At 35.2% G+C, this 57671-nt stretch carries 50 protein-coding genes, 2 tRNA genes and 5 pseudogenes (1 of these 57 running past the window's edge); 22 read left to right on the top strand and 35 right to left on the bottom strand.

The features are described from left to right. From DEF52_RS02605 to DEF52_RS02590, 4 genes and pseudogenes are all read right to left on the bottom strand, one after another. A protein-coding gene (locus DEF52_RS02605) for an exopolysaccharide biosynthesis protein (RefSeq protein WP_151807773.1) crosses the window boundary here: on the bottom strand, window positions 1–609 show its 5' portion. Its footprint begins 48 nt before the window's first position; only the first 609 of its 657 coding nucleotides appear in the window; it begins with the start codon at window positions 607–609; the stop codon falls past the left edge of the window. Window positions 610–699: 90 nt separating this feature from the next. Beyond that, window positions 700–1355: pseudogene (locus DEF52_RS02600) on the bottom strand (exopolysaccharide biosynthesis protein). A gap of 166 nt (window positions 1356–1521) precedes the next feature. Beyond that, window positions 1522–1689: a twin-arginine translocase TatA gene (tatA, locus tag DEF52_RS02595; protein WP_151807772.1), complete on the bottom strand. Its 168-nt coding sequence runs from the start codon at window positions 1687–1689 to the stop codon at window positions 1522–1524. A 128-nt stretch (window positions 1690–1817) separates the two neighbouring features. Continuing rightward, window positions 1818–2591, bottom strand: a complete 774-nt coding sequence (locus DEF52_RS02590; RefSeq protein ID WP_006280146.1) for an ABC transporter ATP-binding protein — start codon at window positions 2589–2591, stop codon at window positions 1818–1820. 147 nt (window positions 2592–2738) lie between these two features. On the opposite strand from DEF52_RS02590, the gene DEF52_RS02585 reads away from it, so the two are divergent. Continuing rightward, window positions 2739–2815, top strand: a tRNA-Arg gene (locus tag DEF52_RS02585). A gap of 101 nt (window positions 2816–2916) precedes the next feature. Here the strand turns inward: DEF52_RS02585 and uvrC are convergent. From uvrC to def, 11 genes are all read right to left on the bottom strand, one after another. Further along, window positions 2917–4734 carry an excinuclease ABC subunit UvrC gene (uvrC, locus tag DEF52_RS02580; protein ID WP_151807771.1) on the bottom strand — a complete coding sequence of 606 codons (1818 nt, stop codon included), beginning with the start codon at window positions 4732–4734 and terminating at the stop codon, window positions 2917–2919. Beyond that, window positions 4718–6835, bottom strand: a complete 2118-nt coding sequence (glyS, locus tag DEF52_RS02575) for a glycine--tRNA ligase subunit beta (protein WP_151807770.1) — start codon at window positions 6833–6835, stop codon at window positions 4718–4720. The genes uvrC and glyS overlap by 17 nt, the downstream gene beginning before the upstream one ends. Window positions 6836–6838: 3 nt before the next feature. Further along, window positions 6839–7678 carry a glycine--tRNA ligase subunit alpha gene (locus tag DEF52_RS02570; protein WP_151807769.1) on the bottom strand — a complete coding sequence of 280 codons (840 nt, stop codon included), beginning with the start codon at window positions 7676–7678 and terminating at the stop codon, window positions 6839–6841. Between the two features lie 44 nt (window positions 7679–7722). Continuing rightward, a complete protein-coding gene (locus tag DEF52_RS02565; RefSeq protein WP_151807768.1) occupies window positions 7723–8481 on the bottom strand; it encodes a phosphatidylglycerophosphatase in 759 nt (252 codons plus the stop codon). A 146-nt stretch (window positions 8482–8627) separates the two neighbouring features. Then, entirely contained in the window at window positions 8628–9623 is a 996-nt protein-coding gene (gene hemB, locus DEF52_RS02560) for a porphobilinogen synthase (protein WP_151807767.1), read from the bottom strand. Continuing rightward, complete coding sequence (nuoH, locus tag DEF52_RS02555; protein ID WP_006280461.1) at window positions 9616–10641, bottom strand: NADH-quinone oxidoreductase subunit NuoH; 1026 nt, start codon at window positions 10639–10641, stop codon at window positions 9616–9618. The genes hemB and nuoH overlap by 8 nt, the downstream gene beginning before the upstream one ends. Next, window positions 10625–12673 carry an NADH-quinone oxidoreductase subunit NuoG gene (nuoG, locus tag DEF52_RS02550; RefSeq protein ID WP_151807766.1) on the bottom strand — a complete coding sequence of 683 codons (2049 nt, stop codon included), beginning with the start codon at window positions 12671–12673 and terminating at the stop codon, window positions 10625–10627. The genes nuoH and nuoG overlap by 17 nt, the downstream gene beginning before the upstream one ends. A 5-nt stretch (window positions 12674–12678) precedes the next feature. Beyond that, window positions 12679–12891, bottom strand: coding sequence for a hypothetical protein (locus tag DEF52_RS02545; RefSeq protein ID WP_151807765.1), 213 nt, complete (start codon window positions 12889–12891; stop codon window positions 12679–12681). Window positions 12892–12957: 66 nt separating this feature from the next. Then, on the bottom strand, window positions 12958–13164 hold the full coding sequence (locus DEF52_RS06370; protein WP_007548280.1) for a hypothetical protein: 207 nt from the start codon (window positions 13162–13164) through the stop codon (window positions 12958–12960). A gap of 645 nt (window positions 13165–13809) precedes the next feature. Next, entirely contained in the window at window positions 13810–14631 is an 822-nt protein-coding gene (locus tag DEF52_RS02530; protein ID WP_151807764.1) for a uracil-DNA glycosylase, read from the bottom strand. Further along, entirely contained in the window at window positions 14621–15160 is a 540-nt protein-coding gene (def, locus tag DEF52_RS02525; RefSeq protein WP_151807763.1) for a peptide deformylase, read from the bottom strand. The genes DEF52_RS02530 and def overlap by 11 nt, the downstream gene beginning before the upstream one ends. Before the next feature lie 149 nt (window positions 15161–15309). Here def and ftsA point away from each other — a divergent pair, with 149 nt between their 5' ends. Both ftsA and map read left to right on the top strand, forming a co-directional pair. Then, on the top strand, window positions 15310–16548 hold the full coding sequence (ftsA, locus tag DEF52_RS02520) for a cell division protein FtsA (RefSeq protein WP_151807762.1): 1239 nt from the start codon (window positions 15310–15312) through the stop codon (window positions 16546–16548). Window positions 16549–16680: 132 nt separating this feature from the next. Further along, window positions 16681–17463, top strand: coding sequence for a type I methionyl aminopeptidase (map, locus tag DEF52_RS02515; RefSeq protein ID WP_141456790.1), 783 nt, complete (start codon window positions 16681–16683; stop codon window positions 17461–17463). A 27-nt stretch (window positions 17464–17490) separates the two neighbouring features. Here map and DEF52_RS02510 read toward each other — a convergent pair whose 3' ends face one another. Next, the gene (locus DEF52_RS02510) at window positions 17491–18738 is read right to left on the bottom strand and encodes an MFS transporter (protein WP_151807761.1); all 1248 of its coding nucleotides are present in this window, start codon (window positions 18736–18738) and stop codon (window positions 17491–17493) included. A 218-nt stretch (window positions 18739–18956) separates the two neighbouring features. Between DEF52_RS02510 and rsmH the strand changes: the two genes are divergently transcribed. Together rsmH and ftsL are read left to right on the top strand one after the other, a co-directional pair. Continuing rightward, window positions 18957–19838, top strand: coding sequence for a 16S rRNA (cytosine(1402)-N(4))-methyltransferase RsmH (gene rsmH / locus DEF52_RS02505; protein ID WP_007548285.1), 882 nt, complete (start codon window positions 18957–18959; stop codon window positions 19836–19838). Further along, window positions 19835–20140 (top strand): cell division protein FtsL, encoded by a 306-nt coding sequence (ftsL, locus tag DEF52_RS02500; RefSeq protein WP_151807760.1) that lies wholly within the window; start codon window positions 19835–19837, stop codon window positions 20138–20140. Before rsmH ends, ftsL begins: the two co-directional genes overlap by 4 nt. Before the next feature lie 51 nt (window positions 20141–20191). Here the strand turns inward: ftsL and DEF52_RS02495 are convergent, their stop codons facing one another. Then, window positions 20192–20491 carry an NADH dehydrogenase ubiquinone Fe-S protein 4 gene (locus DEF52_RS02495; RefSeq protein ID WP_151807759.1) on the bottom strand — a complete coding sequence of 100 codons (300 nt, stop codon included), beginning with the start codon at window positions 20489–20491 and terminating at the stop codon, window positions 20192–20194. Between the two features lie 145 nt (window positions 20492–20636). Between DEF52_RS02495 and DEF52_RS02490 the strand changes: the two genes are divergently transcribed. Together DEF52_RS02490 and pth are read left to right on the top strand one after the other, a co-directional pair. Further along, on the top strand, window positions 20637–21248 hold the full coding sequence (locus tag DEF52_RS02490) for a 50S ribosomal protein L25/general stress protein Ctc (RefSeq protein WP_010962412.1): 612 nt from the start codon (window positions 20637–20639) through the stop codon (window positions 21246–21248). Then, on the top strand, window positions 21248–21796 hold the full coding sequence (gene pth / locus DEF52_RS02485; RefSeq protein WP_065094970.1) for an aminoacyl-tRNA hydrolase: 549 nt from the start codon (window positions 21248–21250) through the stop codon (window positions 21794–21796). Before DEF52_RS02490 ends, pth begins: the two co-directional genes overlap by 1 nt. Before the next feature lie 2 nt (window positions 21797–21798). Here the strand turns inward: pth and DEF52_RS02480 are convergent, their stop codons facing one another. Next, window positions 21799–22761: an IS481-like element ISWpi4 family transposase gene (locus tag DEF52_RS02480; RefSeq protein ID WP_012673056.1), complete on the bottom strand. Its 963-nt coding sequence runs from the start codon at window positions 22759–22761 to the stop codon at window positions 21799–21801. A gap of 189 nt (window positions 22762–22950) precedes the next feature. Between DEF52_RS02480 and DEF52_RS02475 the strand changes: the two genes are divergently transcribed. From DEF52_RS02475 to ispG, 8 genes and pseudogenes are all read left to right on the top strand, one after another. Beyond that, window positions 22951–24216 carry an IS4 family transposase gene (locus tag DEF52_RS02475; RefSeq protein ID WP_151807607.1) on the top strand — a complete coding sequence of 422 codons (1266 nt, stop codon included), beginning with the start codon at window positions 22951–22953 and terminating at the stop codon, window positions 24214–24216. A gap of 590 nt (window positions 24217–24806) precedes the next feature. Then, window positions 24807–25052 (top strand): annotated as a pseudogene (locus DEF52_RS06810) (PD-(D/E)XK nuclease family transposase); the annotation flags it as partial. A 358-nt stretch (window positions 25053–25410) separates the two neighbouring features. Beyond that, window positions 25411–25677: a hypothetical protein gene (locus DEF52_RS02465; RefSeq protein ID WP_007548399.1), complete on the top strand. Its 267-nt coding sequence runs from the start codon at window positions 25411–25413 to the stop codon at window positions 25675–25677. 8 nt (window positions 25678–25685) lie between these two features. Beyond that, complete coding sequence (gene ltrA / locus DEF52_RS02460) at window positions 25686–27233, top strand: group II intron reverse transcriptase/maturase (RefSeq protein ID WP_151807757.1); 1548 nt, start codon at window positions 25686–25688, stop codon at window positions 27231–27233. Then, window positions 27230–27964: an Rpn family recombination-promoting nuclease/putative transposase gene (locus DEF52_RS02455; RefSeq protein ID WP_151807756.1), complete on the top strand. Its 735-nt coding sequence runs from the start codon at window positions 27230–27232 to the stop codon at window positions 27962–27964. The genes ltrA and DEF52_RS02455 overlap by 4 nt, the downstream gene beginning before the upstream one ends. A gap of 197 nt (window positions 27965–28161) precedes the next feature. Next, complete coding sequence (locus DEF52_RS02450) at window positions 28162–28707, top strand: hypothetical protein (RefSeq protein ID WP_151807755.1); 546 nt, start codon at window positions 28162–28164, stop codon at window positions 28705–28707. Between the two features lie 197 nt (window positions 28708–28904). Then, window positions 28905–29546, top strand: coding sequence for a TRP75-related protein (locus tag DEF52_RS02445; protein ID WP_151807754.1), 642 nt, complete (start codon window positions 28905–28907; stop codon window positions 29544–29546). A 4-nt stretch (window positions 29547–29550) separates the two neighbouring features. Continuing rightward, a complete protein-coding gene (gene ispG, locus DEF52_RS02440) occupies window positions 29551–30831 on the top strand; it encodes a flavodoxin-dependent (E)-4-hydroxy-3-methylbut-2-enyl-diphosphate synthase (RefSeq protein WP_070356735.1) in 1281 nt (426 codons plus the stop codon). Window positions 30832–31017: 186 nt separating this feature from the next. On the opposite strand, the pseudogene DEF52_RS07010 reads toward ispG, so the two are convergent. From DEF52_RS07010 to DEF52_RS02405, 6 genes and pseudogenes are all read right to left on the bottom strand, one after another. Beyond that, window positions 31018–32104: pseudogene (locus DEF52_RS07010) on the bottom strand (IS3 family transposase). A gap of 346 nt (window positions 32105–32450) precedes the next feature. After that, window positions 32451–32708, bottom strand: coding sequence for a hypothetical protein (locus DEF52_RS06240; protein WP_010962372.1), 258 nt, complete (start codon window positions 32706–32708; stop codon window positions 32451–32453). Window positions 32709–32801: 93 nt separating this feature from the next. Then, window positions 32802–35189, bottom strand: coding sequence for a DNA topoisomerase (ATP-hydrolyzing) subunit B (gene gyrB / locus DEF52_RS02420; RefSeq protein WP_151807753.1), 2388 nt, complete (start codon window positions 35187–35189; stop codon window positions 32802–32804). Between the two features lie 216 nt (window positions 35190–35405). Continuing rightward, window positions 35406–36014, bottom strand: a complete 609-nt coding sequence (locus DEF52_RS02415; protein ID WP_151807752.1) for an SCO family protein — start codon at window positions 36012–36014, stop codon at window positions 35406–35408. Window positions 36015–36058: 44 nt separating this feature from the next. Continuing rightward, window positions 36059–36754, bottom strand: a complete 696-nt coding sequence (gene dnaQ / locus DEF52_RS02410; protein ID WP_151807751.1) for a DNA polymerase III subunit epsilon — start codon at window positions 36752–36754, stop codon at window positions 36059–36061. 17 nt (window positions 36755–36771) lie between these two features. Further along, a complete protein-coding gene (locus DEF52_RS02405; protein ID WP_151807750.1) occupies window positions 36772–37422 on the bottom strand; it encodes a Tim44/TimA family putative adaptor protein in 651 nt (216 codons plus the stop codon). Window positions 37423–37586: 164 nt separating this feature from the next. On the opposite strand from DEF52_RS02405, the gene secB reads away from it, so the two are divergent. From secB to putA, 3 genes are all read left to right on the top strand, one after another. Beyond that, window positions 37587–38090, top strand: a complete 504-nt coding sequence (gene secB / locus DEF52_RS02400; protein WP_006279761.1) for a protein-export chaperone SecB — start codon at window positions 37587–37589, stop codon at window positions 38088–38090. 14 nt (window positions 38091–38104) lie between these two features. Further along, window positions 38105–40699 (top strand): aconitate hydratase AcnA, encoded by a 2595-nt coding sequence (acnA, locus tag DEF52_RS02395; RefSeq protein WP_151807749.1) that lies wholly within the window; start codon window positions 38105–38107, stop codon window positions 40697–40699. 134 nt (window positions 40700–40833) lie between these two features. Continuing rightward, window positions 40834–43974 (top strand): bifunctional proline dehydrogenase/L-glutamate gamma-semialdehyde dehydrogenase PutA, encoded by a 3141-nt coding sequence (gene putA, locus DEF52_RS02390; protein WP_151807748.1) that lies wholly within the window; start codon window positions 40834–40836, stop codon window positions 43972–43974. 141 nt (window positions 43975–44115) lie between these two features. Here the strand turns inward: putA and DEF52_RS02385 are convergent. The 8 genes and pseudogenes from DEF52_RS02385 to DEF52_RS02350 all read right to left on the bottom strand — a co-directional run bounded on the left by DEF52_RS02385 (window position 44116) and on the right by DEF52_RS02350 (window position 51386). After that, window positions 44116–45251: pseudogene (locus DEF52_RS02385) on the bottom strand (transposase). Between the two features lie 266 nt (window positions 45252–45517). Beyond that, window positions 45518–45862, bottom strand: coding sequence for a DMT family transporter (locus tag DEF52_RS02380; RefSeq protein WP_006279756.1), 345 nt, complete (start codon window positions 45860–45862; stop codon window positions 45518–45520). 16 nt (window positions 45863–45878) lie between these two features. Further along, window positions 45879–46193 (bottom strand): DMT family transporter, encoded by a 315-nt coding sequence (locus DEF52_RS02375; protein WP_010082606.1) that lies wholly within the window; start codon window positions 46191–46193, stop codon window positions 45879–45881. Between the two features lie 99 nt (window positions 46194–46292). Continuing rightward, on the bottom strand, window positions 46293–47399 hold the full coding sequence (locus DEF52_RS02370; protein WP_151807747.1) for a D-alanyl-D-alanine carboxypeptidase family protein: 1107 nt from the start codon (window positions 47397–47399) through the stop codon (window positions 46293–46295). Window positions 47400–48250: 851 nt separating this feature from the next. Continuing rightward, window positions 48251–49009, bottom strand: a complete 759-nt coding sequence (locus DEF52_RS02365; RefSeq protein ID WP_015588843.1) for a cell division protein FtsQ/DivIB — start codon at window positions 49007–49009, stop codon at window positions 48251–48253. Beyond that, a complete protein-coding gene (locus DEF52_RS02360) occupies window positions 48990–49943 on the bottom strand; it encodes a D-alanine--D-alanine ligase (RefSeq protein WP_151807746.1) in 954 nt (317 codons plus the stop codon). The genes DEF52_RS02365 and DEF52_RS02360 overlap by 20 nt, the downstream gene beginning before the upstream one ends. 89 nt (window positions 49944–50032) lie before the next feature. Beyond that, the gene (locus DEF52_RS02355; RefSeq protein WP_015588845.1) at window positions 50033–50818 is read right to left on the bottom strand and encodes a hypothetical protein; all 786 of its coding nucleotides are present in this window, start codon (window positions 50816–50818) and stop codon (window positions 50033–50035) included. A gap of 193 nt (window positions 50819–51011) precedes the next feature. After that, complete coding sequence (locus DEF52_RS02350; protein WP_141456813.1) at window positions 51012–51386, bottom strand: ferredoxin family protein; 375 nt, start codon at window positions 51384–51386, stop codon at window positions 51012–51014. 61 nt (window positions 51387–51447) lie between these two features. Between DEF52_RS02350 and dprA the strand changes: the two genes are divergently transcribed. After that, window positions 51448–52536, top strand: a complete 1089-nt coding sequence (gene dprA / locus DEF52_RS02345; RefSeq protein ID WP_151807745.1) for a DNA-processing protein DprA — start codon at window positions 51448–51450, stop codon at window positions 52534–52536. A 213-nt stretch (window positions 52537–52749) separates the two neighbouring features. Here dprA and DEF52_RS02340 read toward each other — a convergent pair whose 3' ends face one another. Both DEF52_RS02340 and DEF52_RS02335 read right to left on the bottom strand, forming a co-directional pair. Beyond that, a complete protein-coding gene (locus tag DEF52_RS02340; protein WP_151807744.1) occupies window positions 52750–53478 on the bottom strand; it encodes a triosephosphate isomerase in 729 nt (242 codons plus the stop codon). A 24-nt stretch (window positions 53479–53502) separates the two neighbouring features. Further along, window positions 53503–53575 (bottom strand) — tRNA-Thr (locus tag DEF52_RS02335). 78 nt (window positions 53576–53653) lie between these two features. Here DEF52_RS02335 and rsmA point away from each other — a divergent pair. From rsmA to DEF52_RS07005, 3 genes and pseudogenes are all read left to right on the top strand, one after another. After that, on the top strand, window positions 53654–54466 hold the full coding sequence (rsmA, locus tag DEF52_RS02330; protein WP_151807784.1) for a 16S rRNA (adenine(1518)-N(6)/adenine(1519)-N(6))-dimethyltransferase RsmA: 813 nt from the start codon (window positions 53654–53656) through the stop codon (window positions 54464–54466). A gap of 116 nt (window positions 54467–54582) precedes the next feature. After that, complete coding sequence (guaB, locus tag DEF52_RS02325) at window positions 54583–56076, top strand: IMP dehydrogenase (protein WP_065095043.1); 1494 nt, start codon at window positions 54583–54585, stop codon at window positions 56074–56076. A gap of 63 nt (window positions 56077–56139) precedes the next feature. Then, window positions 56140–57120, top strand: a pseudogene (locus tag DEF52_RS07005) (IS3 family transposase). A gap of 93 nt (window positions 57121–57213) precedes the next feature. Here the strand turns inward: DEF52_RS07005 and DEF52_RS02305 are convergent. Beyond that, window positions 57214–57432, bottom strand: coding sequence for an ankyrin repeat domain-containing protein (locus tag DEF52_RS02305; RefSeq protein ID WP_010962434.1), 219 nt, complete (start codon window positions 57430–57432; stop codon window positions 57214–57216). Window positions 57433–57671: the final 239 nt, after the last annotated feature.

Below are 57671 nucleotides of genomic sequence, written 5' to 3'. Positions count from 1 at the left end.
TTGTGGCCCTTTGACTACTACAACAAGAGTAAGCAATAACCCACACAATGATATTAGAACTCCCAATATGGATAGAAACCCATCTTTACTCATGATACCAAGCGAAATAAGAGTCGTACCAATTGCAGGAATGAAGTTAGTAAGAGGTAGTGGAAGAGCTATTGATAACGCACAAAGCAGCATTATAAAAGCTAAAATTTTTTCACCGGGCCCATAGAAAATAAAAGACATTCTTGGTCTCATGAACTTTTCTATTTTTTTTAATGCTGGAGAAGTTTTCTCTACCACAAAAGCTAGTGTTGAACGCTGAAAAGACCTTCTTTCCAACCAATGCGGCATCCAAGGAGAATCAAATCCAAATAGAAGCTGCAGTGAGAATAAGATTAAAGGTATAGAAAGAATAGTTGTATAACCAGGTGGAACCGGTATAGGCACCGATAGCGGCAAGGAGAAGATGATTATTAAAATACCAAAACCACGCTCATGCAAAGCTGTTTTAATGTCAAACAAAGTTACTTTATTGCTATCATTGTTATTGGTATCTGCAACTTCTTTTAGAATATCAGAAGCTAATTTATCACTTTTAGTCAACTTATCATTTTTTGACACGAAAAACCTTTGATAAAAATAATTCTTAACACAATTATTGTTTTATTTCAATATGCATTATTCATTTTGCGCTAGTAATTCGTTCTTTTGTTAAAGTGTTGTAAAGCTTTTAAGAAGAGAAAGTGCTCCGGTTATAAGTTGTGGTCCTTTGACTATTACAACAAGAGTAAGCAACAACGCGCACAATGATACTAAAACTCCCAATATGGATAGAAACCCGTCTTTACTCATAATGCTAAGTGAAATAAGAGTTGTGCCAATTGCAGGAAGGAAGTGAGTAAAAGGTAATGGAAGAGCTATTATTATTGCACAAAGCAACATCATAAAAGCCAGAATCTTCTCACCAGGCCCATAGAAAATGAAAGACAGTCTTGGCTTCATGAATTTTTCTATTTTTTCTAATACAGGGGAAGTTTTCTCTACCACAAGAGCTAGTGTTGAACGCTGAAAAGATCTTCTTTCTAGCCAACTGGGCATCCAAGGAGAATCAAACCCAAATAGAAGCTGCAGTGAGAATAAGATTAAAGGTATAGAAAGAATAGTTGTATAACCAGGTGGAACCGGTATAGGCACCGATAGCGGCAAGGAGAAGATGATATTAAAATACCAAAACCGCGCTCATGCAAAGCTGTTTTAATGTCAAACAAAGTTACTTTATTGCTATCATTGTTATTGGTATCTGCAACCTCTTTTAGAATATCAGAAGCTAGTTTTTTATCTTTAGTTAGTTTCTCACTTTTTTGCACAATTATCCTTTAATAAAATATTCCTCTTAAGCTAACATAGTTGTTGCTGTATTTCAATATTTGTTATTTATTTCATACCAACACTTCATCTCTTTCATTCTTTAACCTGACTAAGTTTTTAAACAGATGACATGCACTAAGGTGCATGTCACGAAGTATGAGGACGCTAACGATCTGGTTCATTAGACGATAATTTTTCTGAGTCCTTAAGCTCCTGTTTAAAGTTTTTGATGCCTTTTCCTAAATCACCCATAACTTGCGGTAATCTGCCTGCACCAAACAGAACTAAAATTATTATTAAGACTAGAAACAATTGCCATGGTCCTAAACTCATTTTCACCTCCATTTAAAATATTGACCTTTAAATATTAAAACTTGACTGAAGTCAAGTAACACATAGATTATATCACCTTTATTTAATTATAAATCAAGGTTTTTTAATTATTTTATAACAATCCCAAACTAGATTATTTTCTTGCAGCGAATAAGTGGAAACTTTTCGCTTAACTGTAGAGTAGAAGAGAGCTCACTAAAAAACTTTGCTAGCGTATCATCTTTAGGCTTATGGTATATATCGCTAGAAACTCCTGATTGAATAATTTTACCATTTTTCATTACGTAGATAAAATCTGCAACTTTCAATGCTTCTTGCGGGTCATGAGTTACCATTAGCACAGGGATATTTTTACTTCTAAAAAGGGACAATATATGTTGTCTTATTCGGCACTTGAGCAGTATATCTAAATTAGAAAATGGTTCATCTAACAACACAACATCAGGGTTTTGTGCCATCACTCTTGCTATTGCAACTAATTGTTGCTGTCCTCCAGATAAGGCGTTAGGGTACATATTTTCATATTTTTCTATATTGAGTAACTTCAAGATTTCCAATGCAATTAGGTGCTTTTCTCTCTTGGAAGAGCTGCGGATAGCAAAGGTTATATTTTCTACTACTGTTTTATGAGGAAATAATGCAGAATGCTGAAAAATCAATCCGATATTTCTATGCTCTATAGCGACTGATGCCTTATTACTTGCAACTAACCTATCATTTATAAAAATAGTTCCAGATTTTGGATTTTCTATCCCCGCAATTAATTTCAAAATTGTTGACTTGCCACAGCCAGAATGCCCCAATAAACATGCAACATTTCCTTTCTTTACTTTAATGTTTATATTGCTTAAAGCAAAGTCGTTTTGATTGTTATAGAAATAACCAATATTGTTAACTAGCATTAATCTTACTTAAACCATGTTATTAAATATAATAGCATTATACTCAAGAAGTACAGAAATGTTTTTTGTCGTCATAAATTGGTTATGCAAGAAATCTAGAAAAGAAAGGATTTTTTGCTATAACTTTACATGAATGGTAGGAAACACGGGACTATAGCTCAGCAGGATAGAGCGTTGGACTCCTAATCCGAAGGTCGTGCGTTCGAATCGCACTAGTCCCACCACATTGCTTCACAAATTTTATGGAGATTTTTTTTCACAAATACGCACACCTTTTTTTGCGGTTTTAAGATATAAATTCCCTAATAATAAAACGGGTTTTGTGTCATTCCAGTACTCCTCTCTTATAATTTACGTGTTTAAGAATAACTTCTGCTAAACCTTTACTAATTCCAGGTATGTTTTGAATTTCAGCCAGAGAAGCTTTGCTTATATTTTTCACTGAACCAAAATAAGACATCAACGCTTTTTTTCTTTTGTTGCCAATGCCGGGTATTTTGCTTAATTGTGAAACTATAAACTGTTTATCGCGTTTTTTTCTATGTGAAGTTATCGCAAAACGGTGGGCTTCATTACGCAGCGATTGTAAGTAAAGCATGACTTTGCTGTCATTTGCCAGACTGAATTCTTCCCTGCCCAGCATATAAAATCTTTCATTTCCTGCGTTACGATCAGGACCTTTTGCCATACAAGCAAAAGGAACGTTTATATTCAATACTTCCAGTACATTCTGTACTATGGAAACATGTCCTGGTCCACCATCAATCAGTAAAAAATCAGGTATTATGCCTTTTATATTGCCGGAGAAACGTCTGGTTAGCACTTCCCTCATCATTTTATAGTCATCGCCTGAAAATTTTTCCTTTATAGTAAATTTTCTGTACTCACTTTTTAAAAAACCCTCCTGCCCTGCAACAACCATTACACCAATTTGTTGGTTTCCAAATATATGGCTATTGTCATAAACCTCAATACGCTTTGGAATATTTGGTAACAAGAAGATTTTGCTAAGCTCCTCAAGCTTTTCTAGGTTATTTCTATAATCGATAAGCTTCTGCTCTAAGCTATGCTGAGAGTTATCATAAACAAATTTCAATAAATCACGCTCTTTTTTATTCTTTGCATGCAGAACTTTTACTGGCTTTTGAGCAACCTTATATAGTGCTTGTTCTATAATTTCCTTATCCACAATAGAATCTGGAACGTAAATTTGTATTGGAGGTATGTTAGCTGAATTATAAAAATTGACCAAAAAGGTGGATAAAATTTCATCATTTGAGTGATCACCACAGTTCTCGGCAAAGTAAGGAGTGCTGCCGTAGTTGTCTTTATTTCTAAACGATAACACACTAATACATGCTAGATCCTCTTCACGTACAATACTGAAGAAATCTGCATCTTTTTCAAAAGAAAAATCCGTGTGCTGTATTTGAATTTGCTCAAGAAACTTTACCCGATCTCTATATATAGCAGCAAGCTCATAGTTTTCTTCACTGCTGCACTTTCTCATTGTGAAAAGTAACTGTTCTTTCACTTCCTTATTTCTTCCAAGCAATGTATTTCGTGCCTGTTTTACTGATTGGCAGTAGTCGTCTTTTGTGATTTTATCTACGCATGGTGCTGAGCAGCGCTTAATTTGATATTCAATACATGGTCTTTTTGTTGAGGAAAAGTATTGATCTGAACATACTCTTAGGAGAAAAGCTTTTTGCAATGACAATATAGTTTGCTTAACAGCAGCGGCAGATGTAAAGGGACCATAATAATGAAACTCATTCTTCTTAAATTTGCCTCTATATTTTGCTATTCTTGGATAATCGTGCTTGGAAATTGTTATATAAGGATAAAATTTTCCATCCTTGAGCATAATATTATAAAGTGGTTTCAATGATTTTATTAGCTGTGCTTCAAGAAGCAGTGCTTCGATTTCATTCTCAGTGATGAATATTTCAACCTTAATAACCTGTAAGAGCATAACTCTAATTCGTTCAGAAAGATTTTCGAATTGAAGGTAGTCGGATAACCTTGACTTTAAGTTTTTTGCTTTTCCAACATATAAAACTTTATTCTTATCTCCGACCATCTTATACACGCCACAGGACTGTGGAGATGATTTGATTTGTTCTTTATATTGCCTGAGCATTTATCCATTGCTTAACCTGTATGAGGTTAAAATCTGCTACTAAATGAAAGATGGAAACTACATTTTCAAGCAAAGATAATCTGTTTCTTCTCAGCTTATCAGAATCACAGTTAATCTTTACACTGTCCATAAACTGATTGATAAACGGAGCAAAACCAGCAAGTTCATCAAGTGCTGCATTAAAGTGGTTATTTTTTATCGCTTGTTTTATGTTTTTACAAGCAGTTATAGCACAATTTGATAGCGCAATTTCTTCACTTTCAATCAAAAACCTCTTACCGTAAGATGCACTATAAGTAGTGCCATCACTTTTCCTTGCTTTGCTCATCATGTTACTGACTCTTTTGTAAGTGCTTAGAATTTGTTCACCTTCTGGAGTACTAAGATAACGATCCAATATAACAGTTTGCTTTTCTGCTGTCAGCAGATCATTAATATCGATTTTATATAGTATTGAATCTACAACATCTTGCCTTATATCTCTATTTTTTAAAATAACCTTGAATCTTTCTAAGCAAAATCTAAATACTAGTTCTGAAATTTGTTTTCTATTCGGCTTATCAACTGACGCTGTATTTTTATTAAATAGAAGCCTTGAATATAAAGATACTGACTTGTCTATCATTAGCCTAATTGGAACATGCAAATTATTTTCAAGTATTGTCCTAATTATACCAATTGTCATTCTCCGCAAACCAAATTGATCATACGAACCAGAGATTTTCTCACCTGCTGCAATTAAACCAACTAAGCTATCCACTTTGTCTGCAATTGACACAGCAATTGCAGAAGGAGATTTAGGACACTCCTGCTCTGGCCCGATTGGCTTATAATGCTCAGTTATAGCTTCCACTATTTCTCTATCTTCTTGAAAATAAGAAGCATAATATCCACCCATTACTCCTTGTAATTCTGGAAACTCTCTTACTATCGATGTTGCCAAATCAGCTTTTGCCAAATATGCAGCACGTTCAACTTTTATCAGCGAAGCATGTGGAATAAATATAGCTATATACTTTGACAGAGCCGTAATACGCTTCACCTTTTCCCCCACGCTGCCAAGTGAAGCATGAAATAATATTGAACCTAATCTTTTGACATAATAATCTAGATTTTCCTTTTTATCTTGAGATATTAAAAATTGGGCATCAGCAAGACGTGCTTCTAATATTCTTTCGTGTCCTTTAACAACTTCACCATTGTTGACGTTGACAACAGTGACAAAGTGTGAAATTCTCTTTCCATTACTTAAAGCAAGGTATTTTTGTTGTGTATTAACTATACTAAGTATTACTTCCTTCGGTAATCCAAATGACTTTTCTTGATTCACTTCACCAAACAGTACGATTGGCCACTCTATAAGCCCTGTCAATTCATTTAGTAAATAATCATTTTTCTCAAGTTGTAAATTCTGCTCTTTTGTGAATTTATTAATCTGATCTAGTATAAATTGCTTTCTTTTGTCCATTTGAAGAATTACACTGTTTTTTTCTAGCAATTCAAAATAGTCTTTAGGTGTTTTAACAGTAAGCGCCGTACCACTTGAGAGAAATCGATGGCCATATGTTGTGTTAGATGCTGTAATCCCTGCAAAAGATACAGGTATTATTTCATCATTTAAAATGCATAAAATGTTTTTAATTGGCCTAACCCACCTTTCTTTTCCTTTGCCCCATCTCATACTTTTTGGCCAAGAGAAATTTTTTAATATTTCTCCTAGTTGATTTTTAAGAAACTCTTGAATGTTAAATGAGCAGCTTTCTCTTTTAATGAAGTAAAAATCCTCATTATTTACTTTTCGAACGAGCAAATCTTCTTCATTTTTCTGATATTTTCTTAAAAAACCTTCGATAGCACTTTTTGGTGCGTTAATGTTTGGTCCCTTAACTTCGTTATTGGAATCCTTTAGCTCCAAAGCATTTATGTTGTCGACAAATAGGGTAATGCGACGTGCCGTTATAAAAACCTCCATTGATGTAAATTTTACATTATTTTTGTTAAAAACATTGGCAATACAGCTCTTAACTTGAGTTGCAGCTACATTCTGCATTCTCGGTGGTATTTCTTCTGAAAGGCACTCAAATAATAACTGCAACGACATACGCTATTTACTCATGTACAATTCACAACATTTTTTTGTCAGCTCTCTAACTCTACCAATATAAGCTGTACGTTCATTCACACCAAGCACACCTCTTGCATCAAGCAGATTAAGTAGGTGACTAGTTTTAATACATTGGTCATAGGCTGCCATTGGTAGCTCCTTTTCAATAAGGAACTTACACAATTTTTCCGTATCTTCGAATTGCTGCTGTACCACTTTAGTATCATAATAATCTAACGCTAGATAAGAAAATTCATATTCTCTTTGTTTAAAAATATCTCCGTAAGTTACACCGTTATCGTTCCAAATTATATCGTAAACATTATCTACACCTTGTATGCACATTGCTAAACGTTCCAACCCATATGCCGCCTCACCAGGAATCATCTTGCAGTCAATCCCTCCAACTTGCTGTATATAAGTAAGCTGTGTTACTTCCATTCCATTGCATGTAACTTCCCATCCAAGTCCTGATGCACCAACACTTGGATTTTCCCAATCATCTTCAACAAACTTAATATCATATTTTTCTGTAGATATGCCAAGAACTTTTAAGCTATCTAAATAGACGTCTTGTAAATTATTACCAGATGGCTTTATTATAACTTGATATTGGTGATGTTGATACAAACGATTAGGATTATCACTATAGCGCCCATCTGCTGGCCTAATTACTGGTTGTAGATATGCAATTTTTGTCGGTTTTGTATCAATTACAGACATAATTGTTGCGGGATGTAATGTGCCAGCACCAACTTCAGATGTGTATGAGTGAAGTATAACACATCCTTCACTAGCCCAAAAATCTTGTAACTCTTTTATTATACTTTGTAAGTTCACACAAATTGTACACTTTTTATACTAAATATATAAATAAATAAGTACTATTCAATACCTATTTTTTTAACAGTATCATGTAAATAATCACCTAAAACTGCTAAACTTTCCCTCACATACTGAATTATGCTTTTATTTAGGACAATTGCATCATGCATAGTTAAATCGCAGAATATAAATGCTGTTAAATACAGTAAAATCACCGCATAAAATGTGTGAAAAATCCCCTCAAATGTAATTGACATTGCATTATTATAGCTGAGCTGTATTGAACTTATTGGCCATGGTTTTATCACTTCTACGACATTAAAAAATACGTAAGGTATCATAAGAAAAAAGAAAAAGTGCATAAAATCATTAAACCAAAATGGGCATTGAAACATCTGCTTACATATACTCCCATAGAGTTTACTTACAGCATAATAAATCGACATCATTGCTGGCATTGAAAGTGCTACAGTCAGTACTTGCCCTGACGCTATTTGTATTACTATTTCTTCACCACTGTTTGCTGAAGGGTCTTGAGCATGAAAAATAAATATTCCAATTAATTGCATTACTAACATAACTATTGCCAATTTTGTAAAAACAGCAGCTACAACTATTCCTGAGTCTGGCATTTTATATAGTAAGTATTCGCCTCCATATGTAAGAATTAATATAACATCGACAATAAATAATATTAAAAAAGAAGACCAATAGTTCTGCCAACTTGGTAAATATCCTATTCCTAAAAGAGAGCTTACTGTTTTGGCAGGAAAAACCTTACCTAGCATCTTTCCCAAAAATTTAAAAAAAATCCCCATGTTCTAAGTAACACTTGGTTTATATTATTTATAATACTGTATTGTAACGGACTTATCAACAACTTAAAACATGTATTGGAAAACTTTAAGTAATATGCAGCAACAGTAGAAGAACGTGCGCCAAAAATTTAATAATTTTATAGGGCTTATGCACTTAAATTTTTTGCAATATCAAGTGCAGCGTAAGTGAATATTGCACTTGCACCCGCACGTTTGAAACCAATCAAAGATTCATAAATCACCTTGTCATAATCTAGCCAGCCATTATTTGCAGCAGCTTTTATCATTGCGTACTCACCGCTTACTTGGTAAGCAAAAATCGGAAAATTAAACTTATCACTTGCTGTTTTGATAATATCCAAATATGGCATACCCGGTTTAACCATAATAAAATCTGCACCTTCATTTATATCCATTTCAATTTCGCACATTGCTTCGCGCGCATTTTTATAATCCATTTGATAACCACTTTTGTCTATAGAATGTGATAGCCCACATGAACCAACGACTTGCCTGAATGGAGCATAGAAGCTAGAGCAGTATTTCACTGCATAAGATAATATTAATACGTCTTGAAAGTTGTTATCATCTAATGATTTTCTGATTCTTCCTATTCTACCATCCATCATATCAGAAGGAGCAACTATATCACATCCTGCTTTCGCTAAAGCAAACGCTTGCTTACACAGCACTGATATAGTTTCATCGTTTTCTACATCCATCTGATTATCTTTTAAAATGCCGTCATGGCCGTGAATAGTGTATGGATCCAATGCAACGTCTGCAATAATACCAATTTCAGGTACCTTTAATTTTACAGCACAAATTGCTCTGCAGATTAAGTTGTCAGAATTATATGCTTCCTCAGCGTTTTCAGATTTTAGTTTACTATCAACTACAGGAAAAATTGCAACAGCATTAATCCCTAAATCTTTAGCTTCCTTAACTATAGACACTAATCCATCTATTGAATAACACTTTACGCCTGGTAAGCCAGAAATTGGTTCAGTTGTTTCTTCTCTGTCATGAACAAACAGAGGAAGAACCAGATCATTTACTGATAAACTATTTTCACTTGTTAAATTGCGAACCCATTTGCTCGAGCGCCTGCGTCTTAATCTTGTATTTGGGAAATTAAACATTGGATCCAGGCAAATTCCCAGTAAAGAGCAACACCCCTGAAATGAGTATCACCCAAAACACTGATATTGGTAAAAATACTTTCCAACCAAGGCGCATTAGCTGATCATATCGATAACGAGGTATTGTTGCTCTAATCCAAATAAATACGAATAAAAGTATAATTATCTTCAAAACGAACCAAATTAAACCTGGAATTTTATAAAGCAAACCAAGTTCTAACGGAGGATACCATCCCCCCAGAAAGAATATTGTCATCATAGCACTTGCTAAAATCATATTTGCATATTCTCCAAGAAAAAAGAGGGCAAAAGGCATGGATGAATATTCAACGTTATATCCAGAGACAAGCTCTGCTTCAGCTTCTGGTAAATCAAATGGGTGACGATTAGTTTCTGCAAGCAAAGAAATAAAAAATATTATTCCTATAGGCATTAGTAGTAAATCAACCCAAAATGGCATATTGTGTTTCGCTACCACCATCTCTCCAAGATTTAATGTTCCAGTGGTAATAACGACTGTAGCAACTATTAAGCCTATTGAAACTTCATACGAAATCATCTGAGCAGCCGACCGTATAGCGCCAAGAAATGCATAATTAGAATTGCTTGACCAGCCTGCAATAATCACGCCGTATACTCCCAGCGACGATATAGCTAGCACATAAAGCACTCCAACATTAATATTTGCTATAACCTTAGGAATAACTACTTGCTGGCCATTTTCTACAATTACTTCAGCACCAAACGGTATAACTGCCCAGGCAATTAATGCCAAGATAAAGGTAAGCATTGGAGCCATAATGAACAGTATGGTGCTCGCTCTAAATGGTATTATCGGCTCTTTAATCAGGAGCTTAATAGCATCTGCAAATGGCTGCAATAGCCCAAAAGGTCCAACTACACTTGGGCCGTGCCTCAGTTGAATTGCAGCAAGGACCTTACGCTCAAAGTATGTCAAATATGCAACTGAAAGTAGTAGCGGTACTAAAATAAATAAAATATTAACTAGCGTGTTCATAAAAAGCTTTAGTACAATCTGCCATTATTTTTGAAGCGCGACTTATTGAATCCGTCATATAAAAATTACACTCCTTTAAAGTAAAAGGTGTATTACTTAAATTTATTTTACCATTGCTAATTGGCACCCATGTGTTTTTTATCACTTGATCAGCATTTCTAAACTGTGGACCGATAGTATCTAATTTTTTTCTCACGTCAAATAAACTATTATATGGTAAGGAGAGATCCAAATATTGCGAGAGATTTTTAATAATTAACCAGTCCTCCTTTGCTTCACCTGGAGGAAATACAGCTAAATTTGTTCTTTGCACTCGACCTTCAGTGTTTACATAAGTTGCATATTTTTCTGTATATGCAGCACCAGGCAAGATAACATCTGCCACATGTGCACCCTTATCACCGTGATGACCTTGATAAATTACAAATGTGTTTTCTAACTTTGATGTGTCAATTTCATCTGCACCAAGAAGATAAACAACTTCTATTTCACCACTTTCTGCATGTTCCAATATTTGATTAATATCCCTTTCGCCTTTTTTAGGAACAAACCCAATATCTAGCCCACCAACTCTTGCTGCAGCTTTATGCAGCACATTAAAGCCATTCCAGTCATCTCTGACCATGTTAAATTCTTCTGCAATTTTGCCAGCTAGAATTAGAATTGATTCAGAATCGTCTCTTACTAATGCATCTTGACCGATAATCAGCATAGGGCTCTGAGCAGCACTCAGCAGCTTACAGAACTTATGATTTCCATTTGCTATTTCACTCAAAATATCAGGATTATCGCCCAATTTCTCAACATGATACAAATATTCAATGTTAGGACCAACACTTGCAACAGGAAAGTTGCCCTGTAAATATCTCTTTCTCAATCTTACGTTAATGATTGGTGCTTCTATCCTTGGGTTTGTATTTATAAGCAGACACAAATCCGCATTCTCTATACCTTCAATAGTGGTATTGAACACATACGATCCACGATTATTTGGTATAAGTTTTGCACCATCCTGCCTGCAATCTATATTTCCCGAGCCGAGCTTCTGCATCATTTCTTTAAGTAGAAGCATAGACTCACAATCTGCTAAATCACCTGCAATTGCAGCTATTTTATTTGATTTTGTATTCTTTAATTTCTTTGCAGCAACAGTTAATGCCTCATTCCAATCAACTGGGGATAATTTACCATCTTTTTTTATATAAGGTCGATCAAGACGCTGAACTTTTAGTCCATCATAGGCAAAGCGGGTTTTATCTGATATCCATTCTTCATTTATTTCTTCGCTCAGCCTTGGCAATATTCGCATAACTTCCGGGCCACGATAATCAACTCTAATACTACTTCCCACAGCATCTAGTACATCTATAGTCTCACAATGTGATAGCTCCCATGGACGCGCTGTAAAGGAGTAAGGCTTTGAAGTTAAAGCCCCTACCGGGCAGAGATCTATGATATTTCCAGATAATTCAGAACTAATATGCCTTTTTATGTAAGTGCTAATCTCTACATTTTCTCCCCTTCCGATTCCTCCAAGTTCATTTGTACCTGCAACATCAGACAAAAATCTAACACACCGAGTGCAATGAATGCATCGATTCATCGCAGTCTCAATCAGTGGTCCGAAGTGTTTTTTTGGCACAGCCCTCTTATGCTCATCAAGTCTGCTGGTTCCTTTCCCATAAGCCATCGTGATATCTTGCAAATCGCATTCACCACCTTGATCGCAAATTGGGCAATCAAGCGGGTGGTTAATTAGCAAAAACTCAAGCACACCTTCACGTGCTTTTTTAACCTTAGGGGTATCAGTGTGAATAACCATCCCTTCTGCAACTGGCATTGCACAAGAGGCTACTGGTTTTGGAGGTCCACCCTCCACTTCAACCAAACACATTCTGCAATTACCAGCAATTGCTAAACGCTCATGATAACAAAAACGTGGAATTTCAACGCCCACGACTTCACAAGCTTGAATTATAGTGAGCCCATGCTCTACTTCACATTCCTTAGAATTAATAGTAACTTTAACCACAACTATTATACAGCTTCCCACTTTATAGGATTGCCGTTTACCTCATCTTCAACCAGATTGCCGTTGTCATATTGAGCAGACATATAATTCATGCGCGAATCACGATCTATATATCTAACAGGTTTTACCGGTTTATCTTTATACATTTTTTGCTCAGCTTTCTTACGCTGAGTAGGGTTATTTTTACTAGCTGTCTTTGCTTTCCCACCTGCTGCCATATAAACTCCTAAAAACTTTTCATTCTATTTTAACACTTAAGTATATAGCGTCAATATTTAATAACTTTAAAATTTCAATAGATCTCTTATTATAATCATTTTACAATCATTGTTTAAATAAAAAGTTACCCCTTGATGCCATTCCAGCGCATGACGCACAGCTGTACGAACATTGCAATTTGCAGGCAATTTGCGTGGCAGATTCAAGTAGCTGACACTGGTTTCCATCCAAGACAGCAGTAGCCCTTTCGGTGTTATTTCAGTGCTTGACACTGAAATCCAGGTTTTGATTGGATACTGAGTTGGTAAGCATAAAAGTGTAGCTAACGCGAGCTCTACGTCATACCGCGATTTATTCGCGGTATCTCAAAGCATAGATCCCGCTAACACGTAGCGGGATGACGGTTGTTGTTTAGCTATAAATATTAAGAAATTTACCAAACGAAAAAAAAGGCAAAAGAAGCCCTGGGGTTATTATCCGCTTTAAAATATTGGCGTTTTTTATGTTTTAAACGCTTGACAAGCGAGATTCAGCCGCTTTTAATTGCAACTAACTTACGCTGCAAATGTTTAAGAAATTTACCAAGCAGAAAAAAAGACAAAGAATCCCCGAGTTAGCTAGTCTTTTACTATCTCTGTCGAGTATTGGCATTTTTTGATGTCTTGTAACGCTTTATAAGCGCGTTCAGCTTATTTAGATAAAAATCTAGATGTAGATGAAGTTTTGTAAAGACATACAGTATCTATATACTGCAAAAAATTGAACATAAGACGCCGATACATTAAGTAATCCTTACCTTTTAATCTGCAGATTGGCGAAAGCAAATACAATAGCTTCAGTTTCATGATAAGGGGGCTGGCGGAGTTTGTCAAGCAAGTTTTTTCGTTTCTGCAGGCTACTTTCCGACACCAGTGGTGTTAAGTATTCGTACAGTTATTGGTGTTATCAAGATACTCCCTAACCTTCTTCAAATCCTCCCAGGCTAAACGTTTTTGCATTGGCTGACGCAGTAGGTAAGCTGGATGAAATATAGCGGCTGTGGTGATTGAATTGGACAAATATTGGTTAGTGTACGTATGAAATCTACCACGCAAATTCGATATAGTTTTTGTGCTGTCAAGAAGGCTATAACACGCAATTCCACCAACTAAAACCAAAATCTGTGGTGAAACTAGTGCAATATGCTTCTCAACAAATGGTCTGCACATATCAAGCTCTAGGTCGGTTGGCTTTCTATTGCCAGGTGGGCGCCAAAATACGGTATTGCTTATATAAACTTTGGTGCGATCAAGATTGATTGCATTTAACATTTTATCGAGCAACATTCCACTTGCACCACAAAATGGTATGCCTTGAAGGTCTTCATTTGCCCCTGGAGCTTCACCAACGAGCATAATTTTTGCGTTTGGATTACCATCGGAAAAGACAGTATTAGTTGCAGTTTTTTTTATCTCACAACCTTCAAATGACTTTACTGCACTTCTTAATTCATCCACACTACCACATTTACCTGCAAGTTTCCTTGCTTCAATTATCCAATCACTTGGAAACATGTCTTTTCCATCTTTAGTGTCACCCCAGCGCGTATCTGCATCTTTCTTCTGGGTCCCAGTTTGGATAACAGAGGGTTGCACACCCTCTTTGCTCTCCAACTTTTTTTCCTCTTTACCCTCTGTTAGTGTGCAATCAACGCCCACTTCATGGTAAAATTTTAATAATTCTAGGTCTTCATTGCTCATAATGCTTTTTAACCTTTTGTGCTTTTTTCATGGCCATATCATACTTTAATTTAGATAAATGTCTAATATATAATATGCCATTTAAGTGATCTAGCTCATGCTGAATACACCTTGCAAGCCAACCACTAGCTTTTAGTGTTTGTTCTTCATTATCTAAGTCTTTATATTTCACAGTTAGATACTTTGGACGCTTAATTTCATGACTTTGCTCTGGAATTGAAAGGCATCCTTCCTTGAGAATTACTTGTTCATCGGATAATTCTGTAATCTCAGGATTAATCATGTAAAATTTGCCAGTCGATTCATACCCTACTGGCTCGTCTTCAGCTCGAGAAAGCTGAATGTCCATAACAAAAACTCTCCTCAGCACTCCAACTTGCACTGCAGCAAGGCCAAGACCTTCTGCATCGTACACAGTTTCGAACATGTCGTTTACTAATTCTTTAATTTTATCGTTTATATCTGTTACTTCACTGGCACGTGTGATTAGTCTTTCATCAGGGGCAATTACAATTGGTAATATGGACATAAAATGGACATAAAAATTATAATTCTATGTTTTGCTTTTCCTTTTGTCCAGAATTTAGTGTATATTAAAATGTTGCTATATCTATAATAGAAATATAAATTATTAAAGAAAGCTACAATTTAAATGAAATTGCGTAATAAGGTTAACTAATGTACTCTGCAGTAATAGCAAAACCAAAGAGAAATGTTTTTGCTGTTTTAGACATAGGTACAACAAAAATTATCTGTCTAATCGTTAAGATAAATGGCAACTTCAGCTATAAAGTAACAGGAACGGGTTATAAGATTGCAGAAGGTGTAAACGGTGGGTCGATAACTAATGTAAAACACGCAAATTACTCCATCTCATCAACTATAGGTTTAGCTGAACAAGTATCAGAAGAAACCATAGATCAGATATATGTGAACATTGCTGGATGTGGCATCTCATCTTTCAATGTACATAATGAAATTATTGCAGCTAACCATGAGATTTCTGAGCGGGATATAAAACGTGTAGTTTTTCAGACGTTTGAGAAATATATTGAAGAAAATGTTATCATTCACAATATACCACTGAAATATCACTTAGATGACATGACTGACATAAAAGAAGTTGGTGGATTGTATGGAAAAAGACTATCTGCTGATGTTAATGTTGTCACTGCTTCGCGTCCAGCGCTTACCAATATTGAAAACTGTATTACCAATAATGGTGGATTAAATATGGCAGGTTGTATTGCTTCTGCATATTCTGCAGGTCTTGCCTGTCTAAGTGAAGATGAAAAAGAGCTCGGGACTGCTATTGTTGATATAGGCGGTGGGTGCACTGCAATTGGAATTTTCAAAAGAGGGAAACTTGTGTATGCAAGCAGCGTTCCAATTGGTGGCGTTCATATCACTCGAGATATTGCTTACGGGCTATGCACAAGCATAGAACGTGCAGAGTATATAAAAATACTGTATGGCAGCACTATCGTAACTTCAATAGATGAGAATGAGTACATTACAATGCAAAACAACGAAAATGATGAACCTACTCAAGTATTCAAATCTGAGCTTATTAACATCATAAGACCAAGAGTTGAAGAAATACTTGAAATGGTAAGAGAGCAATTTCAAGAGCAGAAAGATCCAATTAATAAAGTAGTGATCACAGGTGGAACTAGTCAACTCACAAGCATGAAGGAAATTGCAGGCTATATATTCAATAAGCAAGTTCGAATTGGGTGCCCTGAGTCTTGTAGCGGTCTTGATGGCGAATATGATAAAAATCCTGTATTTTCTGCTGCTATAGGCTCTATAAAGCTAATAGTTGACACTTTTTATAAAAATAATTCTGGTATTTTAGGTCAGGATGGTAAAATGAGTAAATTGTATAATTGGGTTAAATCAAAAGTTACAGTCTAGATTTCTGTTTTACCACCTTTCATACAAATGACTTGACACTAGGATCCATAGGACTTATTTTTATAATATGTAAAATTATTATGTTTATGTACTTGCGAGTAAGCGTACCAATTACAATAAGACATGGAAAATATGAACATAACTATACACTCACAAGAAGATTTTGAATTTATGCGCAAGGCTGGCAGGCTTGCTGCTGAAACTCTTGATTTCATTGCACCGTACGTAAAGGTAGGGGTGACAACTAATGAATTAAATGATCTATGCCATGACTTTATAATTAATGCAGGTGCAATTCCAGCACCACTAAATTATAGGGGGTATCCAAAATCAATCTGCACCTCAAAAAATGCCGTTGTGTGCCATGGTGTTCCCGATGATAAACCGCTTAAAGATGGAGATATTTTGAATATTGACGTTACGGTGATTTTAAATGGCTGGCATGGTGATACAAGCCGCATGTTTTGGGTTGGCAAGCCATCAATAAAAGCAAAACGTTTGTGTGACGCTACTTATAATGCATTGATGGAAGCAATTAAACAAGTTAAGCCCGGCAATAAGTTAAATGAAATAGGGCTTGCTATAGAGAAATATATTAGAGATTTTGGATATTCTATCGTACGCAGCTACTGCGGACATGGTATAGGAAAAGTCTTTCATGCTCCACCAAATGTAGTGCATTTCTATGATCAAGATGAAGATCTTGTCTTAAAGGAAGGTATGTTTTTTACAATAGAGCCAATGATTAATGCTGGAAAACATGAGACTCTGCTCAGTAAACTCGATGACTGGACAGTAACAACACGCGATCTTTCACTTTCTGCTCAATTTGAGCATACACTTGGAGTGACAAAAGATGGTGCTGAAATATTCACATTATCACCTAAGAATTGGCATTTCCCACCTTATAATTAGATTTTTTTAAATTCTGCTATACTGCAACTATACTTGGTTTACTTTGGGTGATTTTGAAGAAAGCTCACCCTTAATTTGCGATATAGCAACTAGCCCAATTAATGCACAGAAAATCATGTAAAAACTAGCTGAAGTCTCTTGTCCTGTAACCTTGATAATTGTTGTGCATATAAATGGTGCAAGGCCGCCAAAAAATCCAGCAGCTATATTTCTTGATAAACCAAATCCACTGTACCGAACCTTTGTTGGAAATAATTCGCACATAAGTGCACTGACAGGACCAAGCGATGCAGCTATTGGAATTATAAAAAGAATGTGTGCCAGCAAGTAATTGCCACTACATAACATTGAAAAAACTGGATAACTCACTATTACAAAAGCTATAAATGCAAACTTCATAACTTTTTCTCTTCCTACCTTATCAGAAAGTATTGCAAACAATATTGTCAATCCTCCAAGTGCAATTTGACTCAGTATTTCCACTATATGATTAAAATGAGTATTTACTGTTAATATTTTATTCGTAAGCACATTGAAAAAGACCAAATATATATAGAGAGACGCATTTTCAACCAAGTCAATACCTATTGATATTAGAACAGGCTTTTTGTAATTGTTTAATAACTCTTTTAATGGCAATTTAGACGGATTTTTTTGTCTTTTATACTCTGGGCTTTCATCAAGTATATATCTCATATATATGCTGATTAATCCCATTGCTAAACTGAAAATGAAAGGTAATCTCCACCCCCAAGATTCAAAATCAGATACTTTTTTGCATATGAGTACCGCTATCAAGCTTAATACTGAACCAAAAATTGCGCTTAATACTTCAATGCTGCCAAAAAATCCTTTTTTGTTTTTAGGAGCATGTTCTATTAAAAATGGTGCATTTCCTGCTTCTCCTCCAAGAGATATACCCTGCAATAATCTTAAACACACTACCAGCATTGACGCTAGTATTCCAATGCTTTGATAACCTGGAACAAAAGGAATTAATACGGTTGATAAAGTCATTAATATAATCGAGAGCAATAAGGCAACTCTTCTGCCATGTTTATCACCAATGTGACCAAATATAGCAGCACCGACTGGTCTCATTAAGAAACCCACTGCAAACACTCCAAAAGCCTTCAATACGCTGGTTAGTTGATCATCCGATGGAAAAAACACACCACCTATTATGTTTATTAAGTGGCCAAAAAGCATGTGGTCATACCACAATAAAGTGTTACAAATCAAACTTGAAAATATTACTTTTGTTATTTGCTGCATAATTTCCCTATAGCCTGTTTGACCTTATATATAAAAAAAAATGTGAACGTTATGTGAATATTATATTAACAATATTAAACCTTGATTTTAATATTATTGCTCATATATTCCGATAAGATACCATATTTTGGCAAGAAAATCTATGTACATAAATAAAATTGATGTGAAGAGTAGAGTAGAGTAGGATATCTACACCAACTGTACTTAAATTTTTTGATATGACACACACTCCAGTTTTGTTAAAAGAGATGCTATCACTACTATCACCGCAGGATGGTGGCATATACGTGGACGCCACATTTGGAGCTGGAGGGTATAGCAAAGCAATATTGGAGTCAGCTGATTGCAAAGTATATGCAATTGATAGAGATGAAACGGTAACTAAGTTTTATGATGATTTAAGCGTTAGATATCCAGATAGAATAAAACTATTCATTGAGAAGTTTAGTAATATTAAAAATTTATTAGATAGCAACAATATTGAAGGTATCGATGGAATAGTTTTTGACATCGGAGTTTCATCTATGCAGCTTGATAACGGGGATAGAGGGTTCTCATTTTTACATGATGGTCCACTCGATATGAGTATGGATAACTCTTCTTATATAAACGCTTCAACGTTTGTTAACGCTTTACGCGAAGAAGAAATCGCAAATACTATATATAACTACGGAGGCGAACGTCATTCTCGCAAAATCGCAAGAGCAATAGTAAATGCACGGAAGAAGAAAACTATCAAAACTACATTTGAGCTTGCGGATATTGTACGTTCCGTGGTATTTCGTGGAAAAAGCAAAATTGATCCTGCAACCAGAACATTTCAGGCAATCAGAATATGGGTAAACGATGAGCTGGGAGAACTTGAAAAGGGCATTAAAGCTGCATCTGAGATTTTAAGTGAGAATGGCAAATTAATTGTCGTCACCTTTCATTCCTTAGAAGATCGTATAGTCAAAACTTTTTTTAAAGATTTATGTGCTACTGATTGCAAGACATTCTCTCTGCTAAATAAAAAAGTGATCGAAGCAAGTATAGAAGAAGTAAGTGCAAATCCGCGTTCACGCTCAGCAAAACTAAGAGCTATACAGAGGTTGTCATGAGAACTTTCTGCATCATCTCAATAGTTATGTTTTTTCTTAGCATTGTAGGACTATTTAAGGTAAAATTACATGTTCAGTCATTAAATAGAGAGCTAATAAAAATAAAAAGTGAAATTAATTTAGTGCAAAGTGATATAAAAGTTTTACAAGCAGAATGGAGCTATTTGAATAATCCAAAAAGGCTTGCAAGCCTTGTAAAGAAATACCTGAAAAATAACTCTTTAATACTGGCTAGCCAGGTTAAAAATCTTGACTCTCTAAATGGCCGCAGTGTGCTAGCACAACTTAAAATCCAGAATTAAATTGGTTATATTAAGCCTTACCTTTTACAGACAAGCACACCGCAATAAAACTTACTTTAGTATGAAATTGCTTGCGTAAGATTTTGGCAGCCTCTTAACATCTTTTGGCATTTCAATTACGTATTTAACGTTGCATTTTTTTGCGTAGAATACTGCTTTTTCAAGAGAATCAAACTTTAATACAATCTGTTTTTTTGGATCTTTTGAGCCAACCCACCCCATCAAAGGTTCAATGTAGTAAGAGCCAGATTCAATTTTTAGGTGCCAGAAATTTGTATTACCTAAACCAGATTGTGTTGCAGTTCTTGTTGGTTTATAAATCCTAAAAACTACTTTATCGTCAATGCCCATAGTTCTTGTTAAATAAGTTTAAATATATATCTAAATAAATCCTTTCACAAACAATTAGTATGAAAGAATGAAGTTTGAAATAAATATTTTTATGTTATATTATTATTAAATTATATTAAAAGGATTAGCTGAATAGGAGTAATCGATGACGCAACAGGAAATAGTAACAATTAATGCAGAGTTACGTGATATAACAAAAACAAAAGCGATGCATTCTCTAAGGAAGAAAGGAAACATCCCTGGAATAATATATGGAAAGGGCCATGATAATGTAAATTTGACATTGTCTGCAAAGGAATTCACGAAGCAATATAAATCAGGTTCTCTTTCTGCACATTTGATAGAGCTGAATATTTCGGGCAAAAAGGAATATGCTCTTGTTCGCGATATCCAATTGCATGTAGTAAAGGATACTGTGCAACATGTTGATTTTCAATTTGTTGATAAAGGCAGTGAAATTAAAATAGACATACCTCTATCATTTGTGAATGAAAGTAAAGCCCCAGGGATCAAGTTAGGTGGAGTGCTTAATGTTTTGTGTCGTTCTATTGCTGTTAAATGCTCTCCTGATAAAATACCTCAGGTTATTGAAGTTGATTTATCCGGTAAAATGATTGGCCAGTCTATACATATTAATGATGTAAAATTACCAGAAGGTGTTAAGTTTGTAGCTCATGAAGAAGAAAATTTTACCATTGTTACAATTTCTGCTGCCGATAGTGACGTTGAAGAACCTCAAGCAGAAACAGAGGAATAGTGCACCTGATAGTTGGGCTTGGTAACCCTGGTGGTCAATATGAGTTAACTTATCATAATATCGGCTTCATCGTAGTTGATACAATTTGCAAATATTGGAATTTCCAGTCGTTCTCTAAAAAAGCCGATTATCTAATAACCTCTGGCATAATTAATGATAATAAAATCATGTTAATAAAGCCTTATTCATTTATGAATAATTCAGGCATCCCTGTTGCAAAAATACGAAATTTTTACAAATTATCGCTAGATAATATTGTTGTCATACACGATGACGCTGATTTGGAACTTGGAAGAATAAAAATAAAGAAAGGTGGTAGCTCTGCTGGACATAATGGACTTAAATCCATAGATAGTTTTATTGGCAACGATTATTGGCGCTTGAGATTTGGAGTGGGTAGACCTGAAGATCAAAGAAGCTTAGCAGATTATGTGTTATCAAAATTTTCAAATTTTGATAATGTTACTCCCTTAGTGGAAAAAATAGCAAAAAATATACACTTAATGCTGCAAGGAGATAATACAGCTTTTATCAATTTGATTGTATAATATTACGAAACACAGGGAGTGTATGGTCCCAGAGTGTGATGGTGTGGATTTAGTATGAACAATTCAGGAGATTTTGTCCACTGTAAAGATATAAACTCAAAAGGTGTAAGACCCTTAAGAGTTTTGAGTCTTTTAGCATAATTGTAGGCCATAACAAAGTCATAAAGATGCTCTTTGAGTTGCTGGTGAGACTGATAGTAATACTTCTTAACAGTGGCATTCTTTAAAGTTTTGTTCATACGCTCAACTTGCCCATTTGTCCAAGGATGGCTAACTTTTGTTAGACGGTGTTCAATGTCATTTTCTTCACAAGCTCTATCAAATATATGTTGAAAAGCGTATTTATGGCGTTTTTGGTTGGTAAATTGTACACTGTTATCTGTCAAAATAGTGTGGATTTTATATGGTAAAATTTTAATCAAATTACGTAGAAACTCAGCAGCTATAGGTTTTGTAGCACTTTTATGCAACTCAACATACGTAAATTTGGATGTTCTATCTATTGCAACAAACAAATATAACTTTCCTTCTTCTGTTCTGACTTCTGCAATATCAATATGGAAATAGCCTATAGGATATTGTTTGAATTTCTTTTTTGGTTTAACTTCGCCATCAACATCTGGTAGTCTGCTAATGCTGTGCCTCTGTAAGCAACGATGTAGACTAGAGCGAGTCAAGTGTGGGATTGAGGTTTGCAAAGCGTAGAGACAATCATCTAATGGCAATAGAGTATGCTTACGAAATGCAACAATTACAGCCTCCTCTTCTAAAGTTAAAACAGTTGATCTTGCATGCTTCGGACCCATATCAGCGTCTTTGGCAAAAGACCGTTTTCTCCATTTAATGATAGTTTTTGGATTAAGGTTATAGTACCTGGAGAGTTTTGCTATGCTCTCTTTACTATTTTGTATTGCTCTACGAATTGTCTCTGTTGTTTTGGCGCACCCATGTAATATTTGTCCCATAATTCCTCCTTTGATGGTATTGTTTTCTCATATTTTATCATACCATCACACTCTGGGACCATACATCACTGCCATTAAGTTAAGGAAAAAGTGTTAGAATGTATTATAAAATCGGGTAAGATCGCTGAATTAAAAGAAATAATGATATGAGTAAAAAAAAGAATAATTAAATTTATAAAAGATAAATTGATGAGTTTAAACTTTATTAACGCCCACAAAGCATCTCCAAAAGATTTCTCACGAAAAAGAAAGCTGCCTTTCATTGATGTATTTATTCTAATTTTCAGAAAGAGTGTAAAATCATTACAAGTAATGCTTAATGAGTTTGTCCTGCATACAAAAAAGGATCACACAATCACAGCAAGTGCATTTACTCAAGCAAGAAAAAAGCTAAAGCACACTGCATTTTCAGAGCTAAATGATAGCATAATTTCCCTATACTACCAAGATCAAGGATTTAAAACCCACCATGGTTTCAGAGTACTTGCATTTGATGCTTCTACACTGATTCTACCAAAAAATGATGAGTTAATAAATGAATTTGGCTCAAGACCAATAAGAAATTATACCGAAAAAGAGCTTGGAGATTACACAAGTACAACCTTTGAAGTATGTTACGATGTATTAAACAATATCGCAATAAAATCAGTACTTGGCAGAGGCGGTAGCTATGAAGTTGCTTTAGCTATTGATATGCTTGATAGTGTAAAATCCAACGATTTGCTGATTTGTGATAGAGGGTATGTTTCTTATAGGTTTTTTGCTGAGCTTATACAAAGAGGTATTAATTACATAATTCGCTGTCCATACTCATCATTTAATGAAATAAATGCTATGTTTAAGCCAGGAAGTCCTTCTGACATGATAGTAGTGTCAACTGCATCTGTCAAAATAGCGAGACAGCTAAGAAAGCTAGGATTACCTGATAAAATAAAGTTTCGATTAGTCAAAATAGTTCTTCATTCTGGTGAGATTGAAGTGTTAGCTACATCGTTATTAGACGAACAGCAGTTTAAAGCTGAAGAATTTGGGGAATTATACTACTTACGTTGGGGAGTAGAAACATTTTTTTCCAAACTCAAAGGAAGATTAGGCTTAGAAAATTTTACAGGTAAAAGTGTTGAAACTATTAAGCAGGATTTTTGGTCAACTATTTTTATTAGCAACTTAGAAAGTATTACAACAGAAGATGTAGAAGAGACATTGAACGCAGGCCTAGCCAATGGCAAGTCTGAGAAAAGCATTAATAAATCTGTCTCATTTAATGCAATAAAAAACTTGGCTTTCGATATTTTTTCTACAGAGTCAGACACAGACTGCATTATGGATCGATTATCAAAGTTATTTTTGATGAACACTCTAGTGGTGAGAAAAGGAAGAAAAGTTGACCGTAATAAAGTAACGAATACTCGTTCACTGAACTACCAAAAAAGAGCTAGGAAGCATGTATTTTGACCAAAGACAGTACTCATATCTTCTGATAATAACTGGGCAATTTATTGTCATATCTTCTGTAAAATGACTCCTAAATCAACTACTTCTTAAGTAATTTACATTTTAGAGTTTATCTACTTTTAAGTTTATTCTATTTTGTTTCAGCATTTATCATAACTTCTCGATTATTTCAAATCTTCTGGTTCGTTTTTTACCATTCCTTCCTTAACTTAATGGCAGTGAGGGCTTCTTTTGCCTTTTTTTTCGTTTGGTAAATTTCTTAATATTTATGGCTAAACGACAACCGTCATCCCGCTACGTGTTAGCGGGATCTATGTTAAGGTATGACGGTTAAGTAAGGGATCTATGTTAAGAGATACCGCGGCGGTATGACGGTTCGTGGCGGCGTGACGATAAGCTCGTCATCCCGCTACGTGTTAGCGGGATCTCTTGTTAGCGCCGCGGCGGTATGACGGTTCGTGGTGGAATGACGATAACCTCGTCATCCCGCTACGTGTTAGCGCCGCGGCGGTATAGCTATACTTAAAAATATGGTTGAATAGTTGTTAATAATAGTGTATAATTATTAATCTTTTCTCAGTATTTTTACTATGGCTCTTTCTAAATTTCTCGATCCAAAATTGGACCTAACATTTAAAAAAATATTTGGTACTGAGAGAAATAAGAATGTTCTTATTCATTTTTTGAACGATATTTTAGGATGTACTGAAGTCAACACTATACAAGAAGTAGAATTCTTAAGCACCATTATGGACCCTGAAATTGCTTCTGATAAACAAAGCATTGTTGATGTTCTTTGCAGGGATTCTAGTGGGAACAGGTATATAATTGAGATGGTGCGACCTGAAAGTCTTCGGTCATATTGTTTAAAAGGAGAGGAATTCCTCCAGAAAGAAACTGAAAGGATTCTAAAACTTATTAAACCAGATGTTTTGCCATCTGAGTCTACGCATCAGTGCGAATCGGGCAACCGGTTGGTGCCAAGCGATGCGGACAATGAACCTCCTCTTGAAAAAGAAGATGCTCAATCGTGAGAGGAGCATAAACTACAAGCATCATGTGGTTGGAGAGCTAGGCTAGTGGTATGGTGAACGTAAGTGAAACTTCAAAGTATCGTAATTATGAAGGAGCTAAAGATGCTGATAAGCTCTAACCAAAAAGGTAATGTGGATAAGTTACATTTCTCATTTCTAGATGTACGCAAATAATAACTCCACCGGTATAGAGAAGTCACCTAACCCACTGTTGTATGACAGAAGGAACAGGGTAAGCCTGTATTTTCGCCTACATGGCAAGCAAACCGCAAGGAATGCTGATGGAAGTGCAGGTAAAGGAGAATGGAGAAAGCGAATGCCATTTTGTAACGAAATGGATAGAATTTGTAACATTAATTCGCGTGAAAACGAGCAGACTTCCGTTTGGTCCCTCGTGACAAGAAACTTTGTTAACCACTTAAGGTAGGAAAGCAGATGATTACAAGTAAACCTGTAAGTGCATCTACCGAAAGCTTTGAAGCATGGAAGCAGTTGCCATGGAAGAAATGCCAGAAAGTTATTGTGAGGCTACAAAGACGTATTGTTAAGGCTGTCCAAAAAGGAAGATGGGGTAAGGTAAAAGCTTTACAACATCTTCTCACACGCTCTTTTAGCGGAAAAGCTTTGGCTGTTAAGAGAGTAACTGAAAACCAAGGAAAAAACACAGCGGGTGTAGATCGTCAATTATGGTCAACTTGCAATGCTAAATTTCAAGGAATAAAGCAGTTAAAGCAAAGAGGATATAAACCTTCTCCGCTAAAACGGATTTATATCAGTAAATCTAATGGCAAAAGAAGACCTCTTGGAATACCATCGATAAAAGATAGAGCCATGCAAGCATTATATCTGTTTGCTCTGGAACCGATAGCTGAAACAATCAGTGATCGTCACTCCTATGGCTTTAGGCCTAAAAGATCCTGTGCAGATGCTACAGTAGCTTGTCATTTGTTACTGGCAAGTCGTAATCAACTACAATGGATACTTGAAGGTGATATCAAAGGATGCTTTGACAACATTAATCATGAATGGCTTATGAAGCATATTCCTATGGAGAAGAAAATTCTGCATAGTTGGTTAAAAGCTGGCTTCCTAGAATCGAAAACTCTGTATCCCACAACTGCAGGTACCCCGCAAGGTGGTATAATTTCTCCAATACTAGCCAATTTAGCCTTAAACGGACTTGAAAAGTTATTGGAAAGTCGATTTGGTAAACTCGGCAGTAGAAGAAGAAACAAAATCAGAAGTGGAGTGAACGTAATCAGATACGCAGACGACTTTATTATTTCAGGTTTCACACATGAAGTACTGGAAAATGAAGTTAAGCCTTTAGTATCATCTTTTCTTCATGAGCGAGGTTTAATTCTTTCAGAAGAGAAGACAAAGATTACATCTATCACAACAGGGTTTGACTTTCTTGGTTGTAATGTACGTAGATATAATAAGAAGTTAATTATTAAACCTTCGAAAGAAAGTATTAAAAGACTTCTTAATAAAGCACGTACATTGATAAAAGCAAATATAGCGAACACTCAGGCTATAGTAATTAAGTCACTCAACTCTCTACTGAGAGGATGGGGAAATTACTATCACCATGTGTGTGCTAAAAAAGCGTTTAGAAAGATCGACAATGAAATTTGGCATAGTTTATGGAAATGGGCAAAGAAAAGACATCCTCGTAAAGGATTACGTTGGATAAAGAATCGTTACTTCAAAGTAATGGGTCAACGCCAATGGGTCTTTGCTGCACCCATATGCAAGAACAAACCAAAAGAGATACGGTATTTAAGACTGCTTAAGCTGATTGATATACCTATCAGACGACATGTTAAAATCAGAGCGGATGCAAATCCCCTTGACTTAAAATGGAAAAAGTATTTTGATGAGAGAGTGAAACGAACAAGAATGTTAGCAAGCTCTTTCTCAAGAGAAGGTTCTCTACTGTTGGTGTCACCATTAAGAATGATGTTTCCTGAGGAATCATGAAGGACAAGCCGGTTCTAGAAAAGAAGAACTTAGATAAGGGGCTCAAGCGTAGTGTGGGGAAACCTGCATGCTGCGTTTCTAAGGGAGGGGGTAGTAGTAATACTGCTTCCTTACCTGACCAGCTCGCTCGCGACAAGGGCTTTGAAAAGCGCGCACAACTCTATGCTGCTAAGGCTTACTCAAGGCAGGCTGATAAAAATTACATTAATTTAAAGAAGGTTTTCTTCATTGTTATTTCCAATGGTATGCTATTCCCTGAAGAGGTTGAGTATATTTCTACTCACAATATACGTGATATAAAAACCAACGGCCATTACTTAAAAGATTTTCAATTTGTCTTTATAGAATTACCTAAATTTTCAAAAAGCAGAGTGGAGGAACTAGAAAGCACAATAGAAAGGTGGTGCTTCTTTTTTAAGCATGCAGAAGAAACGACAGATGAAGATCTAAAGAAAATTGCAGAGGAATCACCAATAATAAAGCTAGCATACGATGAATTAGACAAGTTTCACTGGAGTGAAAAAGATCTCCTAGCTTATGAAGAAAGAGTGATGGATCTACAGAAAGAAGAAGCCATCCTTGAATACAGACTTGATCTTGCTGAAGAGAAAGGTGTACGGAAAGGAAAAATTGAAGTCATAAAAGCAATGCTAGCTAATAATGTTGATGTCAACACTATTGTTAAGTTTACTGGCCTCTCCATGAGTGAGATCAAAGAATTGCAGAATTAAGTGTGAATGGTTACAAAAATACAATAAGCATTTTTCTTCATGTATTTCGTAAGTACCTTAATTTAAGTTTTCGCACTTTCAAAAAGCAAGTCAAACGAAATTATTAAAAGATCAATACATAATGACAATTGATTTAATAATAATTTAAACATTTGGAATGTAAAATTATAATATATTAATTAACTAGGGGGTTAAAAATGGGTATAACTAAATGGGTACTTGGCTTTGATGAGTCAGATATAACAGCATTGCAGGAAAGTCAACAAATTGATGCTGAGCAGTTTGAAAAAGTTTTTGGTGCATTAAAAGAATGGCAAGAAGCTCAAAAGATAGATGCTAAACAGTTTGAAGAGGTATTTAGTGCATTAAAAGAATGGCAAGAAGCTCAAAAGATAGATGTTGAGCAGTTTGAAAAAGTTTTTAGTGCATTAGAAGACAAGATTGGTACTAAGCAGTTTCAAGCTATGCAAGAGCACTTAAACGGCCTGCAAGAAAAAGTGGAAACACTTGCAGAGGCAGTAGCAGATCAACAAAAAATAATGGCAATTTGTATCATAGTCAGTGCTGTTGCCGCAATAGCAATAACTAGTTTTGTTGCATTCTGTATCTATCAGGGAGTTAAGCTTGATAAAGAGAAGAAAAACGACTTATCTAAAGATACGCCAGACGCAAAACTTAGTAATGTAGATACTACCGATGGTACTGAAAAACTACAGAATAACTTAAAAGTTGCAAACATATAGCTGCATAACACTTTTCTTGAAAAGGTGTTACGCAACTTGTAACACCTTACTCTTCTCTTAGTCTGCGTAGGTTTTTTTGATAGCAAACATATCACTTTTTAGAAAAATATTTGTATTGTAAAGTTAGTAAAGATTCTGGTTTACTTAAAGTTTGTTAATTGCTATCTTTTAAAACACGATATTTACTATAGCACCATATGCTTAGGGTTTTTTCTAAAATTTTATTTATATTAATGTTTTTGGTTTCTAGCTTTTTTACTGTGCATAGTGCTGAAGCTAAATCTAAGCTCAGTAAGAGATACATACCTCCTGGTAACCCTGGTGGTGCAAACTTTCATACAGATGAGGATTTTGCTGAGTCATATAAACTGTATGAGAAGCGTAGGGAATTGCTCAAGAAAAAAAAATTACAAGATCGAGCTATAAATAAAGAAGATCTAATCAAAAAATTAAAAGAGAAAAAAATTGCTAGTCTTGATAATGAGCCAAATGACATGGAAGCTTGCATAGTCGACGATGAAGAGAGCACTATGATAAATCAGCATGGTATTAATATCGCACGTTTAAGGGGTGCTGTATTTATAGATCAAGAGTCAGTTTTCCAGTATGAAAATAAGCAGCATGAAAGTGAACAACAAGAAGAGAAGAAAGTTACTTCAACACGAGAAAAGAAAGTTTCTCCTATAAATGTCACTATAAAAGAAACTCCATCAAGAAGAACGTGCTCACATGATTCTATTGCTAATTTGGATAACGTAGATGCTTATAGTTTGAATGGTTCAAGTTCATTTGGCAGTGTAGCTGACACAGTAAAATATTATCACAATATTGGCCATTAATAATATGCTAGATAAAGACCTGATATTGAATGATAATACATATGAATTATCGCAGATTTCCAGGCACAAAACTCATGTTGTAGAAGTTGGAAAAGTAAAGATAGGCGGAAATAATCCTGTAGTTGTACAATCTATGGCGCTTGGCGTGCATATAGATGCTGATAATATAAAAAGTAGCGCAAAACATTATGCAAAAGAGATAACAGAACTAGCGCGTACAGGTTCAGAATTGGTGCGAATTGCCTTGAACTCAGAGGAGGTAGCAAGAGCAATACCTTATATAGTAGAAGAGATAAATAAAGAAGGTTTTGACGGTAAAATATTGGTAGGCTGCGGTCAATATGAGCTAGATAAATTAGTTCAAGATTATCCAGACAACATCAAAATGCTGGGTAAAATTAGAATCAATCCAGGCAATATAGGCTTTGGCGACAAACGTGATGAGAAGTTTGAAAGGGTGATAGAGTATGCAATAATGCACGATCTTCCGGTTAGAATTGGGGTAAATTGGGGTAGTCTTGATAAATACCTTTTGCAAAAATTGATGGATGAAAACTCTTCGCTTAGTAATTCAAGGCCTTCTGATGTTATACTGCGCAAAGCACTTGTAATGTCTGCTCTTGATAGTGCAAAAAAAGCTGAAGAAATTGGTCTAAATTCAAACAAAATAATCATTTCATGTAAAGTTAGCAAAGTACAAGATTTAATTTTAGTTTATATGGCACTTGCAAAATCTTCCAATTATGCGCTGCATTTGGGTTTAACTGAGGCTGGTATGGGCAATAAAGGTGTGGTAAATACCGCAGCAGGGCTTACTTATTTATTGCAAAATGGCATTGGAGATACAATACGGGCTTCTTTGACTCAACGTCCTGGTGAATCGCGTACTAATGAAGTGGTGGTGTGTCAGGAAATATTGCAGTCTATAGGCTTGCGACACTTTAACCCTCAGGTTAATTCATGTCCTGGTTGTGGGCGCACGAGTAGCGATCGTTTTCGTATATTAACTGAAGAGGTGAATGGCTATATAAAAACTCATATGCCGATGTGGAAGAAAAAAAATCCAGGTGTAGAGCATATGAACATTGCTGTTATGGGATGCATAGTAAATGGTCCTGGAGAAAGCAAACACGCAAATTTGGGAATCAGCTTACCTGGATATGGAGAAAAACCTGTTTCAGCAGTCTACAAAAACGGCAAATATTTCAAAACTTTACAAGGTGATAATGTCTCTGAAGAATTTAAGGCAATTATTGATAATTATGTGAAGAAGCATTACACGTAACCTTTCACGGTTAATTAATAGATAAATCGCAAATAAAAAAGAAAATTAAACCTTGTTTTTCTTTTTTCGTTGGGAATGTTCAAAAAAGTGTGTCAAACCGAAAAAAAAGTAATAAATTGATATAAAAAAAATGGAGGTTTGACTGACCTTACCCAGAAAAAGTGGAGAGAAAGTTTGGAATGTTTTTCACAAAGAGAATGATGAATCAAAATGCTCAGGAATGCAATAGTTAATAGTGACGTTGTTTGTTATAAAAAATTTCTATATATTCAAATATAGCAGTTTTGATATGCTGTTTAGAGTGCCGAGAGGTGTCTATTGGTAACTCCCTTTTTAGAGAACTGAAGAAGCTTTCCACAACAGAATTGTCGTAACAACAACCTTTATAACTCATCTATGTTTTTTATGGATAAGAGATATTGATAACCTTGCAAAGTATATTGTGAACCTTGATCACTATGTAATAGTAGATTTTTGGCAGGTTTACGCTTGTTAACGGCCATTAATAAAGAGTCCATAACCAATTGTTTATTTATTGAACTGCTCATTAACTACCATGCGTGAATATAGATCGATTATTGTTGCCAAATATAGCCATCCTTCTTTGGTTTTTATATAAGTAATCCCATACTTTATTTGGTTGATCGACAATAAAGTTTTGGTCTAATATATTGGGAGCTACTGTCCGTTTGTTGTTTCTTAATTTTAAATTTTCTTCTCAATATAGCCTGAATACCATTTTTCTGCATAATACTTTGCACTGTTTTTAAGTTGCAACTTTTACCCAAAGCCTTCAATTCAGCATGAATTTTAGGAGCTCCATATCTACATTTAGAAACTTGATATATTTTTTGAATAGCTGCGAGTAGCTCTTTATTTGCTGATTCTCTACTGCTTATTTTTCTTGTGGTCCACTTATAGTAGCCACTAGCAGAAAATCCTACATAATTCCTGTACTTTATAGCAGTTACTATATAAAAAAATATTTTACTCTTTTTGACTGGCCAGGGCTTTTTTTTAAATGTCTCTTTCCCTTGTTACTCTTGCTTTGTAAATCAAACCTCTCTTTGTCGTAAGGAGCCATGTTACCTCTACCTGGAAATGCATCTGCTGCCGACTTTTTTTCGTTGTGTTTCTTTATCCATTTTCCTAATAAACCACCCTTTATTCCTAAATCCTTTGCTATTTTTGTAATTGTTTGACCTGCCTTTCTTTGTTCATTTGCCAGTTTAACAGCTTCCAATTTGAATTCTGCCGTATATTCTCTTGCCATTTCTAATCCTCCAAAATTTTATTTTACCCGAAAAAACTCCTTTCTTTCTCTCCACTTTTTCTGGGTAAGGTCACTTGGCAACAGTTGCTCTACTTTCTCCTTCATCCAATGCTTCCATTGCTTCCATTGCTTTTTTCCTTAAGTCGTAACTATACGCTGCTGGCATACAAACCCCTCTACCATAAATCCATTCTTACCTTATTGGGATTATTATGAGAAGAGCTATAACTCTATGGGAGGGAAGCAAAATCTGGGATTCGGCCTTAATGGCATTAGCGTTGCATCAGCTTCACCCTCCCTGTGAGGTATTTTAGCTCTAATGCCTCACATCATAAAGATACAAGTGTCAAGCTACTTGGATGACAGGGGAGGGAGGCACTGGGATGACAGGAGAAGGTAGTGGGATGACACCCTGACAACCGTCATCCCGCTGCTTGTTAGCGGGATCTAGAGATACCGCGAATGAATCGCGGCATGACGTAGGACTGCTTTCATTCCAGTGCTTGACACTGGAATCCAGCCTTTCTGCAATCTCATCGAAAACGTTGTAACCACTTTCTATGCTAGTTTGCTTGTGAGCAACCTGGATTCCAGTGTCAAGCACTGGAATGACACCGTTATAAAGGAACCAGTGTCAGCTACTTGAATGACACAGTCTTTGCTTAAACCCGTAACGTTCGTACATTTTGCTAAAAGTTCAAATATCAACATCATGCACATTAAGTGCATTGCTATTAATAAAATCACGGCGTGGTTCAACTATATCACCCATTAATATTGAAAATATGGAATCAGCTTCTTCACAATCTTTTATTTCAACCTTTAATAAAGTTCTAGCCTCAGGATTTAACGTAGTATCCCATAGCTGATCGGCATTCATTTCACCGAGACCTTTAAATCTCTGCAGAGTTAAACCCTTTTTACCATAGTCCATTATTATTTTTGCAAGCGTACTTGGAGAAGTGATTCTTATTTCAGTTTCTTGTGACTTTAAAAATGAATCACCATTAAATAAATTACTTATACCATCAAGCAAACTTAATATGTTTTGCATATCTTTGCCTTCAAGCATACTAAGTGCAAATATATATTTGTCTGCCAATCCTTGAAACAATTTAGAGATATGAATTTCTTTTTCTTCATCTTTTATTTCCACTTCCCAAGTGTATTCGCTGTACATTAACTTCAAATACTTTAATATCTCATCAGCCGATGATAGAGCATTCTTTTTACTTAAAATTAGCAATGACTCTAAGAGATTTTGTGGTATTTCTCTATCATAATTTTTGCTAATATTAGAAGTGCTAACGCATTTATTCAAAATAAGGCGCAAGTTGTTAAATTCTGTAGCTGTACCACTTAGTGTTAATCTTTTAACTGCTGAGTTTATTATATACTCTTCAAAAGTTTCGTCATCTTTAATATAAGTGTCTTTGGCATTCTTTGTAACTTTATAGAGGGGTGGCTGTGCTATGTATAAGTAACCTTTTTCAATAACTTCACGCATATGTCTAAAAAAGAAAGTTAGAATCAAAGTTCTTATATGTGAACCATCAACATCTGCATCTGTCATGATGATAATTTTATGATATCTAGCTTTTTCAATATCGAAGTGTTCACTCCCTATTCCAGCACCAATTGCAGTAATTAAAGAGCCTATTTCTGCAGATGAAAAAATACGATCTAAACTTACACGTTCTACGTTTAGAATTTTTCCTCTTAAGGCAAGCACTGCTTGTGTTTTACGATTACGCCCCTGCTTTGCAGTACCACCTGCTGAATTACCCTCTACTATAAATAATTCCGATAACTCAGGAGCTTTTTCCTGGCAATCAGCAAGCTTTCCTGGCAGAGTTGCAATATCAATATTGTTTTTGCTTTTAACTAACTCTCGTGCTTTTCTTGCGGCTTCTCTTCCTTTTGCTGATCTGATTGCTCTTTCTACTATACTTGCTGCCAATTTGGGATCAGTTTCAAGGATTGTGCTCAATTTATCAGAAACTATACTTTCTACAACTGCACGTGCTTCAGAACTAACTAGTTTATCTTTTGTTTGTGAAGAAAACTTAGGATCAGGCATCTTGAGAGATAAAACACAAGTTAAACCTTCTCTAACGTCTTCTCCAGTTAAATTTACTTTTGCTTTCTTTAAGAACCCTTCATTAGTTGCATAGGTATTGATACATCTAGTTAGTGCAGATCTAAATCCTGCCAAATGCGTACCACCATCTCGTTGCCGTATATTATTAGTGAAACACAACATATTCTCATAGTAGGAATCATTCCATTCCATCGATATTTCCAAGCTGATGCCAAGATCTTCTGCATCTCCTTTCATACTGGCAATTTTAGTTACATGTGTCTTATTCTTATCTAAGTACCGCACAAAATTCGCTGTACCAAAATTGTCTTTAGATTGATTGCTCTGATTGAAATGAGACTCTGTATATGGTTCATTGCGCAGATCACGTAAAGTAATGTCGATATTTGAATTTAAAAATGCTAATTCTCTTATACGACTTTCAAGCGTTGAGTAACTGAAATTAATGCCATTAAAAGTCTCTGTTGATGGCATGAACGTGACTTTAGTTCCTCTTTTATTTATATTTTCGTTGACTACCTTTAAAGGTTCAATAGACTCACCATCTTCAAAACGCATAAAGTGTTCTTTCTTATTGCGCCAAATAGTTAATTCCAACCAGCTTGATAATGCATTCACAACTGAGATTCCAACACCATGTAATCCCCCAGAAACTTTATAGGTATTACTGTCAAATTTACCACCAGCATGGAGTTGAGTCATTATTACTTCTGCTGCTGATATTCCTTCTTCTTCATGAATGTCAGTTGGAATGCCACGACCATTATCAGTTACAGATACTGAACCATCTTTATTTATGCTAACTTCAATTTTATCACAATATCCAGCTAAAGACTCATCTATTGCGTTGTCAATAACCTCATATACCATGTGGTGCAAGCCAGATCCATCGTCAGTGTCACCAATGTACATACCTGGACGTTTCCTTACAGCATCAAGACCCCTTAAGATTTTTATTGCATCGGCATTATAACTATTTTCCATGGTATTGCTTCGTTTATGAATGTTAATTAATATTACATTCATATATGCTGATTAGCAACATTTTTAAACTGATAACCCATATTAAAAGCACAACTTTACGAATGTTTATTTTTGAAGACAGCAAATAGTGTCATTCCAATGTGTCTTCCAGGTGGAGATTAAATTATAATGCTCATGCAGTTGCGTGCTCGGCTAATTAACAGAAAAATCTATAATTCAGTTTACGTATTTTCTTATCTCAGCCAAAATCTTATCAGATTGACTTTCGTCTGAATTTAAATCAGCTGCAAAGTGTGTAACATATCTTCCTTCAGGGCCAATAAGATATATTATCGAAGAATGGTTGATTTCTTCTTCTCCACCAACTTTGCTAGCGTATACTTTATACTTTGCAATTACTTCGTCTATTTTTTCTCTTTCACCAGTTAACATTTGTATTCTATGGTCAAATTGCTGCTGAAATTCTTTGAGTTTTTCAGTGCTATCGCGTTCAGGATCAACTGTGATGAAGAATGTTTGTAGCTTGTTGTTAGTTTTCTCATCTAACTTTGCAAGTGTTTCTGAAATTATCCCAAGGTTCATAGGGCAAATTCTTTTGCATGAGGAAAACCCAAAGAAAATCATCATGTATTGATCTTTAAAATCACTACTGCGCAGGATCTGTCCGTCCTGATTAATTAAAGAAAAATCTCCGCCTATCTTAACTTCTGCGTTGTGAATCGCTGCTGGGGCAAATATGCCTTTTTTGGTGAAATAACAATAACCTAAAAAAACAACTGCTAATGCTACTAGCATATTAGATAACAATCTTATAAACCTTACCATTAGAATGCTCTCAGTAAAATCAAATTGTATCTTTATTGGTTAACCTATTCAATATATTTATTCCAAAGTGTATTGTTAATTTTGTCTAACAGTTTTTTATGTTCATCAATTTCTTCACTATTTGGTGAATGTTTTCTGGGCGTTAGATTACGCACTTTATGCTGAACGAATGTGGAGTTACTGTCCTGATTGCATTCATTATCAAACAGAAAGGTTTGTAACCCTCCTGTAAGTTCAACATATACCTTTGCAAGCAATTGAGCATCAACTAGTGCTCCGTGCAATTCTCTATTCTCTAGCGATATATCAAAACGCTTACATAATGCATTCAAAGAAGCAGGTGATCCTGCGAATTTTTTCCTCGCAAGAGGTAATGTATCTAGCACTCTGTCTGAGGAAATTAACCTAGCATTCAGCTTGCTTAACTCCATGTTAAGGAACTTAACATCGAATTCAGCGTTGTGAATTACCAAAATATCATTAGATATAAAGTCAAGAAATTCAAGTGCAACATCTGAAAATAATGGTTTATCTTCTAAAAATTCTTCACTAATACCGTGAATCTTAAACGAGTGATAAGGTATATCTCTTTCTGGGTTAAGGTACCGATGGAATACTTTACCTGTTGGAATGCGGTTAATTAATTCCACACACCCTATTTCAATAATTCGATGACCAGATTCAGTGTCAAGACCTGTCGTTTCAGTGTCAAGTACTATTTCGCGTAGCTTGCTTTCCATTTCAAATAAAACTCATCTTACTTATCATTTGTCTTATCGTTACTTGTCTTTTTATAGTGAATAGAAACAAGCAACCAGCTTGGGTCTGATGAATTAACATTTTTTTTGAATTGCCATACATCCTCAACTTTATTAATAGTGGATGTACTACCTGATATGATATCCCCTTTATTATTCTTAACGAAGTTAATTTGCTCTGAAAGGAAATATACTGCAATAAACACTACATTTTTTACTAGCTTTATTTCTAAAATCTTTTGTGAAACGATAGAAACAATTATAGACTCGTGTATCTCTTTACGATGTTTAATCTTCTCTACGAAGTTGTTGTATAAATCTTTATCCAAGAGAGATTTTAACTGGGACAGATTTCCTTGATTGAAATATTTTATTATTAATTCAAAAGCTATGCTTGAACCTTCTATAAAGTGGGAAATAGAAAAATCTTTGTTTTTTTTTAATATTTGTTCATAAGTAACTTTTATTGAATTTTCATCATTGCTATCAATGTAACCCTCAATGTTTTCTACTACATCTTCTCTACTTCGGCTTACATCCAATACATTAGTTAGCTTTTTTAGGTTGAGGTTGGCTGACCTTCCTAAAGAATTATACAAACGTGAAAAAATGAACGCCGCTAATAAAGCATATATTACAAGCTCTATCATAGTAACTCAACTCCTTGGCATATAAAGTATCCGAACATTATTAATTATTAATGAAAATATGTTTTTCATATCAACTTATAATCAGGTTTGCTATTCGTTTGTAAATGAATATATTATATAAGAAAGTATTAAATATCTCAACTTAATTAAAGGAGACGTAAGAAATGCCACAACAAAAAATGAGAATTCACGGTCAATATGTTAAAGATCTATCATTTGAGAATCCGAATTCGCCATTCCTTTCTTCTAGTAAAGCTCCAGATATTAATGTAATGGTTAATATCAATTCAGCAAAATTAGAAGGGACGAAAAACAAAGAAGAAGTGAATGAAGAAAAATCTTTTCATGAAATTACTTTGCATATAGAAGTCAAAGCAACGGTAAAAGATGAAGGCATAAAAGATGGTGTAGCTTTCATTTGTGAGACGAAATATTGTGGCATTTTTTCAATAGAAAATTTAAAAGAGTTGAGTGAGGAAGAGGTAAGACAAGCTTTGTTTATTGGCGGACCTACTTTTCTTTTCCCTTTTGCAAGAGAAATAATTGCAAGAGTTACAAGTAGTGGTGGATTTCCCCCACTGATGCTAGATCCTATAGATTTTGAAACTATGTATGAGCAGCAAGGTCAACAACAAAAAAGTAACGGTAGTAATTCCAATTTTAACTAATATAGTGTGATAGGATGAACAATTCTTTAAATGCAAAAACGACTTTAAACATTGACGGGAAGTCATACAACTATTTTAGCCTAAGTAGTGCTAGTGAATTTTTAGGAATAGATGTGACTAAATTGCCTTGTTCACTTAAGGTTCTGCTTGAAAGTTTATTGCGCAATGAAGATGGAGTAAACGTAAAGCTAGATGACATAAGAGTACTAGCAGACTGCGTTAATAAACACACTAATCACGAAATTAGCTATAAACCAGCAAGGGTGTTGATGCAAGATTTTACAGGGGTTCCTGCTGTTGTTGATCTAGCTTCAATGCGGGACTATGTTAAGAAAAATGGAGGAAACCCAAGCAATATAAATCCGTCTGTACCGGTTGATCTTGTGATTGACCATTCTGTTCAAGTAGATAGTTATGGAAGTGTTTCCGCATTCAGTAAGAATGTTGAGTTAGAAGTAAAAAGAAATTTGGAGAGATATCAATTTTTAAAGTGGGGAGAATCGTCCTTCACAAATTTTAGAGTAGTGCCGCCTGGCACAGGGATTTGCCACCAAGTGAATCTTGAATATTTAGCGCAAGTTGTGTGTAATAATGATGGAGTCATATATCCTGATACTTTAGTTGGTACTGACAGCCATACTACAATGGTTAACGGATTATCAGTTCTTGGTTGGGGTGTTGGAGGCATAGAAGCTGAGTCTGTGATGCTTGGTCAACCAATTAGTATGGTGATTCCAGAAGTAGTTGGATTTAAATTAATTGGCAGATTGTCGGAAGGAGTAACTGCGACCGATTTAGTGCTGACGGTTACCAATATCCTAAGAACAAAAGGCGTTGTTGGTAAGTTTGTAGAATTTTATGGTGATGGTTTAGATTATTTATCTTTGGCAGATAGAGCCACTATAGCAAACATGGCCCCGGAGTATGGCGCAACTTGTGGATTTTTTCCAATTGATCAAAAAACGCTAGATTATTTAAGCTTAACCGGAAGGCCAGAAAAGCTGATTAAGCTAGTTGAGGCTTATGCGAAAGAGCAAGGACTGTGGCGTAGTAGTGACGAGTTAGCATTTTTTGACGCACTAGAACTTGATTTATCGAGCGTGAAGCCAGTAATGGCTGGTCCTAAAAGACCACAAGATAAGGTTTTTCTTTCACAAGTGGCAGAGTCTTTTTCTAAATCATTTTCAGTTAATGAGTCAAAGGAAAGCGATAAACTCCAAGATGGAAGTGTAGTTATTGCAGCAATAACAAGCTGCACTAATACTTCAAATCCAAGTGTGATGATTGCTGCAGGTCTTGTAGCTCGTAATGCAATTAAACTTGGATTAAAATCAAAGCCTTGGGTTAAAACTTCTCTTGCTCCAGGGTCACAAGTTGTAACAGAATATTTAGAAAAGTCTGGATTGCAGGTAGATCTAAATGCTTTGGGTTTTAATCTAGTTGGATATGGTTGCACAACTTGCATTGGGAATTCTGGTCCACTCAATAAAGATATAGAAGATGGCATTAAAAACAAAAACTTAACCGTTGCTGCAGTTTTATCTGGCAATCGTAACTTTGAAGGAAGAATTCATCCGTTAGTCAAAGCTAATTACTTGGCATCTCCGCCACTTATTGTTGCATATGCACTTGCAGGCACTGTGCAAATTGATTTGACAAAAGATCCTATATGCAAAGATAAGAATGGAAGTGACGTATACCTCAAGGATATATGGCCAACAAATAATGAAATCGAAGATTGTGTTAAAAATGTGGTAACACGTGAGATGTTCATACAAAAGTATAAGGATGTTTTTTCTGGTGATAAACATTGGCGAAAGATAAAGTGTGAAAAAAGTGAAATCTATAATTGGGATGCAAACAGCACTTACATACAAAATCCGCCTTATTTTGATAATTTATCACCTAAAAATAATAAAATCGATATAAAAGGTGCACAAATATTGGCAATGTTTGGCAATAGCATAACCACTGATCACATTTCCCCTGCTGGAAATATTGCCTCAAGTAGTCCTGCAGGTATATATTTAAAAAATCTTGGAATTGAGCCACAGGACTTTAATTCGTATGGATCTCGTCGTGGTAACCACAATGTAATGATGCGTGGCACTTTTGCTAACATTAGAATAAAAAATGAAATGGTTAGCACCGAAGGTGGATATACAAAATATATTCCTTCTCAAGAAATTATGTCAATTTTTGATGCAGCAATGCGTTACAAGGAAAATAATGTACCTCTAATCATTGTTGCAGGAAAAGAATATGGCACAGGTTCAAGTAGGGATTGGGCAGCAAAGGGTACTTTATTGTTGGGGGTTAAAGTTGTCATTGCAGAAAGCTTTGAGCGTATACATAGGTCCAACTTAGTTGGTATGGGTGTTCTTCCACTTGTATTTCAAAATGGAATAACCAGAAAGATATTTGATGGTAGTAAGGTAATAAGCATAAAAGGTGAAATAGTGCCAGGTGGAAATCTAGAATGTATCATCAAAAGAAAGGATAATTCAAGGCAATCAATTCAACTCAAATGCTGTGTACAAACCGCAACTGAGACTAAATACTTGATGTGTGGTGGAGTGTTGAGCTACATACTTGCACAATCTTTTTGATTTAGTGAAGTTATTGCATGGACTTCTTTTAGCCAGCCCTGATCCCTTTGTAAATAGCAATTTGCTCTGCGCAAAGTTATGATATAATTTCACCATACATATGGTGTCGGAGTATTTTTTGGAGATAATTATATATGATAAGCTCTATACAAGAACCTAATGAACTCAGAAAACGTTTACAAGAATTTTATCGTACTGATGAAAAGAGTTATATACGTTATCTTGTAGAAAAAGCAGAGCTTTCGGCTGATTCAAAAAATAGAATTTATAATATTGCAAAACAAGTTATTGAAAAAATCAAACACAATAAATTAAGTATTGTAGATTCCTTTATGCAGCAATACTCGCTTTCCAATGATGAAGGAATAGCGCTTATGTGTCTTGCTGAGTCACTACTTAGAATACCAGATGATTATACAATAGACGAGCTAATCAAAGATAAAATTGCCAATCAAGAATGGAGTAAATATTTAGGATATTCTTCTTCATTGTTCGTCAATGCTTCCACGTGGAGTTTAATGATAGGTAGCAGTATATTGAGAGATAATGAAGGCGATTCGAAGTTCTATTACGCAATTTCTAAGTTACTTAAGAATTTAGGAGAACCGATCATTCGCAAAGCAGTAAAACAAGCAATGTCTATGCTTGGTAATCATTTTGTTGTTGGAGAAACCATAGAAGAAGCTTTAAGGTACGCAAAACTAGATGACAATAGTAAGTTTTTATACTCTTTTGATATGCTTGGCGAAGCTGCTCACACAACTGAGGATGCAGAAGAGTATTTTAATTCGTACATGCACTCAATAAAAGCTATAGGTGAATCCACTGAAATAAATGATTGTTTTAAATCCCATGGAATTTCAATCAAACTTTCTGCTTTACACCCACGTTATGAATTTAGTCAATTTGGCCGAATTGCTGGTGAGATATTCACTAAGGTTTTAGAGCTCTGCCGCGAGGCAAAAAAATACAACATTTCACTATGCATAGATGCAGAAGAAACAGAAAGGCTTGAAATTTCCTTAATCTTGTTTGAACAATTACGGCTTGATGAATCACTTTCTGAGTGGGAAGGGCTCGGCTTGGCTGTACAAGCATATCAAAAACGTGCTTTATCTGTTCTTGACTTTGTAGAGGATGTTGCTATTCGATCAAAGCACAAAATTATGGTGAGGCTTGTAAAAGGTGCATATTGGGATTCAGAAATCAAGTGTACGCAAGAATTGGGATTAAATGATTACTCAGTATTTACAAGAAAAAGCTATACTGACGTATCTTACCTCGTGTGCGCACAGAAACTTTTGAGTAAACCAAACAGCTTTTACCCATGCTTTGGAACTCATAACGTCTATACTTTTGCTTCTATCATGGAACTTGCTGATAAAAACCACCCTGGATTTGAATTTCAACGCTTACATGGAATGGCAAAAGACTTATATGATTATGCAATGTCAGAGCTTGCAACAAATGTTAGCTGTCGTGTCTACGCACCCGTTGGGGAACATAGTGACTTGTTGCCTTATCTTATAAGACGCCTTCTTGAAAATGGAGCTAATAGTTCGTTTGTTAATCAAATAAGTGATCCTAACGTTAAAATCGATGAGTTAATTTCAGATCCACTGGAAAAAGCTATAAATTTTAATTATGAACCTCATCCAGGCATTCCATTACCACAAGATATTTTGGGACCAGAAAGAAAAAATTCCTTGGGGATGGATATTAGTGATTCTGTGATAGTCTCACAATTTGCAGATGATATAAAGGGTTTTAGTGAAAAAAAGTGGCAAGTTGGACCAATAATTGATGGAAAAGCACTATTTGATAATGCTGAATTTATCGAAGTAGTGAATCCTGCACATTTGGAAAATGTAATTGGAGAAGTGTCAAGTGCAACAAGCGATCAAGCTTTAAACGCTCTTGAAATAGCACATAGTGCTTTTGCTAAGTGGCAGAATGTTTCAGCAGAAGAGCGCGCTAAATGCCTTGAAAAAGCTGCAGATTTGCTTGAGGAAAGGATGAAAGAGTTAATTTACATTCTGATTGTGGAAGCAGGAAAAATTTTATCCGATGCAATAGCAGAAGTAAGAGAGGCAATCGACTTTCTGCGTTATTATGCAATGATAGCAAAAAATGAACTGAGCGACTGGAAAAAATTGCCGGGCCCAACAGGTGAAGATAACTTCATCTTTTTTGAAGGCAGAGGAGTTTTCTTATGCATATCACCGTGGAATTTTCCGCTCGCTATCTTCATTGGGCAGGTCTCAGCTGCACTTGCAGCAGGTAATGCAGTGCTGGCAAAACCGGCAGAGCAAACGCCGATTATTGCCTACGAAGCTGTTAAGATACTACATGAAGCTGGGATACCAAAGAATGTGTTACACCTCATTCCTGGGGATGGTGGATATTTAGGCAAAATATTAGTTCCAGACAATAGAATTGCCGGAGTAGCTTTTACTGGCTCAACACAAACTGCTCAAATAATCAATAAAATGCTTGCAAATAGGAATGGTCCTATCGTACCACTTATTGCTGAAACAGGAGGGCTCAATGCTATGATAGTTGATAGCTCTGCTCTCTTAGAGCAAGTGACTACGGATGTTTTGCTTTCTGCGTTTCGCAGCGCTGGCCAACGCTGTTCTGCGCTTAGAGTGCTGTTTATTCAAGAGGACATAGCAGAGAAGCAGATAAAAATGATATGCGGTGCAGCGCAAGAACTCAAGATTGGTGACCCAATACAACTTAGTACTGATATTGGTCCAATAATTGATAAAGCATCTATCGATATGCTCACTCAACATACGCAAAAAATGTCAGAGGATAAAGATTCAAATCTGTTATTTAAAGTACCCATGGATACAAATTCTCATAATGGTTATTTCTTTCCTCCATATATTTATGAGATACAAAAAATTTCGCAATTAAAGCAAGAAGTATTTGGTCCTATTTTACATATCATACGTTTTAACAAGTCACAATTAAATGAAGTTATAAGTGATATAAATAGTACTGGATATGGGCTTACGTTTTCTTTGCAGAGTCGTATACAAAGTCAAATTGACACTATAAGTAAAAAAATATCAGTTGGAAATGTCTACATCAACCGTAACCAGATAGGTGCAGCAGTTGGGATACAACCATTTGGTGGTAGAGGACTATCTGGCACTGGGCCAAAAGCTGGTGGTCCTCATTATTTACAGCGTTTTTCTACAGAAAAAGTTGTAAGTGTTAACACTACAGCATTTGGTGGTAACACTACACTTATGTGTTTGGATTAATTTGCGGGCCCTAATTTTTCTTACCCCTAAACTAGACGTTCGTGCAGTTATGTACACAGCGCTAAAATCCGAAAAGGACCAGCTCATGCACTGAAATAAATCGTATCCGTTCAGCCAATGGCGTCAACTTAAGAACTTTCATTAGCAAACTCTCCTAAAGACATGATGGCGTTTAGGCTTATCTACTTTATTGCGGCTGTCCCGGTCGGATTTTAACTTTAGCGCGTATACTTAAAAAGGGCTTGAAAGTTTTTTGGCGCAATAAGTACCTGATAGAGTTTCTGCCTCATTACACCAAATAAAACTGAAAAATTTAAACGATACTCAGTAATTTGATCTGGGTTCCAAGGCCCTTGTGCATCACATATATGAAGCGATAATATATTGCACATGACCAAGTTTGCCCAAAATTCTTGTAATACAGCCTCTCCAGAAAAATTCTCTAACTCTGCTCCTACTTTGAGTCGTTTATAGCACTCCTCTATGTGCCACCTTAACACATAAGCTTTGCTCCAAAGTCTCGGTCAAAAACTCTGTTTCTCAGTTGGCTAATGTCAGCACTATAACTCTTACTTTCTGTCCTTTCATTTTATTTTTTAGCTTTTCATTTTCTAATATAAAATCAAAATCTAATTCGCCAGCGTTCCCATAGCTTACTATAATTTCTTTTTTGCAAGCGAAAAATAAAATCTACTTCCAAATCATAATGCTGCTGAATGAATTTTACTGAAGACGATCATAGATAAATAATAATTTCTCTTGATTTAATAAACGCATTTGAGTGATAACTTCGGGTAATTGCTCTGCCGCCAACGTTTGTTCACCTATATTCCAAGCTGCAAGACGAGCACTGCAAATCAATGAAGTACACAAATCAACAAACAAATTGCCAATGGTGCCTGTTGTTCCATTTGGTTCAAACTCGGATACAATTTCCCCAGAGCTGGGTAATCTCATACCAGAACCATCTGCTGCAATAAGTCTATAGCCTCTCCAACTCAGGTTCATCCTGATAGGCTGTTTGGATGCTTAAATTCTTGAAAGCCTGTATGGCAAATCTTATACCTTGCTTTAGAAAAAGCTTGCTTTGAGGGTACATGTCAATGGCTCCATAAGTTCACATTCTATTCCCAAACTTTTTTTAACTAACTTTAAAATCATAGAAAATACTGTCGAAAAAGCTTGTTCGTGTAAAACTCAACACAATGGATTTTCTGAAAAGTTTTCGAGTATATTGCATTTTTAATTTGTAGAATAAGGTTTTTTCCTTTTTGCATGTTTCACCTAAAAAAGACACATTTTAAACTTTTTTGTTGCAATAAAATAGAAACAAAAGTGCTGTCCCTTGCACTCTTTGGATAATTTAATGATAAAAAATTTGGAGAGAAATTTTATACACAATCTCTGACATTTTTCCTTAAGTTGACGCCATTGTGTGAACGGTTACGGTTTCCCGTCTTCACCATGCTATATAGAAAAAAGTCTGGATTCCAATTTGCATGACAATATGGAGTATCTGCTTCTTTCATCCCAGTGGGATCTTTTATTCCATTTTATCAACAGTTTGTTTTGCAGTATCAAACAATTTTAATCCTATAATCCCGAATGTAACTAAAATAAAGCATATTACTTCGAATAAATTAACTGGTTCATCAAATAGGTAAACTCCAAGTATCGAAGCTCCTATAGCGCCCACTCCAGTCCAAATTGCATAGCATACTCCGATAGGTATAGAACGTGTAGCGAGCGAAAGTAAATATGTACTAAGAGCCATGGAGAGTATGCTAATTATTGATGGTACGAGATGAGTAAATCCATAACTATGCTTAAGTGTTATGACCCAGAACACTTCAATTAGTGACGATAAGAGTAAATATATCCAATTCATGCATAAATTTTTAGGTTTAAATAGAGAGCTTCAGCCCTATGCTTCCTATTACAATTAAAACGATACATAAAACTTGAGATAAATTAATATTCTCTGTGAAAGTGGTTGCACCAATTATAGTTATTCCAATTGTGCATATTCCAGAGGAAACTGCATAGCATACTCTAATAGGTAGAAAGCATGCTGCAAGAGATAAAAAATAAATGCTAATGATCATAATTACCAATGTTGCAATCGAAGGCACAACTTTAGTAAAACTGTTACTAAACTTTAGTGTTACAGCCCACAGTATCTCTAGGATACTAGACAGCAACAAATATAACCAGCACATTTTCGTAACACTTCAATCTTGTATTGTAACAGAAATTGTTAGTTAAAACTACACTAAAGTGCAATAGATCTCTCTTTCGAAATTGCTTTAATATCAAACTTAAAACAACATCCTAAAAAACTTTTCTACGAAATTCAATTCCTGCACGTCATTTGCTGCATAAAGTGGTGTAGTTTGTTGCTCAATACCTGGTATTTCTACAAAAACTTCGCCCACTTCTTGACCTTTTTTAATGGGTGCAGGTATCATATCTTTATATTCAATACGCACCTTAATTTGGTCATGCAATTTGCGGTTGTAAGTTATGGTAACATCGTTTGCAACTGTAATAGGCACTTTTTTATCTTTTCCATAGAGAACATTTACTTCCTCAACTACGCTATCCTTAGCGAATATTTTCTTGGTGTTAAAATGATTTAAGGAGTATTGTATCAGTCTTTTTGCTTCTTCTATTCGCTCTTTCTCAGTGTTTAAGCCATTTACGACAGCAAAAATTCTCCTATCATTTCGTTTTGCAGATGCTACAATGCCGTAACCACCAGCATTTGTATAACCGGTTTTTAAACCGTCAACCCCAATGTCGTGAAAAAGTAGAAGATTTTTATTCTTTTGTACAATTTCATTATATGTCAAATATTGTTCGGAAAATAAATCATAATATTCAGGAAAATCGGTGAAAATCCTTTTTGCCAGCATTACCAAGTCTTTTGCGTTCATAAAATGATCTTCATCTGGCCACCCGCTTGAGTTGACAAAATGACTGTCATTCAGATTCAAATTTTGTGCAACTTCATTCATTTCAGCCACAAAATTCTCTTCTGATCCTGCAATGCCCTCGGCTAGTGTTATGCAGGCATCATTGCCTGAGACTATTGTAATTCCTTCAAGTAATTCCCTTACTGTAACGGATTGACCTTCTTTCAAAAACATAGAAGAGCCTTTTCTTTCCCACGCTTTTCTGCTTACTCGAAATTTATCCTCCATGTGTATTATTCCAGCTTTTAGATAATCGAAGGCTATATATAAAGTCATTAGCTTGCTCATTGAAGATGGGGCCATTTTTTCATCAGAATTATGGTCAAAAATGAATGAGTCTGAAGCTAAATCTAAGACTACTGCTTGCTTTGCTTTGGTTCTAAACTGGTATGAGTATGAAGAAAAAGGAAGTATAAAAACTAATAGCAAAATTACCAATCTGCTTAACATATCTATAATTTTAAATTTATAGTGTACTAATTAATAGTATAATTTTACAGGGGCATTTCAATAGATCTCTTGCATAAAAATTCCTTGACACATTTCGCCAGCCCCCTTATCATGAAACTGAAGCTATTTATTTATCTTCTCTGTACAGATTAAATGACAAAAAAACTCACGTATCTGGCGTCTCATGTTTAATTTTTTGCACTATGTGCACCTTATGTCTTTATAAAATTTCTAGGTTTTTACCTAATATAAGCTAAAATGCGCTTATAAAGCATTTAAAACATAAAAAAACGCCAACTTAAAAAATGGATAGTGAATAACTAGCTACCCTAGGGTTTCTTTTGCCTTTTTTTCTGTTTAGTAAATTTCTTAAACATTTATGACTAAAGGTTAGTTGCATTAAAAAGCAGCTAAATCGCGGTTATTAAGCGTTTAGAATAAAAAAACGCCATACTTGAAAGTATAATGTAAGTAATTAGCCAACCACGGGGCTTCTTTTGCCTTTTTTTTCGTTTGGTAAATTTCTTAAATATTTATAGCTAAACGACAACCGTCATCCCGCTACGTGTTAGCGGGATCTCTTGTTAGCGGCTGAGATACCGCGAATGAATCGCGGTATGACGGTTCGTGACGGTATGACGGTTCGTGACGGTATGACGGTTCGCGGTGACATGACGATAACCTCGTCATCCCGCTACGTGTTAGCGGGATCTATGTTAAGGTATGGCGGTTAAATAAGGGATCTATGTTAAGAGATACCGCGAATGAATCGCGGTATGACGGTTCGCAGCGGGATTCCAGTGTCTGGGCACTGGGATGACAGGAAAAGGGGCTACTTGGATTACAGCAGATCACCTCTTCACAAAAATTTTATCAGTAATACGCATATCAATAATACTCCAATCGCTGAAAGTAAAATCAGTTGTATTGTGTAAGTGGTTTAAATAGTCCCATGCACTATAAGGGTTATCTTCAGGCAGTTTTACTGTGGAATCGTTATCAAGTATGATATTCCATCTTCTATTCCCTATATAAGCAAAAGAAGAAATGTGGTCTCTTAATTGAGTTTTACTCTCCAACACATCTCTAACAAATTCTAGGTTTGATAACGAGTTTTGTCCTTTAATTACAACAAGATCATCTACTAGATAGTCATCTACGATCACTTTACCTTCAAAATCAATTACCGAGGTTTTGTTATTATCTTTCCAGAGAGCAAACGGTTTATGCTCATCTATATTAATGTGTAGAGTATTGGGCAAAATTCTGTGAACTCTTACGTGTTTTATCCACCTGCTTACGGATTGTATGTTACCGGCAAGTTTTGAAAGTGATATATACAGGATAGGTTGCGTTCTATCTGTCAAACTTAGAATATCCTTTTTGTTTGTAAATTTATTGCCGCTCACGACTACTTCGTCGATTGAAAATCCACTACTGAGTAATAAACTAGATAGGCAGTCATTATACCAAGTAAAGTAGTAATTAAATCGATTTATTATTTTATCAAGTGAGCTGTAAAGTATTAGCGTAAGAAAAAGTGCTGTGATAATAACCAAGGCACACTTACGCAAAAAACTCCTTTGGCTTCTAGTAATACTGCTCAACATGACTTAAATCCCTAATATTTTTGTGCTGCAAACTATCTTCAATAATAATTTTAACTAATTCATTAAAATCGATTCCTTTTGCCAATTTTGCAATTTCTGGCACTAACGATAGCTCAGTAAAGCCAGGATGTGTATTAATCTCAAGCATTTTTAAAGTGTTATTTTGGGGATTATAACGGAAATCTGAGCGGGAAATAGTTTTGCATCCTAAAAATTGATGAACTTTCAGTGCGTGTTCCAAGGTCATTTTATATATATTGTTAGGAATTTCAGCAGGAAATATATGTTCTGCAAATCCATCTGTATACTTTGCTTCATAATCATAGAATTTATTTTTTGGTCGTACTTCTATAGTGCCAATTGCTTCATCCAGCAATACAGCAGTATGTAACTCTATGCCCGGTATGTATTCTTCTACGATCATCTTTTCCATTATAGTAGAACTATTATCTTTCAGTTCTAAGTAATCCTCGTGCGAGAAAATTATGTACACTCCAATACTTGAACCTTCATTAATTGGTTTTAAGACGTACGGATAATCGATTTTAATATTATTTTTTAGTACATCTTCTCGGCTAATTACATAACCTTTTGGAGTGTCGATATTAAGGGATCGAAATATATGCTTTGACATCACTTTATTTATAGCAACGGCAGAAGCCATAACTCCTGAGTGTGTATATTTTATACCTAAGATTTCCAATAAACCTTGAATGCAGCCATCTTCACCATAAGGTCCATGCAGAGCGATAAAAGCAAGGCCCGAATTAATTTTTCTAAGCTTTTCAGCAATGTTGCTGTCAACATCTATTTCTATTGCATTATATGAAAGGCTATCGAGCGCCTTCTTTACTGCTTTTCCGCTCATAAGCGATATTTCTCTCTCACAAGAAAACCCACCACTTAAAATTGCTATAGTTGGAACCATAAGCATTCTATGTTTTACTATATAGCATATATAATGGTTACATTAAGCTTATTAAATACCTACTTTGGCTAACTATAAGACCTTCTTACTTTCCTTTAAGCACTTTTTTTATCCACTTCAAATAGCGTGCTCGGCAACGGTACTGGCGTGTTTGCTGCACCTTTATACTGTTCACAGACAAGCTTTTCTAAATCCTCAGCAGATTGTTCTTTTGCTTCTTCTTTTTTCACTACTCCACTAGTTACTAAATCAATTAAGGCTGTAGTGTGTATTATCATTCGATTATTTAGCTCAAATATCTTTTTTGTATCAAGTGAGGGGTTTCTAATTAAGGCAGATAGTGCATGCATATATTTGTCTATATCAGAAAGACTTTTGCTTGTATCATAGTTGCTAACTAATATATATTCCTTCAAACGCTCAATTTCTTCTGGAGTAAACTTGTAAACTTCATCAAGTTTCCTTATTAAAGATATAGTAAGTATTCTACTTAGAACTCTTAATTCTCTAATAAATTGTACTCCTTCTCCTTCAGGATAAGACATTTCTTCCTTTTTATATTTCTTGAATAATTCTTGATCATAAGACTTCTTAAAATCTGACATTATTGCCAATGCTAACTCTTTTGAACCTAACTTATAAGCTTCGTTGAAGCTGCTTGCGTTGGCATCTTGTGCACCGCCTGCAGTAATTCCACAACTCCAAGAAATCTTTTTAAACAAGCTATAATACTCTTTTATCATCTCTTCCAGCAATATTTTAATATCATCTTCGGTTAACTTTACTGTTGATAATAGATCACATGTTTTTTCAAGATTACCGTTCGCTTGAAAAAGTAACCCTTCAATCTTTTTAATGGTTTCTCTTTTATTTATACTCATAACTTACCCCCAAGATTTAATGCTAACAGCTAGTTTTATAATCAAATATTTCAAAAGTCAATAAGCCTTTTTCCTTAATCCTTAAATTAATCGATACTAATTTATCAGCATAACAACTTAGATAACGCAACTATTTTCAGCAACCAAAAACAATAACCCTGAAATACAAAAAGTTTCTTTTCCTTCAGCAGTATTATTCTAAATTTTCCTCAAAATAAGTTGTTTTATCCTTTTTTTCCTTATACTCTTCTGCTGTATAGAGAGGTTGCTTCTTAGCTGTGATATTTGGCCATTTTTGTGAGTATTCTACGTTTATGTTGTAAAATGATTTGAAGATTTTTTGTTCACTGTTCAGTAACTCTTCATCTAGTTCTAAAATATCTTTTATGGAATCATCAGTTACAATTGCATCCACTGGACACTCAGGTATGCACACTCCGCAATCAATACATTCATCTGGGTTAATCACGAGCATGTTTTTACCTTCATAGAAGCAGTCAACGGGACATACTTCCACACAGTCCGTATATTTACATTTTATGCATTTATCTGTAACAAAATGCGTCATAAAACACTGTATATTTGCATTATCTTGGGTACACTAAATTGATAAGAAATTCAAGTCTTTTATGAAGATAAATAAATTGAACAACAAAGAATTAGAAGTATGGTTAAGCTTGGCTAGAACTATAGGACCAATAAAGTTTTTTAGTATACTAAGAACATATGGATCGCTAGATGAGGTGCTAAAATATCTCAATAGGGTGGCTAATAATAAGGTGTATGGCATTCAAGATGCACGAGAAGAAATCAATAATGCAAAAAGAATTGGAGCTAAAATTATACCCGCATGTGACCCAGATTACCCTGATCTTTTAAGAAATATCTCTAGTTGTCCTCCTGTAATAACTGCGCTTGGTGATATATCATTATTAAGCCGTGAGATAATTGCAATAATCGGTGGGCGTAACTCTTCAATGAATGGAAGAAATTTTGCCAATAAGTTGGCACTTGATTTAAGCGAAGCTGGTTTTGTTATCGTTTCTGGACTTGCAAAAGGAATCGATACTGCAGCAAACAGTGTAATATACAAAAATCATCCCACTATTGCTGTTACAGCAAGCGGAATTGATGTGGTGTATCCAAAAGAGAATTTTGATCTATACAAAAAAATCACTGGGAACGGTGGGTTAGTAATTACTGAGCTTCCATTTGCTACTAAACCAAAGCCTCAGTATTTTCCTCAGAGGAATCGAATTATATCTGGTCTATCGCTGGGTGTTGCAGTGATTGAAGCATCGAAACGTTCTGGCTCTCTAATAACAGCAGATTTTGCTTTAAATCAAGGGAGAGAGGTGTTTGCAGTTTCTGGTTTCCCTTTAGATTCACGCTGTAGTGGTAGTAATTATTTAATTAAAAACGGTGCTAAGCTTATCGAATCCGCTGATGACATAATAGAGAGTATTAGGTTTAGTTTACCTCCGCAGCAAAAAAACCTATTTGATGTTGAGCACTATGCTGTTAACCAAAAACAAGAAAAATTACAACAGGCAAAATCTGTTATAGTTGATCATATTAACTCTGTACCTGTTGACATAGATGAACTTATACTAGCAAGCGGACTTTCTACCAACATAGCTCTAATGGCTCTTTTAGAACTAGAGTTGGAAAACAAAATAGAGCGTTCACCGGGGAATAAAATATCGTTAATTTTCTAGATTACTTTAGCTATACTAGATGTTCGTACAGATATAGCTAAAGTGGCTTAGGTTTACCTACAATTTGAAAAACAACAAATTCGTCATTCCGCTACTCGTTAGCGGAATCTATGCTGAGATACCGCGAATGAATCGCGGTATGACGTAGGGAAATCTTTCTTGGGTTAGCTATATATGCTTGACACTGGAATGATGACATTTATCATAGGATTCTTAGTTGCTGATTTTAGAATTGATAAGAGAAAACTTTTTTTCAACTTGTTGTATAATTTTATAAAAGTGATCGAAATCTAAGCTTGCACTGCCAATTAAAACTCCTGATAAATTTGAAATATTTAACAAATTTTCTATATTTTCTGAACTAACTGAACCACCATATATAATGTGTTTTTTACCAGTACACAATTTTATTACCTCTATCACCTCAGTAATTGCATCATTATTTGGCACATGACCTGTGCCTATTGCCCATATTGGCTCATATGCTACGGTATATTCACCGTGTGTTGGCAAGCGGTTTTTACATTGATATTCTATTACTTCTTTTGTTTTTTCATTCTTATAATCTTCTGAATTTTCACCTACACAGATAATTGGGTGTAAGCCTGATTCTATTGCTATTTCCGACTTAAGTTTTATTTCACTATCTTTTTCATTAGCCCTTTCAGAATGCCCAAGTATTACGTAAGTACACCCTAGTTCTTTTAACATTTCTGCGCTAATTTCACCTGTGTAAGAACCGGACTTTTTCTGATGGCAATTCTGTGCTCCTATATTAATATTATTGTTCAACTCTATACTGCTTGGAAATGATGTAAAAGGAGGGCAAATTACTAATTTAGAGGTAATTTCGTTGCTCTTGTTGTTAAGTTTGCCTATAAAGTCAACAAATGAAGAACGCATTCCATTCATTTTCCAATTTGCTACTATTAAAAAGGACATCAACTTTACTTATATGAGTGAGAGTGCCGGCTGTCGGACTTGAACTGACAACCTACTGATTACAAGTCAGTTGCTCTACCAATTGAGCTAAGCCGGCGTTAAACACATTAATAATATACAATTATCAATGAATTTTAGTCAACTAATTTTTAAAATACTGTATAATGAAAATAATATGAAAAAATTTTTACTGAAGCCAAAAAAGAGTCTAGGGCAAAATTTTATTTTATCGAGTGAGATAACAAAAAAAATAGTCGCTTTAGCTGGTAGTCTGGAGAATTTTAATGTCATTGAAATTGGTCCTGGATATGGTGCATTAACAAGAGAAATATTGGTGCATAATCCAAAGTCTCTACTTTCTATAGAAAAAGATAGAGATTTAGTAAAACACCATGATCAACTGCTAAATGAGCATCAAGGAAAGTATAAAATTATAGAAGCGGATGCACTGCATGTTATAGAAGAAGAGCTGATAGAGCGCCCAGTTAAAGTTATTGCTAACTTGCCTTACAATATCTCGGTAGCGTTATTTTTAAAGTGGTTAAATAATATAAAATTTTTTACGAGTTTGACATTAATGTTTCAAAAAGAGGTAGCAGATCGCATTACAGCAAGACCCAATTCTAAAGATTATGGTCCCCTATCAGTGCTAAGCCAATTACTGTGCGATATAAAAAAGGAATTTGATATTGAACCTAAAGAGTTTTTTCCAAGACCAAAAATACATTCTTCAGTAATTACAGTAAATCCTTTGCCTACCCCAAAGTTTGTAGTAAACTTGGAAACCTTAATAAAATTAACACGTGCTGTTTTTTCTCAAAGAAGAAAGATGCTGAGAAATAGCTTGCAAAATATAACGAACCACGCTGAAACTGTCCTTGAAAACGCTAAATTGAGCGGAAACCAGCGTCCAGAAAACTTAACTATTGAGCAGTTTTGTTTGCTGGCAAATAATGTAGAATGCTTATTTTGCAATAAAATGTATTAGCAACTATATAGCTTTTCTATCTCCTAAAAACAGTTAGAGCTATACAATTAAAGGCTCCTAGCTAATTTTGCCTATTGCAATTTAATTAATTGGCGTATAAGCTTTAAATAAAGCCTATGAAAAAAATGGAAGCTTGTTATTCGTTTGACGATATACTTCTTTTGCCAGCCTATTCTAATATATTGCCTTGCGATGCAGATACAAAAACTTATTTAACAAATAGTATAGAACTAAATATCCCTCTCATATCCTCTGCAATGGATACTGTTACTGAATCGGGCTTTGCAATAGCTATTGCCCAACATGGAGGGATAGGTTGCATACATAAGAATTTATCAATAGATGAACAAGTTTTAGAAGTAAGAAGGGTGAAAAAATATGAAAGTTGGATCGTGTATAACCCAATTACGATTTCACCGGATAAAACAGTTGCGGAAGCAATTTCATTAATGAGAGAGCACAATTATTCTGGCATTCCTGTAGTCGATCAACGCAAGTTAGTTGGAATTTTAACTAACCGAGATGTGAGATTTATTGAAGACCAGAACATGAATGTAAAAGTTTCCGAAGTGATGACAAAAGATAAGTTAGTGACAGTGCGGGAGCAGGGAGTGAATAGTGCCTCAGCAATGAAATTGTTGCATGAAAATAGAATAGAAAAGCTTTTGGTCGTAGATGAAAATTCTTGTTGTATAGGTTTAATTACGGTTAAAGACATTGAAAAATACAATAGATACCCAAATTCATGTAAAGACAGTAAAGGGCGTCTCAGAGTTGCCGCTGCAATTGGCACTGGTAAAAAAGATGGTATAGACAGATGTGAAGCTTTGATCGGAGAAGAAGTTGATGTAGTTGTTGTGGATACTGCTCACGGTCATTCCGAAAACGTTATCAATACCATTAGGGAAATAAAAAAGATGTATCCTAATACGCAATTAATTGGCGGAAACATTGCAACAAAGGAGGCTGCTGAAGCGTTGATTGATGCGGGTGTTGATGCAGTGAAGGTTGGAATAGGACCAGGATCAATCTGTACAACCAGAATAGTTACAGGTGTTGGTGTGCCACAATTCTCTGCAATCAAGAATGTTGCAGAGGCGTGTAGAGCAAGAAACGTCAGACTAATTGCTGATGGTGGGGTAAAATACTCAGGAGATGTTGCAAAAGCTATTGCAGCTGGTGCTGACTCTGTGATGATTGGTTCGATTTTTGCTGGCACTGACGAAAGCCCAGGTGAGATTATTATGTATAAGGGCAGAGCATATAAAGGCTATCGAGGAATGGGATCTATTAGTGCAATGAAACGAGGTTCAGCTAGCCGTTATTTTCAAGATAAAGATTCAAAACTCAAATTAGTTCCACAAGGAGTGGAAGGAAGAGTTCCATTCAAAGGTCCAGCTTCAGGAGTAATCCATCAATTGATTGGCGGATTGCAAGCTGCAATGGGGTATACTGGTAATAGGAATATAGAAGAGATGAAAAAAAATTGTAAATTTGTTACTATTACTGCATCAGGATTAAGAGAGAGTCACGCTCATGATATAGTCATTACACAAGAAGCTCCAAATTATGCTTATCAAACGTCCAATTTGTCAACCGATTCGGAGTAGTCCAGAAAAAGTAGAGAGAAAGTTAAAACGTTTTTGGAGTAAAATAAAACGTTTTTTCAAAATATGACAAATAGAAGAGAATATACAGCAGAATTCAAATTAGAAGCTGTTAAGCTGGTTAAAGAAACAGGTCAAGCAAGTACAAAAATAGCAAAAGATCTAGGTATAGATGGCAGTATGTTAAGTAAGAAAATATGATGGAAAAATGTCTGGAGCATACGCATTTCCAGGCAAAGGCTCCTTATGACAAAGAAAGATTTGATCTAAAAAAAGAGCTAATAAGAGAAAGAGACATCTTAAAAAAAGCCCTGGGCAAAGAAAAAGAGTAAAGTATTCTTTTATATAGAAATTGCTATAAAACACAGGAACTATGTAGGGTTTTGTACTGGTGGTATGGGTTGCTAAGGAAAAAAGCAGTAAAGAATTAGCAAAAGAAGGGCTTCTAGCAGATATTCAAAAAATACATCAAGCTTCTAAATGCAGATATGGAGCCCCTAAAATTCACGCTGAATTAAAAGCTTTAGGCAAAAATTAAAACAGTACAAAGTGTTATGCAAGAAAATGGCATTAAAACCAAGCTTAGACGAAGGTTCAAAAATAAAAAACAGCAAATAAGCAACCGAGTTGTGGCTCCGAACACATTGGATCAAAATTTTACTACTGATCAGCCAAATAAAGTTTGGGATTACCTACATAAAAACTAAAGAAGGTTGTTGGCGGCAATAATTGACCTATATTCACGCATGGTGGTTAATGAGTAACATGATAATTAGTTATAGATTCTTTATTGATGGCCGTTGATAAACGCAAACCCGATAAAAATCTGCTGTTACATAGCGATCAAGGGTCACAGTATACCTCTCAAAATTACCAATTTCTATTGAATACAAAAAACATCATTTCCAGCATGAGCCATAAGGGCTGTTGTTACGATAACTCTGTTGCAGAAAAGTTCACTTAAAAGGGAGCTGCTTATTGATACTTCTCGCTCAACAAACCAGAACTGCCATATTTGAATACATAGAAATCTTTTGTAACAAATAACGTAGACATTCTACTATTAACTATTGCATTCCTGTACAATTTATTCTCATGATAAAAACGTCTTAACTTTCTCTCTACTTTTTCTGGGTAAGGTCAATTTGGGTCTGCACCATTTTTGAGTAATAGTTTTACTTCTTGTGCATTACCATCTTCTACAGCTAGGAATAATTGTTCTTCCTGTGTTTTTACGCGTGTTTCCACATTAGATATAAAAAATAACAATACTAAACATGCAATACCAATAATGCTAATATATTTTATAACTTTTCTCATAAGATATTTTACAATGCTTCTAATAATATTAGATATCATCTATAAAATTAAAAAATCCATGAAAGGGGATGAAAATATGTAAAAAAGTATTATTGATTAATTAAAAACAGATTTTGATTTGATAATACTAATAAAATCGATTTATCTTAAATTTACGTTGATTTTTACCTGTTATTTTTTGTAGTTTATCCAACGTAAATTCCAGGTAAAACAAAGTCGTTATCTCCAACCGTTACAACCAACTCTCCTTCTTTAATTTTTATTTGATTAGGTGTATG

This window comes from Wolbachia endosymbiont of Nasonia oneida (assembly GCF_009012935.1).
Taxonomy (GTDB): domain Bacteria; phylum Pseudomonadota; class Alphaproteobacteria; order Rickettsiales; family Anaplasmataceae; genus Wolbachia; species Wolbachia pipientis.
This window is presented reverse-complemented; position numbering and strand designations above follow the sequence as displayed.

Coding starts and splice junctions, on each gene's coding strand:
- tatA (WP_151807772.1), bottom strand. CDS start 1,689: ATGAGTTTAGGACCATGGCAATTGTTTCTAGTCTTAATAATAATTTTA.
- DEF52_RS02590 (WP_006280146.1), bottom strand. CDS start 2,591: ATGCTAGTTAACAATATTGGTTATTTCTATAACAATCAAAACGACTTT.
- uvrC (WP_151807771.1), bottom strand. CDS start 4,734: ATGCTCAGGCAATATAAAGAACAAATCAAATCATCTCCACAGTCCTGT.
- glyS (WP_151807770.1), bottom strand. CDS start 6,835: ATGTCGTTGCAGTTATTATTTGAGTGCCTTTCAGAAGAAATACCACCG.
- DEF52_RS02565 (WP_151807768.1), bottom strand. CDS start 8,481: ATGGGGATTTTTTTTAAATTTTTGGGAAAGATGCTAGGTAAGGTTTTT.
- hemB (WP_151807767.1), bottom strand. CDS start 9,623: ATGTTTAATTTCCCAAATACAAGATTAAGACGCAGGCGCTCGAGCAAA.
- nuoH (WP_006280461.1), bottom strand. CDS start 10,641: ATGAACACGCTAGTTAATATTTTATTTATTTTAGTACCGCTACTACTT.
- DEF52_RS02545 (WP_151807765.1), bottom strand. CDS start 12,891: ATGGCAGCAGGTGGGAAAGCAAAGACAGCTAGTAAAAATAACCCTACT.
- DEF52_RS02530 (WP_151807764.1), bottom strand. CDS start 14,631: ATGAGCAATGAAGACCTAGAATTATTAAAATTTTACCATGAAGTGGGC.
- def (WP_151807763.1), bottom strand. CDS start 15,160: ATGTCCATATTACCAATTGTAATTGCCCCTGATGAAAGACTAATCACA.
- ftsA (WP_151807762.1), top strand. CDS start 15,310: ATGTACTCTGCAGTAATAGCAAAACCAAAGAGAAATGTTTTTGCTGTT.
- map (WP_141456790.1), top strand. CDS start 16,681: ATGAACATAACTATACACTCACAAGAAGATTTTGAATTTATGCGCAAG.
- DEF52_RS02510 (WP_151807761.1), bottom strand. CDS start 18,738: ATGCAGCAAATAACAAAAGTAATATTTTCAAGTTTGATTTGTAACACT.
- rsmH (WP_007548285.1), top strand. CDS start 18,957: ATGACACACACTCCAGTTTTGTTAAAAGAGATGCTATCACTACTATCA.
- ftsL (WP_151807760.1), top strand. CDS start 19,835: ATGAGAACTTTCTGCATCATCTCAATAGTTATGTTTTTTCTTAGCATT.
- DEF52_RS02495 (WP_151807759.1), bottom strand. CDS start 20,491: ATGGGCATTGACGATAAAGTAGTTTTTAGGATTTATAAACCAACAAGA.
- DEF52_RS02490 (WP_010962412.1), top strand. CDS start 20,637: ATGACGCAACAGGAAATAGTAACAATTAATGCAGAGTTACGTGATATA.
- DEF52_RS02480 (WP_012673056.1), bottom strand. CDS start 22,761: ATGGGACAAATATTACATGGGTGCGCCAAAACAACAGAGACAATTCGT.
- DEF52_RS02475 (WP_151807607.1), top strand. CDS start 22,951: ATGAGTTTAAACTTTATTAACGCCCACAAAGCATCTCCAAAAGATTTC.
- DEF52_RS02465 (WP_007548399.1), top strand. CDS start 25,411: ATGTACGCAAATAATAACTCCACCGGTATAGAGAAGTCACCTAACCCA.
- ltrA (WP_151807757.1), top strand. CDS start 25,686: ATGATTACAAGTAAACCTGTAAGTGCATCTACCGAAAGCTTTGAAGCA.
- DEF52_RS02455 (WP_151807756.1), top strand. CDS start 27,230: ATGAAGGACAAGCCGGTTCTAGAAAAGAAGAACTTAGATAAGGGGCTC.
- DEF52_RS02450 (WP_151807755.1), top strand. CDS start 28,162: ATGGGTATAACTAAATGGGTACTTGGCTTTGATGAGTCAGATATAACA.
- DEF52_RS02445 (WP_151807754.1), top strand. CDS start 28,905: ATGCTTAGGGTTTTTTCTAAAATTTTATTTATATTAATGTTTTTGGTT.
- ispG (WP_070356735.1), top strand. CDS start 29,551: ATGCTAGATAAAGACCTGATATTGAATGATAATACATATGAATTATCG.
- gyrB (WP_151807753.1), bottom strand. CDS start 35,189: ATGGAAAATAGTTATAATGCCGATGCAATAAAAATCTTAAGGGGTCTT.
- DEF52_RS02415 (WP_151807752.1), bottom strand. CDS start 36,014: ATGGTAAGGTTTATAAGATTGTTATCTAATATGCTAGTAGCATTAGCA.
- dnaQ (WP_151807751.1), bottom strand. CDS start 36,754: ATGGAAAGCAAGCTACGCGAAATAGTACTTGACACTGAAACGACAGGT.
- DEF52_RS02405 (WP_151807750.1), bottom strand. CDS start 37,422: ATGATAGAGCTTGTAATATATGCTTTATTAGCGGCGTTCATTTTTTCA.
- secB (WP_006279761.1), top strand. CDS start 37,587: ATGCCACAACAAAAAATGAGAATTCACGGTCAATATGTTAAAGATCTA.
- acnA (WP_151807749.1), top strand. CDS start 38,105: ATGAACAATTCTTTAAATGCAAAAACGACTTTAAACATTGACGGGAAG.
- putA (WP_151807748.1), top strand. CDS start 40,834: ATGATAAGCTCTATACAAGAACCTAATGAACTCAGAAAACGTTTACAA.
- DEF52_RS02380 (WP_006279756.1), bottom strand. CDS start 45,862: ATGAATTGGATATATTTACTCTTATCGTCACTAATTGAAGTGTTCTGG.
- DEF52_RS02375 (WP_010082606.1), bottom strand. CDS start 46,193: ATGTGCTGGTTATATTTGTTGCTGTCTAGTATCCTAGAGATACTGTGG.
- DEF52_RS02370 (WP_151807747.1), bottom strand. CDS start 47,399: ATGTTAAGCAGATTGGTAATTTTGCTATTAGTTTTTATACTTCCTTTT.
- DEF52_RS02365 (WP_015588843.1), bottom strand. CDS start 49,009: ATGTTGAGCAGTATTACTAGAAGCCAAAGGAGTTTTTTGCGTAAGTGT.
- DEF52_RS02360 (WP_151807746.1), bottom strand. CDS start 49,943: ATGCTTATGGTTCCAACTATAGCAATTTTAAGTGGTGGGTTTTCTTGT.
- DEF52_RS02355 (WP_015588845.1), bottom strand. CDS start 50,818: ATGAGTATAAATAAAAGAGAAACCATTAAAAAGATTGAAGGGTTACTT.
- DEF52_RS02350 (WP_141456813.1), bottom strand. CDS start 51,386: ATGACGCATTTTGTTACAGATAAATGCATAAAATGTAAATATACGGAC.
- dprA (WP_151807745.1), top strand. CDS start 51,448: ATGAAGATAAATAAATTGAACAACAAAGAATTAGAAGTATGGTTAAGC.
- DEF52_RS02340 (WP_151807744.1), bottom strand. CDS start 53,478: ATGTCCTTTTTAATAGTAGCAAATTGGAAAATGAATGGAATGCGTTCT.
- rsmA (WP_151807784.1), top strand. CDS start 53,654: ATGAAAAAATTTTTACTGAAGCCAAAAAAGAGTCTAGGGCAAAATTTT.
- guaB (WP_065095043.1), top strand. CDS start 54,583: ATGAAAAAAATGGAAGCTTGTTATTCGTTTGACGATATACTTCTTTTG.
- DEF52_RS02305 (WP_010962434.1), bottom strand. CDS start 57,432: ATGATATCTAATATTATTAGAAGCATTGTAAAATATCTTATGAGAAAA.